Source organism: Mesorhizobium sp. M0052 (assembly GCF_040323255.1).
In the GTDB taxonomy this organism is placed as follows: domain Bacteria; phylum Pseudomonadota; class Alphaproteobacteria; order Rhizobiales; family Rhizobiaceae; genus Mesorhizobium.
Window position 1 is genome coordinate 167860 of sequence record NZ_JAMYUS010000008.1, and the last position, 56191, is coordinate 224050.

The 56191-nt window shown below is 64.0% G+C and carries 50 protein-coding genes and 1 pseudogene (2 of these 51 running past the window's edge); 24 read left to right on the top strand and 27 right to left on the bottom strand.

The genetic code is table 11. The annotated features are described in order from the left end of the window. The 3 genes in view from NKJ77_RS13200 to NKJ77_RS13210 are tightly spaced (at most 52 nt apart) and all read left to right on the top strand, a layout consistent with a single transcriptional unit that may run on beyond the window. Nucleotides 1–1917: the 3' portion of a prolyl oligopeptidase family serine peptidase gene (locus NKJ77_RS13200; RefSeq protein ID WP_023830556.1), read on the top strand. 153 nt of this gene lie to the left of the window's left edge; only the last 1917 of its 2070 coding nucleotides appear in the window; its start codon lies beyond the left edge, outside the window; it ends in the stop codon at nt 1915–1917. A gap of 32 nt (nt 1918–1949) precedes the next feature. Beyond that, nucleotides 1950–2072 (top strand): hypothetical protein, encoded by a 123-nt coding sequence (locus tag NKJ77_RS13205; protein ID WP_023670422.1) that lies wholly within the window; start codon nt 1950–1952, stop codon nt 2070–2072. Between the two features lie 52 nt (nt 2073–2124). Beyond that, entirely contained in the window at nt 2125–3504 is a 1380-nt protein-coding gene (locus NKJ77_RS13210) for an aspartate aminotransferase family protein (RefSeq protein WP_023670423.1), read from the top strand. A gap of 425 nt (nt 3505–3929) precedes the next feature. Here the strand turns inward: NKJ77_RS13210 and mmsB are convergent, their stop codons facing one another. The 3 genes from mmsB to NKJ77_RS13225 are packed head-to-tail and all read right to left on the bottom strand — an operon-like array spanning nt 3930 to nt 6437. After that, the gene (gene mmsB / locus NKJ77_RS13215) at nt 3930–4814 is read right to left on the bottom strand and encodes a 3-hydroxyisobutyrate dehydrogenase (protein ID WP_023830557.1); all 885 of its coding nucleotides are present in this window, start codon (nt 4812–4814) and stop codon (nt 3930–3932) included. 49 nt (nt 4815–4863) lie between these two features. Further along, nucleotides 4864–5232, bottom strand: a complete 369-nt coding sequence (locus NKJ77_RS13220) for a four helix bundle protein (RefSeq protein ID WP_023830558.1) — start codon at nt 5230–5232, stop codon at nt 4864–4866. Between the two features lie 35 nt (nt 5233–5267). Beyond that, the gene (locus tag NKJ77_RS13225) at nt 5268–6437 is read right to left on the bottom strand and encodes an isobutyryl-CoA dehydrogenase (protein ID WP_023830559.1); all 1170 of its coding nucleotides are present in this window, start codon (nt 6435–6437) and stop codon (nt 5268–5270) included. Between the two features lie 149 nt (nt 6438–6586). Between NKJ77_RS13225 and NKJ77_RS13230 the strand changes: the two genes are divergently transcribed. After that, nucleotides 6587–7195, top strand: coding sequence for a dimethylsulfonioproprionate lyase family protein (locus NKJ77_RS13230; RefSeq protein ID WP_352459147.1), 609 nt, complete (start codon nt 6587–6589; stop codon nt 7193–7195). Nucleotides 7196–7197: 2 nt separating this feature from the next. Then, nucleotides 7198–8673, top strand: coding sequence for a cobyric acid synthase (locus tag NKJ77_RS13235; protein ID WP_352459146.1), 1476 nt, complete (start codon nt 7198–7200; stop codon nt 8671–8673). A gap of 148 nt (nt 8674–8821) precedes the next feature. Here NKJ77_RS13235 and NKJ77_RS13240 read toward each other — a convergent pair whose 3' ends face one another. Beyond that, complete coding sequence (locus NKJ77_RS13240; protein ID WP_023670429.1) at nt 8822–8992, bottom strand: hypothetical protein; 171 nt, start codon at nt 8990–8992, stop codon at nt 8822–8824. Between the two features lie 52 nt (nt 8993–9044). Next, entirely contained in the window at nt 9045–9830 is a 786-nt protein-coding gene (locus NKJ77_RS13245) for a TSUP family transporter (protein WP_023707858.1), read from the bottom strand. 196 nt (nt 9831–10026) lie between these two features. Between NKJ77_RS13245 and NKJ77_RS13250 the strand changes: the two genes are divergently transcribed. Continuing rightward, nucleotides 10027–10458, top strand: a complete 432-nt coding sequence (locus NKJ77_RS13250) for a TerB family tellurite resistance protein (RefSeq protein WP_023688142.1) — start codon at nt 10027–10029, stop codon at nt 10456–10458. Between the two features lie 115 nt (nt 10459–10573). Here NKJ77_RS13250 and NKJ77_RS13255 read toward each other — a convergent pair whose 3' ends face one another. The 5 genes from NKJ77_RS13255 to NKJ77_RS13275 form a co-directional block, all read right to left on the bottom strand. Continuing rightward, nucleotides 10574–12196 carry an ABC transporter ATP-binding protein gene (locus tag NKJ77_RS13255; RefSeq protein ID WP_023830563.1) on the bottom strand — a complete coding sequence of 541 codons (1623 nt, stop codon included), beginning with the start codon at nt 12194–12196 and terminating at the stop codon, nt 10574–10576. Then, nucleotides 12193–13062: an ABC transporter permease gene (locus tag NKJ77_RS13260; protein ID WP_023830564.1), complete on the bottom strand. Its 870-nt coding sequence runs from the start codon at nt 13060–13062 to the stop codon at nt 12193–12195. The genes NKJ77_RS13255 and NKJ77_RS13260 overlap by 4 nt, the downstream gene beginning before the upstream one ends. Further along, the gene (locus NKJ77_RS13265) at nt 13059–14006 is read right to left on the bottom strand and encodes an ABC transporter permease (RefSeq protein WP_023830565.1); all 948 of its coding nucleotides are present in this window, start codon (nt 14004–14006) and stop codon (nt 13059–13061) included. Before NKJ77_RS13265 ends, NKJ77_RS13260 begins: the two co-directional genes overlap by 4 nt. 334 nt (nt 14007–14340) lie before the next feature. Continuing rightward, nucleotides 14341–15816, bottom strand: coding sequence for an ABC transporter substrate-binding protein (locus tag NKJ77_RS13270; protein ID WP_023830566.1), 1476 nt, complete (start codon nt 15814–15816; stop codon nt 14341–14343). Nucleotides 15817–15937: 121 nt separating this feature from the next. After that, nucleotides 15938–17218 carry an acetylornithine deacetylase/succinyl-diaminopimelate desuccinylase family protein gene (locus NKJ77_RS13275; RefSeq protein ID WP_023830567.1) on the bottom strand — a complete coding sequence of 427 codons (1281 nt, stop codon included), beginning with the start codon at nt 17216–17218 and terminating at the stop codon, nt 15938–15940. Nucleotides 17219–17441: 223 nt separating this feature from the next. Here NKJ77_RS13275 and NKJ77_RS13280 point away from each other — a divergent pair, with 223 nt between their 5' ends. Further along, nucleotides 17442–17873, top strand: a complete 432-nt coding sequence (locus tag NKJ77_RS13280) for a L,D-transpeptidase (protein ID WP_023681747.1) — start codon at nt 17442–17444, stop codon at nt 17871–17873. A 13-nt stretch (nt 17874–17886) separates the two neighbouring features. Here NKJ77_RS13280 and NKJ77_RS13285 read toward each other — a convergent pair whose 3' ends face one another. From NKJ77_RS13285 to NKJ77_RS13315, 7 genes are all read right to left on the bottom strand, one after another. Beyond that, nucleotides 17887–18894, bottom strand: coding sequence for a lipid A biosynthesis lauroyl acyltransferase (locus NKJ77_RS13285; RefSeq protein ID WP_031194745.1), 1008 nt, complete (start codon nt 18892–18894; stop codon nt 17887–17889). 4 nt (nt 18895–18898) lie between these two features. Then, on the bottom strand, nt 18899–19927 hold the full coding sequence (locus tag NKJ77_RS13290) for a zinc-binding dehydrogenase (protein ID WP_023691042.1): 1029 nt from the start codon (nt 19925–19927) through the stop codon (nt 18899–18901). Between the two features lie 36 nt (nt 19928–19963). Then, nucleotides 19964–21235: a beta-ketoacyl-ACP synthase gene (locus NKJ77_RS13295; protein ID WP_023696480.1), complete on the bottom strand. Its 1272-nt coding sequence runs from the start codon at nt 21233–21235 to the stop codon at nt 19964–19966. Nucleotides 21236–21277: 42 nt separating this feature from the next. Further along, the gene (locus tag NKJ77_RS13300; RefSeq protein ID WP_023830570.1) at nt 21278–22468 is read right to left on the bottom strand and encodes a beta-ketoacyl-ACP synthase; all 1191 of its coding nucleotides are present in this window, start codon (nt 22466–22468) and stop codon (nt 21278–21280) included. Nucleotides 22469–22523: 55 nt separating this feature from the next. Beyond that, entirely contained in the window at nt 22524–22805 is a 282-nt protein-coding gene (locus tag NKJ77_RS13305; protein WP_010909964.1) for an acyl carrier protein, read from the bottom strand. Between the two features lie 209 nt (nt 22806–23014). Beyond that, on the bottom strand, nt 23015–23563 hold the full coding sequence (locus tag NKJ77_RS13310; protein ID WP_023730712.1) for a histidine phosphatase family protein: 549 nt from the start codon (nt 23561–23563) through the stop codon (nt 23015–23017). Nucleotides 23564–23661: 98 nt separating this feature from the next. Beyond that, nucleotides 23662–26676, bottom strand: a complete 3015-nt coding sequence (locus NKJ77_RS13315) for a caspase family protein (protein ID WP_023830571.1) — start codon at nt 26674–26676, stop codon at nt 23662–23664. 145 nt (nt 26677–26821) lie between these two features. On the opposite strand from NKJ77_RS13315, the gene NKJ77_RS13320 reads away from it, so the two are divergent. From NKJ77_RS13320 to NKJ77_RS13330, 3 genes are all read left to right on the top strand, one after another. Beyond that, the gene (locus tag NKJ77_RS13320; RefSeq protein ID WP_352535304.1) at nt 26822–27772 is read left to right on the top strand and encodes an AEC family transporter; all 951 of its coding nucleotides are present in this window, start codon (nt 26822–26824) and stop codon (nt 27770–27772) included. Nucleotides 27773–28023: 251 nt separating this feature from the next. Beyond that, nucleotides 28024–29481 (top strand): NAD-dependent succinate-semialdehyde dehydrogenase, encoded by a 1458-nt coding sequence (locus NKJ77_RS13325; RefSeq protein WP_023753404.1) that lies wholly within the window; start codon nt 28024–28026, stop codon nt 29479–29481. Between the two features lie 193 nt (nt 29482–29674). Next, entirely contained in the window at nt 29675–30700 is a 1026-nt protein-coding gene (locus NKJ77_RS13330) for an aldose epimerase family protein (RefSeq protein ID WP_352535339.1), read from the top strand. Between the two features lie 4 nt (nt 30701–30704). On the opposite strand, the gene NKJ77_RS13335 is transcribed toward NKJ77_RS13330, so the two are convergent. Further along, complete coding sequence (locus NKJ77_RS13335; RefSeq protein ID WP_023830572.1) at nt 30705–31625, bottom strand: sugar kinase; 921 nt, start codon at nt 31623–31625, stop codon at nt 30705–30707. Nucleotides 31626–31779: 154 nt separating this feature from the next. Here NKJ77_RS13335 and NKJ77_RS13340 point away from each other — a divergent pair, with 154 nt between their 5' ends. Both NKJ77_RS13340 and NKJ77_RS13345 read left to right on the top strand, forming a co-directional pair. Further along, nucleotides 31780–32223, top strand: coding sequence for a FixH family protein (locus NKJ77_RS13340; RefSeq protein WP_023830573.1), 444 nt, complete (start codon nt 31780–31782; stop codon nt 32221–32223). A 4-nt stretch (nt 32224–32227) separates the two neighbouring features. Then, entirely contained in the window at nt 32228–33427 is a 1200-nt protein-coding gene (locus tag NKJ77_RS13345; protein WP_023823053.1) for a cytochrome-c peroxidase, read from the top strand. Nucleotide 33428: 1 nt separating this feature from the next. Here the strand turns inward: NKJ77_RS13345 and NKJ77_RS13350 are convergent, their stop codons facing one another. Then, on the bottom strand, nt 33429–33881 hold the full coding sequence (locus NKJ77_RS13350) for an Lrp/AsnC family transcriptional regulator (RefSeq protein ID WP_023688158.1): 453 nt from the start codon (nt 33879–33881) through the stop codon (nt 33429–33431). A 163-nt stretch (nt 33882–34044) separates the two neighbouring features. On the opposite strand from NKJ77_RS13350, the gene putA reads away from it, so the two are divergent. Then, nucleotides 34045–37653: a bifunctional proline dehydrogenase/L-glutamate gamma-semialdehyde dehydrogenase PutA gene (putA, locus tag NKJ77_RS13355; RefSeq protein WP_352535305.1), complete on the top strand. Its 3609-nt coding sequence runs from the start codon at nt 34045–34047 to the stop codon at nt 37651–37653. Nucleotides 37654–37740: 87 nt separating this feature from the next. Beyond that, nucleotides 37741–38805 (top strand): glycosyltransferase, encoded by a 1065-nt coding sequence (locus NKJ77_RS13360; RefSeq protein ID WP_352535306.1) that lies wholly within the window; start codon nt 37741–37743, stop codon nt 38803–38805. 45 nt (nt 38806–38850) lie between these two features. On the opposite strand, the gene hmuQ is transcribed toward NKJ77_RS13360, so the two are convergent. The 4 genes from hmuQ to NKJ77_RS13380 all read right to left on the bottom strand — a co-directional run bounded on the left by hmuQ (nt 38851) and on the right by NKJ77_RS13380 (nt 42895). Continuing rightward, entirely contained in the window at nt 38851–39165 is a 315-nt protein-coding gene (gene hmuQ / locus NKJ77_RS13365; protein ID WP_023688161.1) for a heme-degrading protein HmuQ, read from the bottom strand. A gap of 55 nt (nt 39166–39220) precedes the next feature. Next, nucleotides 39221–40090 carry an energy transducer TonB family protein gene (locus NKJ77_RS13370; RefSeq protein WP_245263964.1) on the bottom strand — a complete coding sequence of 290 codons (870 nt, stop codon included), beginning with the start codon at nt 40088–40090 and terminating at the stop codon, nt 39221–39223. A 223-nt stretch (nt 40091–40313) separates the two neighbouring features. Next, nucleotides 40314–40748: a hypothetical protein gene (locus tag NKJ77_RS13375; RefSeq protein ID WP_023710743.1), complete on the bottom strand. Its 435-nt coding sequence runs from the start codon at nt 40746–40748 to the stop codon at nt 40314–40316. A gap of 5 nt (nt 40749–40753) precedes the next feature. Beyond that, nucleotides 40754–42895, bottom strand: coding sequence for a TonB-dependent hemoglobin/transferrin/lactoferrin family receptor (locus NKJ77_RS13380; RefSeq protein WP_352535307.1), 2142 nt, complete (start codon nt 42893–42895; stop codon nt 40754–40756). 271 nt (nt 42896–43166) lie between these two features. On the opposite strand from NKJ77_RS13380, the gene hemP reads away from it, so the two are divergent. From hemP to NKJ77_RS13405, 5 genes are read left to right on the top strand one after another with little or no spacing between them, the layout of a single operon-like run. After that, nucleotides 43167–43373: a hemin uptake protein HemP gene (gene hemP / locus NKJ77_RS13385; protein WP_023673860.1), complete on the top strand. Its 207-nt coding sequence runs from the start codon at nt 43167–43169 to the stop codon at nt 43371–43373. Between the two features lie 49 nt (nt 43374–43422). Continuing rightward, on the top strand, nt 43423–44481 hold the full coding sequence (locus tag NKJ77_RS13390) for a hemin-degrading factor (RefSeq protein ID WP_352535308.1): 1059 nt from the start codon (nt 43423–43425) through the stop codon (nt 44479–44481). 10 nt (nt 44482–44491) lie between these two features. Then, a complete protein-coding gene (locus tag NKJ77_RS13395; protein WP_352535309.1) occupies nt 44492–45373 on the top strand; it encodes a heme/hemin ABC transporter substrate-binding protein in 882 nt (293 codons plus the stop codon). 4 nt (nt 45374–45377) lie between these two features. Further along, nucleotides 45378–46472 (top strand): FecCD family ABC transporter permease, encoded by a 1095-nt coding sequence (locus NKJ77_RS13400; protein WP_286461669.1) that lies wholly within the window; start codon nt 45378–45380, stop codon nt 46470–46472. Between the two features lie 6 nt (nt 46473–46478). Continuing rightward, nucleotides 46479–47267, top strand: a complete 789-nt coding sequence (locus NKJ77_RS13405) for a heme ABC transporter ATP-binding protein (RefSeq protein ID WP_352535310.1) — start codon at nt 46479–46481, stop codon at nt 47265–47267. Nucleotides 47268–47375: 108 nt separating this feature from the next. On the opposite strand, the gene rirA is transcribed toward NKJ77_RS13405, so the two are convergent. Continuing rightward, complete coding sequence (gene rirA, locus NKJ77_RS13410; RefSeq protein WP_023672640.1) at nt 47376–47837, bottom strand: iron-responsive transcriptional regulator RirA; 462 nt, start codon at nt 47835–47837, stop codon at nt 47376–47378. A 295-nt stretch (nt 47838–48132) separates the two neighbouring features. Here rirA and NKJ77_RS13415 point away from each other — a divergent pair, with 295 nt between their 5' ends. The 3 genes from NKJ77_RS13415 to NKJ77_RS13425 all read left to right on the top strand — a co-directional run bounded on the left by NKJ77_RS13415 (nt 48133) and on the right by NKJ77_RS13425 (nt 50717). Continuing rightward, complete coding sequence (locus NKJ77_RS13415) at nt 48133–49428, top strand: DUF445 domain-containing protein (RefSeq protein WP_023739062.1); 1296 nt, start codon at nt 48133–48135, stop codon at nt 49426–49428. A gap of 209 nt (nt 49429–49637) precedes the next feature. Further along, nucleotides 49638–50060, top strand: coding sequence for a phasin family protein (locus tag NKJ77_RS13420; protein WP_023672638.1), 423 nt, complete (start codon nt 49638–49640; stop codon nt 50058–50060). 159 nt (nt 50061–50219) lie between these two features. Further along, nucleotides 50220–50717, top strand: a complete 498-nt coding sequence (locus tag NKJ77_RS13425) for a MaoC family dehydratase (protein ID WP_023681725.1) — start codon at nt 50220–50222, stop codon at nt 50715–50717. 15 nt (nt 50718–50732) lie between these two features. Here NKJ77_RS13425 and NKJ77_RS13430 read toward each other — a convergent pair whose 3' ends face one another. Further along, a complete protein-coding gene (locus tag NKJ77_RS13430) occupies nt 50733–52205 on the bottom strand; it encodes an MFS transporter (RefSeq protein WP_023735265.1) in 1473 nt (490 codons plus the stop codon). A 121-nt stretch (nt 52206–52326) separates the two neighbouring features. Between NKJ77_RS13430 and NKJ77_RS13435 the strand changes: the two genes are divergently transcribed. After that, on the top strand, nt 52327–53220 hold the full coding sequence (locus NKJ77_RS13435; RefSeq protein ID WP_352535311.1) for a LysR family transcriptional regulator: 894 nt from the start codon (nt 52327–52329) through the stop codon (nt 53218–53220). A gap of 4 nt (nt 53221–53224) precedes the next feature. Here the strand turns inward: NKJ77_RS13435 and NKJ77_RS13440 are convergent. Then, nucleotides 53225–54642 (bottom strand): annotated as a pseudogene (locus NKJ77_RS13440) (aminotransferase-like domain-containing protein). Between the two features lie 106 nt (nt 54643–54748). Here NKJ77_RS13440 and NKJ77_RS13445 point away from each other — a divergent pair. After that, on the top strand, nt 54749–55612 hold the full coding sequence (locus tag NKJ77_RS13445) for a DMT family transporter (protein WP_352535312.1): 864 nt from the start codon (nt 54749–54751) through the stop codon (nt 55610–55612). 28 nt (nt 55613–55640) lie between these two features. On the opposite strand, the gene NKJ77_RS13450 is transcribed toward NKJ77_RS13445, so the two are convergent. Then, a protein-coding gene (locus NKJ77_RS13450) for a zinc-dependent alcohol dehydrogenase family protein (RefSeq protein ID WP_023697653.1) crosses the window boundary here: on the bottom strand, nt 55641–56191 show its 3' portion. The gene runs 490 nt beyond the window's last position; the window shows 551 of its 1041 coding nt (coding positions 491–1041); the start codon falls outside the window, past its right edge; its stop codon occupies nt 55641–55643.

Consider the following 56191-nt stretch of genomic DNA (forward strand, 5'->3'; position numbering starts at 1 on the left):
GCGGCGTTCGAGACGGCGCTCGACCTGATGACGGCCGAGGACAACATTGCGGTCGGTGCCGCGCTCAACGGTCAAGTCTATAATTTCTGGCAGGACAAGACCAATGTGCTCGGCCTCTGGCGCCGCACGACGGTTGCTTCCTACAAGACCGAGAAGCCTGTGTGGGAGACGATCATCGACTTCGACGTGCTGTCGGCCAAGGAGGGGGTGAAGTGGGTGTTCAGCGGCGCCAGCCGCCTTTACCCCGATTTCAACCTTTGCCTGGTGGCGATGTCGCCGGATGGCGGCGATGCCAGCGAGATGCGCGAATTCGACATCGAGACCAAATCATTCATCGAGGGCGGCTTCCGCGCTCCCGCCTCGAAATCCGGCTTTTCCTGGCTGGACAAGGACACGGTCATTGTCTCGGCTGCCTTCGATGAAGACGACAAGACCCAGTCCGGTTATCCGCGCGTCGTCAAGCTGTGGAAGCGCGGCACCCGGTTGGAGGAGGCGACGCCGATCTTCGAGGCCGAGAAGCAGGATCTCGCGGCCGGCGCGGGGGTCGAGCATGATGGCGACAGGCAGTATTTGTTTCTGGCCCGCACGATCGCCTTCTTCTCCTCGCACAGTTTTCTGCGCCTGCCGTCGGGCGAAAACCGCCGCATCCCGTTGCCGGACGATGTCACCGACAGCACCCTGTTCAAGGGTCGGTTTGTGTTCGGCGTGCGCAGCCCGTGGACGGCGCCGGATGGCACCGAATGCCTGCCGGACGGCCTCTATTCCCTGGATTTCGAACGCTGGATCGACACCGGCGAACTGGGTCCTGTCGAAACCATGCTTCAGCCGGCGCACCGTGTTTCGGTCGCCGGCATTGCCCGCACTCAGGACCGGCTGTTCATCAATCTGATGGACAATGTGCGCGGCAAGGTCGTTGTCGCCGAGCGCAGCGGCGACCGCTGGTCGCTGAAGCCGGTGGCGCTGCCCGAGAACGGCAATGTCGGCATCGCGCATGCCGAGCATTTCGGTTCCAGCGTCTCCTTCTCCTTCACCGATTTCCTGACGCCGAGTTCGATCATCTGGTCGGACGATGACGGGGTGACGCTGGCCACCGTGAAATCGCAGCCGGCGCGGTTCGACGCCGCGCCGCTGGTCTCGGAACAGTTCGAGGCGCGCTCGAAGGACGGCACCATGATCCCGTATTTCGTCGTCAGGCGGCGCGACCAGAAGGGTCCGGTACCGGCGCTTCTCTATGGTTATGGCGGCTTCGAAATACCGCTGCTGCCCGGCTATGCCGGCGTGCGCGGCAGGCTGTGGCTGGAGAAGGGCAATGCCTATGTGCAGGCCTGCATTCGCGGCGGCGGTGAGTTTGGGCCGGCCTGGCATCAGGCGGCGCTGAAGGGCAATCGCCAGACTGCCTTCGACGATTTCGCCGCGGTGGCGCAGGACGTCGTCAGGCGCGGCATCGCCACCGCTGCTTCCCTCGGCATCCAGGGCGGCTCGAATGGCGGCCTGCTTACCGGCGTTTCCCTGACGCAGCATCCCGAACTGTTCGGCGCCGTCATCATCGAGGTGCCGCTGCTCGACATGCTGCGCTACACCGAACTGCCGCCAGGCGCCTCGTGGATCGGCGAATATGGCGATCCGGCAAAACCGGAAGAGGCCAAGTGGCTCGCCGCCTATTCGCCGTACCATCATGTCTCGGCCGATGCCGACTATCCCCCGGTGCTGCTCACGACATCGACCGCCGACGACCGCGTCCATCCCGGCCATGCCCGCAAGATGGCCGCAAAGCTGCAGGAAGCAGGTCACGGCAAGACGTTGTTCTTCGAGGAGACGGAAGGCGGCCATGGCGGGCGCGGCGACCGCCGGCCGCAAGCGGCGCAAACCGCCATGAAATACGTGTTCCTGCAAAGGGTATTGAGCGGCACCGCTTGAATTTCGGGCCTCGGGCGGCATAGACTGCCGCCATGGTCTACATGAGCACATCCGGCGCCTTCGGGGTCGCGGTGACACCGTCGCCGCGCACGCTGCGCGCCGAACTGCTCAGGCTGTGCGCTCGCATCGGCTATTCGCCGCCCGCCGTCCTCTGACGAAGTCGCCCCGGCAGCTTGCCGGTTTGATTCCAGAGGAAAGAGCAAACCCATGACTTACCAGAACTATTCGCTGAAGCAGCTTCAGCAGATTGACGCCGCGCATCATCTGCATCCCTTCACCGACCACAAGGAATTGCGCGAGACCGGCTCGCGCATCATCACCCACGCCAACGGCCCGTTCATCTACGATGCCGACGGCACCGAAATACTCGACGGCATGGCCGGGCTGTGGTGCGTCAATGTCGGCTATGGCCGCGACGAGCTGGCCGACGCCGCTTACGCGCAGATGAAGGAATTGCCCTACTATAATTCCTTCTTCAAATGCTCGACGCCGACGCCCGTGCTGCTGTCGAAGAAGCTGGCCGAGCTGGCGCCCAAGGGCATCAGCCAGGTTTTCTACGGCTCCTCCGGCTCGGAGGCCAACGACACGGCGCTGCGGCTCGTGCGCCACTATTGGGTGCTGGAAGGCAAGCCGGAGAAGAACCGCATCATCTCGCGCAAGTCGGCCTATCACGGCTCGACCGTCGCCGGGACGTCGCTGGGCGGCATGGATTTGATGCACAAGCAGCTCGGCGGGGCGGTTCCCAACATCGTCCATGTCATGATGCCCTATGCTTATGAGTTGGCGCTGCCCGGCGAAAGCGACCATGATTTCGGCCTGCGCGCGGCCAAGGCCGTCGAGGACGCCATCCTCGAAGCCGGTGCCGACAAGGTGGCGGCCTTCATCGGCGAGCCGGTGATGGGCGCGGGCGGGGTGAAAATACCGCCGATGAGCTATTGGCCGGAAGTGCAGCGCATCTGCCGCAAATACGATGTGCTTTTGATGCTGGACGAGGTCATCACCGGCTATGGCCGCACCGGCGAATGGTTTGCGGCGCAGACCTTCGGCGTCGAGGCTGACACCATCACCACGGCCAAGGCACTGACCTCGGGCTATCAGCCGCTGTCGGCGCTGCTGGTCGGCGACCGTATCGCGGCGACGCTGGTCGAAAAGGGCGGCGAATTCTACCACGGCTATACCTATTCGGGTCACCCGGTGGCCTGCGCGGTGGCGCTGAAGAATCTCGAGATCATGGAGCGCGAAGGCTTGGTCGACAGGGTCAGGAACGACACCGGACCTTACTTCGCCCAGGCGCTGCAAGAGCGCATTGCCGGCCACGAACTGGTCGGCGAGGTGCGATCGATCGGGCTGATGGGCGCGATCGAGATCGTCAAGGACAAGGCGACCAAGGAGCGGTTCCTGCCGGCGGGCAGTGCCGCCGTCACCGTCCGCGACCACGCCATCGCGCAAGGCCTTATGCTGCGCGCCACCGGCGACACGATGATCCTGTCGCCGCCGCTGATCTGGACCCGCGCGACGATCGACATGGCTTGCGATCGCATCGCCAAAGCGCTGGATCTGGCGCAAGCGGATTTGCGCAAGAAGTAGATGGAACGAGCGTCGGGCGCCTTGCAAACAGGGCGCCCGGACTGTGCGCCTGCTTATCGTCAGGGTCGACGGGGTCAGCGCACCGATCGTGCTGGTCAATAAAGGCCATGAGGCAATTCCGAACGCTGCAATCGGAATAATAATTCAGACCGAGCAGTATAGTACTGCAAAACGCAAAAACCGCGCTCCATAGGAACGCGGCTTTGCCAGATACGCATGGCATTTCGCCAACAATACACTTGCGAAACTTACGGGCTCCGGTACGCGAGACCTGATCCGGAGCGCCGGGCGGATGCGATATGTCCGCCTCGCCATCCGTTATATAGGCACATCGTTACCGCCGGGTTATCGAGAGCTTAAGCAAATCTAAATTTGCAATTTTTCCGCGCAATAAAAATCGAGAAAAGCGCTGCCAAATTCGAAACTTATAGAGAACTGCCGCGAAGGAAATTTATGATGCCGGAAAAATCCGATCCGCCATTTCCCTGGGCGTTGAACAGCGCATAAAGCTGGGCCGCTTCGGCCCCCATTGGCGTCACCGCGCCGGCGCTTTGGGCCGCCTCCTGCGCCAGTTTCAGGTCCTTCAGCATGAGTGCTGCGGCAAAGCCCGGTTTGTAGTCGCGGTTGGCGGGTGAGGCCGGCACGGGACCCGGCACCGGGCAATAGGTGGTCAGCGACCAGCACTGGCCCGACGAGGTCGAGGCAACGTCGAACAGGGCCTGATGCGAGAGGCCGAGCTTTTCGGCCAGCACGAAGGCCTCTGCGACGCCGATCATCGAAATGCCGAGCATCATGTTATTGCAGATTTTGGCTGCCTGACCGGCGCCGTCGTCACCGCAATGGACGATGCGGCCTGCCATCGGCTTCAGGACCGGTTCGGCCTTGGCGAAGGCATCCTTGGCGCCGCCGGCCATGAAGGTCAGCGTTCCCGCAGCAGCACCGCCGGTGCCGCCGGAGACGGGGGCGTCGATCGAATGCAGCCCGTGCTTCCTTGCTACGGCATGCGCCTTGCGGGCCGACTCGACATCGATGGTCGAGGAATCAATGAACAGGGCGCCTGGTTTGGCCTTGGGTGCGATGTCCTCGTAGACCGAGAGCACGTGCTTGCCGGCGGGAAGCATGGTGATCACGACATCGGCGTCCTTCACCGCCGCCACGGCATTCGCCATGACAATGACGCCATGCTCGCGGGCGACGGTGAGGTTTTCCGGCATCAGGTCAAAGCCGTGCACCGCGTGCCCCGCCTTGACGAGATTGGCAGCCATCGGATTGCCCATATTACCCAAGCCGATGAAGGCGACAGTGGTCATAGCGGTGCTCCATGATGAGTAGGCAGTAGGCAGTAGGCAGTAGGGCGACCTATTCGGGTGCGAGTTTGAGAATAAGTTGGCGAAGCATCTTTCCGATGGCCTCGGCCGCCAGAAGCAGGTGCTCAGCTTGCCCATGCGTGGCAACGCCAATGCGTTGAGCGATTTGGAGGTGTGTCTCGAACTCCTTCAGCGAGCCTTGGGCTATCCTGAGAAATTGCTGATAGGAGCCTCGGTTGTCTCGGCCATAGCCTTCCGCGATGTTTGCAGGGACAGAGGTTGCTGAACGGCGGATTCGGCTGGTCAGCCCATATAATTCCTCTTTGGGGCATGTCTTGGTCAATGAGTAGGTGCTGACAGCCAGATCCATCGCCTGCTGCCATACGATAAGATCCTTGTACGAGTTGATCTTGCCGGTCATCCTTTGCCTACTGCCTACTGCCTACTGCCTACTGCCTACTGCCGTCCGATCAACGCCCGCGCGATGATGACGCGCATGATCTCGTTGGTGCCTTCGAGGATCTGGTGGACGCGCAGGTCGCGCACCAGTTTTTCGATACCGTAATCATGAAGATAGCCATAACCGCCATGCAGCTGCAGCGCCTCGTTGGCGACGTTGAAGCCGATGTCGGTGACGAAGCGCTTGGCCATCGCCGACCATTTGCCGGCATCCGGCGCCTTGCGGTCGAGTTTCGAGGCGGCGGCGTAGAGAAAGATCCGCGCTGCCTGCAATTCGGTCTCCATGTCGGCCAACCTGAACTGCAGCGCCTGGAACTGGTTGATCTTCGAGCCGAAAGCCTTGCGCTCGGCGGTATAGGACAGCGCCTTGTCGAGCGCAGATTGCGCGCCGCCGAGCGAACAGGCGGCGATGTTGAGGCGGCCGCCATCGAGCCCGGCCATTGCGATGCCGAAACCTGCGCCTTCCCCCGACAGCAGGTTTGCAGCCGGCACCTTGCAGTCCTCGAAGATCACCTGGCGGGTCGACTGCATGTGCCAGCCCATCTTGTGCTCGTTGGCGCCGAAGGACAGGCCGGGCGCATCCTTCGGCACGACGAAGGTGGAAATGCCCTTCGGCCCGTCGGCGCCGGTGCGCGCCATGACGACATAGAGGTCGCTGTCGCCGGCCCCGGAGATGAACTGCTTGGCGCCGTTAAGCACATAGTCGTCGCCGCTCTTCACCGCGCGCGTCGTCAGCGCCGCGGCATCCGAGCCTGAGCCCGGCTCGGTCAGGCAGTAGCTCGCCAGCCATTCCATCGAGGTCAGCTTCGGCAGGAAGCGTTGGCGCTGCTCGTCGTCGCCGAAGCGGTCGATCATCGACGCCGCCATATTGTGGATCGAGATGAAGGAGGAAAACGCCGGATCGGCGTGCGACAGTGCCTCGAAGATCAGCACGGCGTCGAGCCGGCCGAGCGCCGAGCCGCCGACATCATCCCTGACATAGATGCCGCCAAGGCCAAGCGGGCCGGTCTCGCGGATTACATCGGCGGGAAAGTGTCTTGCCCGGTCCCATTCGAGCGCATTGGGCGCAACGCGATCGGCGGCGAAGGCCTGTGCCATCTCCTGGATGGCGCGCTGCTCCTCATTGAGTTCGAACTGACTGGTGCTCGCATCGACCGCGGCGTCCATGGCGTGCTCCCTGTGTTTCCCCAGTTGGGGTTGGCTTGCTGGCCTGTTGTTTTTGGCTTTGCGCGCCGCTCAATCTAGACCAATGATGCCGCCGCGCAACCCGGCTCGCCGCGCAGCCGCTGTGCATGAATGGATCAACGGAGCATTGCGTGCCGACATATTTCGACGAATTGCTCGACCGCTTCCATGCCTATCTCCGGGGCGTGGACAACGCGCTGGTGCGGGACGCCGTGACCCGGATCGGCTGGAATATGACGGCGCGCGTGCTCGAAGCGCATCCGCTGCCTTGCCTTGGTCTGCTCGACCGCATTGTCGAACTGGCGCCGCCGGACCCGCAGCCTCTGGTGCAACTGCTGGCGGAGCGTCGTGACGATCTGTGCTGGGGGCAGACCTACAACGCGAGCGATTTTGGTGAAGCGTTCTTGCAAAAATACGGCTGGCTGGAGGTGTTTGGCACGCGCGGCCATTTCGCCAATGAAGAGGTCGCGGCCGGATTGCTGATCCTGGGACCCGGCATCACCTATCCCGACCATCATCACATTGCCGAGGAGATCTACATTCCGCTGACCGGCGGCACCGAATGGCGCATGGGCGAGGGCGGCTTTCACATCCGCCAGGCGGGCGAAATTATCCATCACGCCTCCAATGTCAGCCATGCCATGCGCACCGGCAGCGAACCGTTGCTGGCGCTCTACATCTGGCGCGGCGGGCCGCTGTCGCAGAAGTCGACCGTTTCCGGCGCGCAGGGCAGGGGCTGAGCATGGCCAAGGCGATCATGCTGCAAGGCACGGGTTCGGATGTCGGCAAGACGGTGCTGGTGGCGGGGCTCTGCCGCGCGGCCAGGAATCGCGGGCTGAAAGTCAGGCCGTTCAAGCCGCAGAACATGTCGAACAATGCCGCCGTCGCCGACATTCCGGGCGACAACCGCCCCGGCGGCGGCGAGATTGGCCGTGGGCAATGGCTGCAAGCGCTGGCGTGTGGTGTTCAGCCGACCGTGCATATGAATCCGGTGCTGCTCAAACCCCAGAGCGATATCGGTTCGCAGGTGATCGTGCAGGGCAAGGTGTTCGGCGAGGCGCGAGCGCGCGACTACCAGACAATGAAAGCGGGGCTGATGGACGCCGTGCTGGAGTCCTGGACGAAGGTCGGTGAGGGCGCCGATCTGGTCGTCGTCGAGGGCGCCGGATCGCCGGCCGAAATCAACCTGCGCAGCCGCGACATCGCCAATATGGGCTTTGCCACGCGCGCCGACGTGCCGGTCATCCTGGTCGGCGACATCGACCGCGGTGGCGTCATCGCTTCGGTCGCCGGCACGCATCTGATCCTGCCGGAGGAAGACAGGCGCATGATCGTCGGCTACCTCATCAATAAGTTCCGCGGCGATGTCTCGCTGTTCGACGACGGCATCCGGTCGATCGAAAGCTTCACCGGCTGGCGCTGCTTTGGCGTCGTGCCGTGGCTGAAGGCGGCGGCGCGATTGCCTTCGGAGGATTCGGTCGTGCTCGAACGCCTGGCATCGGGCGAGAAGCGGGCGTTGAAGGTCGCCGTGCCGATGCTTGGCCGCATCGCCAATTTCGACGACCTCGACCCGCTCAAGGCCGAGCCGCAGGTCGAAGTGGTGTTCGTGCCGCCAGGGCAGCGCTTGCCGGAGGATGCCGGCCTGGTGGTCATTCCCGGTTCCAAATCGACGATCGGGGATCTCATGAAATTCCGCGAGAATGGCTGGGATCGCGATCTCCTCGCGCACCGCAAACGCGGCGGCCATATCGTCGGCATTTGCGGCGGTTTCCAGATGCTCGGCCGCCTGGTGCGCGATCCCGATGGCATCGAGGGCAGCGTCACCGAGGCGGAAGGTCTTGGTCTGCTCGACATCGAGACGGTGATGGAACCGGAAAAGACGGTGCGCAATGTCAGCGCGCGCTCGGTGCCGTTCGGCTTGGCGCTCGAGGGCTACGAAATCCATCTCGGCCGCACCACCGGGCCGGACATGGCGCGGCCGTCGGCTGTGATCAACGGCATCGACGACGGTGCCATTTCCGCCGATGGCAAGGTTTTTGGCAGCTATCTGCACGGCCTGTTTTCCGCCGACGCTTTCCGGGCGAGATTCCTGGAAAGCCTCGGCGTGAAAGGCGGCGGCGTCGACTATCGGGCGGACGTGGAAAACGCTCTGGACGAGATCGCAGCCGAACTGGAGCGCCATCTCGATTGCGATGCGATTTTTGGGTTAGCGAGGTAGGGCCGCCCATCGTTTCGTCATCCTCGGGTCTGCGCGTCCGCTTTGCTTCATGGTCATCCTTCCGCGCGGAAGAGCCTAACAGACCATGCATCCAAAGCAAAAGCGCCCGGCTTTGACCGGGCGCTTCGAATGCAGAAGTCGCGGGTGCCTAGGCGCCGCGCATCAGGCAGGCGGCGGCAAGCACGATGTATGCGATGAGGACAATCCACACCGCAGCCAGAGGAATGAACGCAAGAACGCCAAGCGCGGCGAGCACGCCGATGATGGCGATAACTAGGGATATGATGAAAACAAGCTGAGTGGGTGCACTAAGATTCATGTGTGGTCCCTCCAACATGATTCGTACAACGGCACTCTATCAGGCGTGAGGCTTATACACCAATCAGCTGGCGCAATGGGTTCGCCGGGTCGGCCAGCAGCTTCACCGCCAGCGACAGGCAGATGATCACCAGCAGCGGCTTGATCAGCCGGGCGCCGATGCGGATGGCAAGGCTGGCGCCGAGCCGGGCGCCGAGGAACTGGGCGACGCCCATCATCAGCCCGATCTTCCAGTAGACGACGCCGGCGACGGCAAAGACGATGAAGCCGCCAATGTTGGAGGCGAAATTGAGCAGCTTGGTGTGTGCCGTCGCCTTGAGCACGCCGAAGCCGGCAAGGCTGACGAAGGCCAGCATATAGAAGGAGCCGGCTCCCGGCCCGAACAGCCCGTCATAGAAGCCGACCAAAGGGGCGATGACCAGCCCGAACAGGAAGTGCGACAGGCGCTCGGCGCGGTCGACATCGTTCATGTTGGGTTTCACGGCGAAGTAGATCGCGATGGCGATCAAAAGCAGCGGCAGCAGCGCTCGCAGGAGATCACCCGGCACGAATGCCGCCAGCAAGGCGCCGACGGCACTGCCGGCAAGGGCCAGAAGCGCCGATGGCAGCTGTCGGCGCAGATCGACATGGCCATTCATGGCGTAGTGGATGGTCGCCGAAGCGGTGCCGAAAATGCCCTGCAGCTTGTTGGTTCCAAGTGCTGCGACCGGCGGGAAGCCGGCAAGCAGCAGGGCCGGGATGGTGATCAGCCCGCCGCCGCCGGCTATCGAATCGACAAAGCCGGCTGCAAAAGCGGCCAAGGCAAGCATGATGACGGTCTGGGTGGCGAGGTCGAGCATCGGGATTTTCTGAACATTCCGGCGGGAAAGGTGGTGCCGCGCCTTCTCATGGCCATCCGGTTTGCGCAAGGCCGATTCCGCGCTACGTCCATCCAAGCGCGTTGCGCTTGGATTTCCTGTGGTGCATGTCATTATCTCAGTACCGCTGCGCAGTTTTGGGTCATGTGCGCTGGGCGGGCTCGGGAAAGGGACACTGTTGGCGATGGCATTGCTCGACCAGATACGCTCGATCTTCGATGGTGACCCCGGCGTGCGCAAGGTTGCCGACGACCCTGTGCTGTCGGCGGAGCTCTTGATGCTGTTTCGCATGATCCTGGCCGACGGCTCGGTTTCGGAGAGCGAGATGGTCGCCTTCCGGCGCATCTGCAAGGACGCCTTCGGCATCCCGGAAACCAGCATCGACGCGGTCATCGAATATCTCAATGATTTCGGCTACGAGACCAACGGTTCGCAAGCCATTGCGCTGTTCCGCGATCTCGATGTCGAACGGCGCAAGTTGCTGGCGCTCCACATGGCGGAGATCGCCAAAGCCGATTCCAAACTGGCCGAGAGCGAAGTGCGGCTGTTGCGCCGCACGCTCGATTTGCTCGACATCAGCCCGGTCGATGTGGTGAAGCCGGAGGAGTGAGGCAGACCAGGGGCAACGGCCGCCCGGCCGGGTCCCCGCTGCTTCGCAGCGTCCCAGCGTTCGTGACCTTTCATCGTGCCACTGGCACGATGAATTCGCTGCGCGAACCGGTCACTCACCCCTGTTCCTGCATACGGTGAGCGATCGCCCGATGCAGATCGGGCGCAGCCGCGACCAGCGCCCTGGCCGCCTCCGACTGCGGATGATCGAGCACGTCGCCGGTCTTGCCGCGCTCGACGATCCTGCCGTCATGCATGACCAGCACCTCATCGGTGATGGCGCGGGCGACGGTCAAATCGTGAGTGATGAAGAGATAGCCGATGCCGAGCTTCTGGTTGAGCTCTGCGAACAGATCGAGGATCTGGGCGCGGATCGACACGTCGAGCGCCGAGACCGGCTCGTCGGCGACGACCAGCTTCGGCCTTGTGATGATGGCGCGGGCGATCGACAGGCGCTGGCGCTGGCCGCCGGAAAACTCATGCGGATATTTGTCCATGTCGCTGACGCCGAGGCCGACCTCGTGCAGCGCATGCGCCACCATCTCGCGTCGCTCGGCCGGTGTCGGCTTCTTTTCCAGTACATGCAGCGGCTCGGCGACCAGTTTCTCGACCTTCTGGCGCGGGTCGAAAGAGCCGTAGGGATCCTGGAACACCACCTGCATGTCGCGCCGCGCGGCTTTGAGCTCCGCCTCGCTTTTGCCGGTGATGGTCTCGCCGCGAAAGCGGATCGTTCCCGATGTCGATTTGTCGAGCGCCAGGATCATGCGGGCAAGCGTTGACTTGCCGCAGCCGGAGCGGCCGACCAGCGCCACCGATTGGCCCGGCGCCAGCGACAAGGACACGTCGTCGACGGCGCGGATTGGAGCCGCTGACTTGAACAGGGAGGTGCGCCGGCCCGGATAGTCCCGTGTCACGCCTTCGACCTCAAGCAGCGGTTTGCCCTGGCCGGTGGCGTGAACCTTGGCGCGCGCGGGCACGTGCATGGAGGCCAGCGCCAGCTGGCGCGTGTAGGGATGCAGCTGTTCCGACAGCGTGCGTGCGGTGTCGCCGGCTTCCATCACCTCGCCATGGCGCAGAATGGTGATGCGGTCGGCCATTTCGGTGACGACAGCGAGGTCGTGCGAGATCAGAAGCAGGCCCATGCGGTTTTCGCTGACAAGGCCGCGCAAGAGGTCGAGGATCTGCGCCTGCAGCACCACGTCGAGCGCCGTGGTCGGTTCGTCGGCGATGAGCAGCTTGGGTTTCAATGCGCAGGCAATGGCGATGACGACGCGCTGGCGCTGGCCGCCCGACAATTCGTGCGGATAGCGCGACAGCGGGAATTTCGCCTCCGGCAGGCCAACCCGGTCGAGCATTTTGCGCGCCCGGTCTTCGGCTTCCGCGCGGCTGGCTTTGGTGTGCCAGCGTATGCCTTCGGCGACTTGTTCGCCGATGGTCTTGACCGGGTTCAGCGCCGTCATGGGCTCCTGGAACACCATGCCGATGTCATCGCCGCGCAACGCGCACATCTGGTCCTCTGTGGCCGCGAGGATGTCGATGCCCTCGAAGGTCACGCAGCCGGTGGCGCGCGCAGCATGCGGCAGAAGCCGCATGATGGTCAGCGCCGTCATCGATTTGCCCGAGCCGGATTCGCCGACCAGCCCCATCACCTCGCCGGGCGCGACGGAGAGGTCGACCCCTTTCAGGATCGACGTGTCGCCGATGGCCAGCGACAGGTTCTCCATCTGCAGCAGGCTCATCGCTGCCGCCGCGATTTCGGGTCGAGTATGTCGGCGATGCCGTCGCCGAGCAGATTGAGCCCAAGCACGGTGACGACAATGGCCATGCCGGGGAAGATGGCCATCCACGGCGCCACCACCATGCGCGTCTGAGCGTCGAACAGCATGCGGCCCCAGCTCGGCATTGGCGGCTGGGCGCCGAGGCCGACATAGGAGAGACCGGCTTCGGCCAAAATGCCGAGCGCGAACTGGATGGTGCCTTGCACCAGAAGCAGCGTGGCGATGTTGGGCAGCACGTGCTCGATTGTAATCTGCGTCTTGCTCTTGCCGGCGGCGAGCGCGGCGAGAATGAACTCGCGTGGCCAGATCGCCAGCGCGCCGGCGCGGGCGACGCGCGCAAACACCGGGATGTTGAAGATGCCGATGGCGATGATGGCGTTGATGGCGCCCGGTCCGAAGATGGCGGTGATCATGATCGCCGACAAAAGCGCCGGGAAGGCGAAGACAAGGTCGTTCAGCCGCATCAGCGCCTCGTCGACAAACCCGCCGCGCGCCGCGGCGAAGGCGCCGAGCGGCACGCCGACGCCCATGCCGATGCTGACCGCGACCAGCGCCACGGCGATCGAGTTGCGGGCGCCGACCATGATCATCGACAGGATGTCGCGGCCGAAATGATCGGTGCCGAACCAGTGCGCCGAAGAAGGCGCCAGCGTCTTGTCCGAGATCACCAGTTTGGTCACGTCGTAGGGCGTCCAGACGTAGGAGATGACCGCGATTGCAGCCACCAGCACCGTGATGGCGAAGCCGATGAGGAAGGAGCGGTTGCGGAAGGCCTTGGCCAGAATGCTGCCCAACGTCTCCTGCGGGATGTCGATGTGCAGCGTCATTGCCGGCCTCGAAGGCGCGGATCGACGATGGCGTAGGAGACGTCGACGACGAGGTTAACGGCAATGACGGCGACGACCAGCAGCATGACGATGCTTTCGACGACGATCAGGTCGCGCTGAGTGATCGCCTGGAACACCAGCCGTCCGAGGCCGGGGAGATAAAAGACGTTCTCGATGATGATGGTGCCGGCGAGCAGGAAGGCGAATTGCAGGCCCAGAATGGTCAGAACCGGGATCATCGCGTTGCGCAGCGCGTGCCGCCATAGTACGGCACGATAGGGCAGGCCCTTGGCGCGGGCGGTGCGGATATAATCCTCGTTCAGCACCTCGAGCAGCGCGGAGCGGGCAACGCGCGCCAGGATCGCCGCCTGCGGCAGCGCAAGGGCGATGGCCGGCAGCAGCAGCGATTTCAGCGCCGGCCAGACACCGGCGCTCCAGCCGGGAAAGCCGCCGGCCGGCACCAGCCGCAGCCAGACGGCAAAGAGGTAGATCAACATCAGCGCGAACCAGAAGTTCGGGATGGCAACGCCAAGCTGGGCGGCGCCCATGGCGATCGTATCGCCGGCCCGGCCGCGCCGGCTGGCGGAAAAGAGCCCGACGGGAATGGCAATGATGGTGGACAGCGCCAGCGCGATCAGCGCCAGCGGCAGGGAAACCGCCATGCGTTCGCGGACAAGGTCGATGACCGGCACCGAATAGGTGTAGGAGCGGCCGAAATCGAGGCTGAGCAGACCGCCGACCCAGTGGAGGTAGCGCAGGAGAAGCGGCGCGTTGAGGCCCATCTGGTTGCGCAGGAGTTCGACCTGCTCGGCGCTGGCGTTGAGGCCAAGCATCAGCCGCGCCGGATCGCCGGGCAGGATTTCGAGCACGGTGAAGACGACCATCGAGGCCAGGATCAAGGTGGCGATGGCAATGGCGAGGCGTTGGAGGAGGTAGGCGGTCATGGTGGAGGGAATGGTGCGTTGCCAAGTGCGATGACTGAGCAAAGGCAGCGTTCTGTCACACCCCCCTCTGTCCTGCCGGACCCGGCCCTTCGCTGTCGCTTCGGGCGTTCCTTGTTCGGAAAGCCAAGCAGTTGGCTTTCCGTCCGCTGCGCGGACCACTCCTCACCCCCCGCAAGGGGGGAGATCAGCAGTTTCCGTGTCGTCGACCAGCGTTCAACGTTCGCGATAGGCGAAAGCGGAGATGAGAGCCCAATCTCCCCCCTTGCGGGGGAGATGCCCGGCAGGGCAGAGGGGGGTGTGAAGGAATGCACACTGTTGCCTGTCGGGCGCCGCCTCAATCCGTCCACTTCACCTTGGTCAGATCATTCGCCTGGATCGGCGCATTCTCCCACAGGCCCTGCAGCTTGGCGTCCCAGACGCCGACCTTCGGCAGTTCATAGAGGAACCCCACCACGGCGTCGTCGGCCAGGATCTTCTGTGCTTCGCCGAGCAGCGTGTTGCGCTTGGCGTCGTCGGAGGTGAGGTTCAGCTCGGCGATGATCTTGTCGAAGGCGGGGTTGTCGTAGTTGAAGTAGTAGTCCTTGCGCGAATAGATATCGATGTCGTTGGGCTCGGTGTGGGAGACGATGGTCAGGTCGTAATCCTTCTTGGTGAACACCTGATCCAGCCACTGCGCCCATTCGACCGGAATGATTTCCAGGTCGATGCCGACATCGCGCAGCTGCGAAGCGATGATCTCGCCGCCAAGCCGCGCATAGGAAGGCGGCGGCAGTTTCAGCATCGCCTTGAAGCCGTTCTCCAGGCCGGCTTGCTTCAGCAGCTCCTTGGCCTTGTCGACATTGTGCGGGTACAGGCCGGTGAGGTCGACATAGGCTTTGCTGGCGGGCGACATGTGCGAGCCGATCGGCACGCCGAGGCCGGCCGAGGCGCCGTCGATGATCGCCTTGCGGTCGAGCGCGAAGGCAATCGCCTGCCGCACCTCGAGCTTGTCGAAAGGCGGCTTCTTGTTGTTGATCGCCAAAATGGTCTCGCCCTCGGTCGAGCCGATCACCACCTTGAAGCGCGGATCGTCCTTGACCTGCGCGACGCTGTCGGGATCGAAGAAAGGGAAAGCCTGGATGTCGCCCGAGAGCAGCGCCGGCACGGCGGCGGCGGCGTCGGGAACGATGCGGAACTCGGCTTTGTCGAGGAACACCGGGGCGCCCCAGTAAGTGTCCGATTTCACCAGCGTGATCGACGAGCCCTTAGCCCAGCTCTGGAATTTGAACGGGCCGGTGCCGATGGGCTTTTCCTTGTTGGTGTCGGCGCTCTCCGGCGCCACGATCACGGCGTCGCCCCAGCCCAGATTGTAAAGGAACGACCCTTGCGGGTTCTTCAGCGTCACCTTGACCGTTGCCGGATCGACGACTTCGACCGTATCGATGGCGGCGAACAGGGCCTTTTGCGCGTTTACGGAATTGTCGGCGCGGGCGCGGTCGAGCGAGAACTTCACGTCGCCGGCGTCGAAGTCGCTGCCGTCATGGAATTTGACGCCGGTGTGCAGCTTGAAGGTGTAGACCTTGCCATCGTCGGAAATGGCCCAGCTCTCGGCAAGGTCGGGCAGCACTTCGCCATTCGGGCCGATGCGGGTCAGGCCCTCGAAGACGTTCGCGTAGAGCACTTCGTCGATCGCCGCGGCAGCACCGGCGGTCGGATCGAGATGCGGCGGCTCGAGCGGAATGCCGATCACCAGGTCGGTGCGTGCGGCAAATGCCTGACTGCCGGCCAGTGCCAGCACCGCGGCGGCAAGAATGGTTTTCCACAATTTCATCGTGCAACTCCCAAATGCTCGAACCCTTGTGCGATAGAAGCGTGATTTCGAGGTGGAGTAAATTGCGTTTCGTGCTCTGCAGCGACCCGGGGAGGAATGTTTTTTCAGCGAAGTCGATGGTTTAGCCCGCGGCCGTGCCCCTGAGCAGCACATTGAGCCCGATCGCCATCACCTTGGCCGACTCCACCATATCAGAGATACCGACCCATTCGTCGGGCCGGTGGGCGAGGTCCAAAATGCCCGGGCCATAGGCGATGCAATCATAGATGTGGCCGATGCGGGCGATGTGCTTCTGGTCGTAAGTGCCTGGTGAAATGACATAATCCGGCTCGCGGGCGAAGATCGCCATGATGCCTTGCGCCACCGCCTTGACCACCGGCGCATCGCGCTCGGTCATCAGCGGCAGCACCTCCATCAGGTCGCGAATCTCGTAATCGAACTTTTTGCGCTCGCGCTTCAGCCGGTCGAGGATATCGGTCACCTCGCTCTTGACCGTGGCAAGGTCCTCCTCGAGCAGGAAGCGGCGGTCGATGGTCAGCCGGCAGGCGTCGGGCACGTTGGGTGAGGGCAGGCCGGGGCGGAAATCCTCGGTCTGGCCGCCATGGATCGAGTTGATGTTCATGGTCGAGCGCTTTGCGCCTTCGGGCACGACAGGCATGCGCGTCACCTTGCGGTCGAGCGCCGGAAACAGTTTGTCCTCGAAGGCCTGCAGCACGGCGCCCATATGGCGCACCGCATTGTCGCCGAGGAACGGCATCGAGCCATGCGCGATCTCGCCCTTGGTCTCGATCTCCGCCCACCAGACGCCGCGATGGCCAAGACAGATGCGGTCCTTGTTCAGCGGCTCGGGGATGATGACGTGGTCGACCTTGGGTTTCGAGAAATAGCCGAGCCTGGCCAAATGGGCGACGCCGCCGAAGCCGCCGGACTCTTCATCGACGGTGCCGGAGATTTCGATGGCGCCGGGAAAGTCGGGGAAAACCTCCATGAAGGCTTCCGCCGCGATGATCGAGGCGGCCATGCCCCCTTTCATGTCGCAGGCGCCGCGGCCGTAGACCTTGCCGTCCTTCACCACCCCGGCAAAGGGATCGACGCTCCAGCCTTCGCCGGCTTCGACCACATCGATGTGCGAGTTGAAATGGACGCAGGCCCCAGGCGAGCGGCCGTCGAAGCGGGCGACGACATTGACGCGGGGATAGCGGTCGGTGTCGCCGGGCGTGCCTTCGGCGCGGATGAATTCGGTTTCGAAGCCAAGCCTGCCTAGGCGCGCACCGATATATTCGGCGCAGGGGCGATAGGCTTCGCCGGGCGGGTTGATGGTCGGGAAGCGGATCAGGTCGGCGGTCAATGCGACCAGGTCATCAACACGGGCGTCTATCGCTTTGAAGAGTCGTTCGCTCATTCCCGGATTTGAGCAGGCAAGGGGGTGGTTTTGCAAGCATCGCGCCACTGGCGCCGAAACTTCGTGTCGCAGCGGCAACTATGGCGGGAAAATCGTTCAAATTCGCTGCTTTAGATTGGCGAATTTATCAAGGAGTGTGTGCTAGGTCACTCACCTGTCGTTAAAAAGATGAAAAACCGCGTGATGACAGGGCAGGCAAGGGGCATCAAAGGGGTTTGATCTCATGACAAAAATCGTTCTCATGGCAGCTGCTTTTGCTGCGATGCTGTTCGGCACGTCCATCGAAAGCAGGGCTGCCTCGCTGGTGGCCAGCATCGACGTCTCGTCGCAGACCATGACCGTCAGCCAATACGGCCAGGTGCTTTATCGCTGGAGCGTGTCGACCGCGCGCAGCGGCTATTTCACGCCGCGTGGCACCTATCGGCCGCAACGCACGGCGCGGATGTGGTATTCGAAGAAATACCACATGTCGCCAATGCCTTACTCGGTGTTCTTCCATGGCGGCTACGCCATCCACGGCACCGGCGCGGTCAGGCAGCTAGGGCGTCCGGCATCGCATGGCTGCGTGCGGCTGCACACCGCCAATGCCGCGATGTTCTATGCGATGGTGCGCGAAGTCGGCTTCGGCAATACGCGGATCGTTGTTACGAACTGAGCCTATCGACGACTTAAGATTGACGCTGCCGCTGGCCGGTGGCGTTGGCCTGTCCACGCCGGCGGCGACGCCGGCCTGAGATTTCCCACCTTTTGTGGAACCACATCCACTGTCCCGGATCCTCGCGCACCCAGCGCTCGACCACGTCGGCGAGCAGTTGGGTGGTGGCCGCGACATCGACGCTGCCGCTTTCATTGCGCGGCAAGGTCAGCTTGTCCTCGATCTCGAGGCGGAAGCGGTTGCCAGGCAGCCGCACACATCGCGCCGGATAGACGTCGCAATCATAGTGACGGGCGAGCATGCCCAGAACCGGATTGCTCTGGCATGGGCGGTTAAAGAAGATCGTCTCCAGCCCGCTGGAGAATTTCTGGTCGACTAAAACGCCGATATTGCCGCCTTTCTCCAGAATCGACGCCAGCGCGAAGGAGGCGCCGGTCGAAGACGGCAGCAAGGCGCCCATGCTCGAACGCCGCGTCGAATGGATATAGTCGGCGAGGTAAGGATTGTTCGGGGGACGAAACAGCGCCGTGATCTTCATGCCGAACGTCGCGGCCGCGACCGGCAGCAATTCAAAATTGCCGAGATGGCCGGTGAACAGGATATGCGGTTTGTCCTCGCCGGCAATCTGATGGAAATGATCGGCGCCGCCAACTTCGACGCGGCCGGGCGTCGCTGCGTTCGGATCATAGTCGAAGAGGGCGTCAAGAAAGATGTATTCGGCGGCGAGCCGGGCCATGTTGCCCCACATGTCGGAGGCGATGGCCTCGATCTCGACATCGCTCTTCTCGGGATAGGCAAGGCGCAGATTGTTGATGGCGACACGGTGGCGCCCGACCCACGGACCGATGCGCCGGGCCGCCCGGTCCGCGAAATTGAGCGCCCTGTCCGCGGGTAAGAGGCGCAGCAGCGAGATGATCGTCATCGCCACGCGCGCCACCAGCCAGTGCTCCATCTGGCGCAGTCTTCGGCCATAGCGGAACATGAAGTCCCGGCGGGCTTTCTTGAACACCTTGCCGACCATAGTCCTAGGAAACGCGCAGGATGATCTTGCCGAACACGTCGCGGCCTTCCATGCGCTTCAACGCGGCGTCGATGCCGTCGAAGCCGACTTCGGTGTCGATGACAGGTGCGACCTGTCCCGCCGCCATCTTCTGCATGGCGTTGGCCATGTTCTCCATGCGGCAGCCGAAGGACCCAAGCAGCTTCAGCTGCTGCTGGAACAGCTGCATCAGATTGATCTGCGTCGACACGCCGGAGGTCGAGCCGCAGGTGACCAGGCGGCCGCCGCGCTTGAGGCACAGCATCGAGGCGGCAAAGGTGTCGGCGCCGACATGTTCGAAGACGACGTCGACGCCCTTCTTCCTGGTGAGCTTGCGCACGACCCCTTCGAAACGATCGTCGCGGTAGTTGATGACATGCTCGGCGCCGAGCGCCTTGGCCTTGTCGATCTTGTCGTTGGAACCGACCGTGGTGATGATGGTGCAACCCATGCGCTTGGCCAGCTGGATCGCCGCCGAGCCGATGCCGGAGCCGCCGGCATGGATGAGGATGGTCTCGCCGGGCTGCAGCTTGGCATTGTCGAACAGCATGTGCTCGACGGTGCCGAAGGTAACGGGTGCGACAGCCGCGCCGACATCGGTCACGCCGGGAGGGGCAGGGACCAGCAGGCGCGCCGGCAGGTTGATCTTCTCCTGGGCAAAGCCATCGAGATGGAAGCCGTGGACGCCCGAGACATGTTCGCAGAGATTGTCGCGGCCTTCGCGGCAGGCGCGGCAAAGGCCGCAGGTGCGCGCGCCATAGATTGATACCAATTGTCCGGGCAGCAGGCTGGAGACGCCGGGGCCGACAGCTTCGACCTCGCCGGAGGCTTCGGCGCCGACGACCAGCGGCAGCTTACGCTTGGCGAAGGCCATGCCACGCCAGCCCCAGACGTCGATATGGTTCAGCGCCACCGCCTTGATGCGCAGCGTGACTTCGCCCAATGCGGGGGGCGGCGGGGGCGGCAGGTCCACCGTTTCAAGACGGCGGTCCTCGATAAGTTGCAGTGCGCGCATGGGGCCTGTCAGTTCAGTCTGGCTGAAAAAGGTCGCTTAGACCGGTTCCCGCGCCATGACAAGGCAAGTGTTCTGGCCGCCGAAGCCGAACGAGTTCGAGAGCACGGTGCCGACTTCGGCATTGCGCTTCTTGTTGGGCACCACGTCGAGCACGATTGCCGGGTCGGGATTGTCGTAGTTGATGGTCGGCGGAATCACGCTTTCGCGCATGGTCATCAGCGAAAACGCCGCTTCGACGGCGCCGGCCGCCGACAGCGTGTGGCCGATCATCGACTTGTTGGACGAGACCGGCATCGAGCCGATGCGATCGCCGAACACGGTCGACAGCGACAGATGCTCCATCTTGTCGTTTTCCGGCGTCGAGGTGCCGTGAGCGTTGACGTAGTCGATCTCGTCCTTGCTCAGGCCGGCATCCGCAAGGGCGGCGCGGACTGCTGCGATCGCCGGCGAACCGTCGGGCTTGGAACGGGTGCGATGGAAATCATCGGCCTTTTCACCGCAGCCGCGCAGGATGCCGAGAACGCTGGCGCCGCGGGCAAGGGCTGCCTCAAGCGATTCCAGCACCAGAGCGCCGGAGCCTTCCGCCAGCACAAAGCCGTCGCGGTCCTTGGAGAAGGGTTTTGACGCCTTTTCAGGGATGTCATTGTGGGTCGACAGCGCCGAGAGCAGCGAAAAGCGGATCAGCGCCTCGGCGGTTGCCGAACCGTCGGCGCCGATCGACAGCGCCCGGTCGCATTCGCCGCGGCGGATCGCTTCGACGCCGAGCTGGATGGCGGTGGCGCCCGAAGCGCAGGCCGTCGACAGCGTGATCGGCAGGCCGCGCGTGCCAAAGCGGTCGGCCAGCCGGTCGGCGATCGCGCCGAACTGCGTGCTTGCGAACGTATCTGTTTCCTTCAGCCCGCGCGCCACCCTGAGCAGCCTTTCGGCGCCGGCGCCTTTGCCGTCGGAATTGTAGAGCGCGAAGCGATCCTGCCAGTCGAGTTCGACCGGCGGCGAGGCGAGGAACAGAGGCCCGCCAAAATCAGAGGAATCGAGGCCGGATTCGGCCACCGCCTCATTCGCGGCGGTTTCGGCCAGTTCGTAGGTCAGCAGGCTGGCGCCTTTCGAGCTTGAGTCGAGGAAATCGACCATGCCGGAGATGCGGGTGTTGAGGTGGTCGACGGGAAAGCGGGTGATCGGGTGGATGCCCGATTTGCCGGAGGTCAGTGCCGCCCAGTTATCGGCCTTGCCGATGCCGAGCGAGGTTACCACGCCGATGCCGGTGACGGCGACGATCGGCCTGCCCATGTGATCTCTGAGATTGGCCATCCGGAACCTCTTAACTTTGCAGCATGATCGCGCAGCGCTGCTTCAAGCAGCGTTGACCAGCGCCATGCCCTCGAATTGGTGATAGCCGATCGCCGTTGCGAGCACGGTTTCGGGAATGCCTTCGAACGGCTTCTCGGCCGCGGCGTCGAAAACGGGGTAGGCGGCCTTCCGGTCGACGGCCAGGGCGGCGAGGGCGACCGCGAATGGAAACTGCGCTTCCTTCATATGCCCGGTCAGCGTCGCGAAGCCGCGCGCCGATATCGCCGGATTGGCATCCAGCGCTGACTTTTCGGCTGACGTTGCGGTATGCGCCCCGGATGCGCCCGACAGGGCAAGCAGCTTGCCGCTGGGGAGAGTTGCCTGTTTGAGCAGTGTCGCGATCTCGGCGTCAAGCTCGCCGCGCGAGCGCCGGGCGCGGCCTGAGACGACCGGTCCGAGCTCGGCATAGATTTTCCGCCCACGCCTTTGCGCGTGTTCGCGCTGCTCCAGCACCAGGAAGGCGCCACCGGAGCCGGAGACCAGGCCGCCGCCCTCGGCGCCCTGTCTCTGCCAGACCGGCTTCCATGGGCCGCGATGCAGATAACCGGCCAGCTCATAACCGAGCAGCATGTCGGAATGTTCGGTCTGGAAGGCGCCGCCGACCAGTATGTGCGTCGACTGTCCGGAGCGGATGCGCGCGGCGGCGGTCTCGACGGCGGCGACGCCGGCACCTTCCTCGCCCATGAAGGTCCTCGACGATCCCGTCACCTTGTGGACGATGGAGATGTTGCCGGCGAGCAAATTGGAGAGCTGGGCCAGGAAAAGGGTCGGCCGCAATTCGGTGGTCAGTTTCTCGTTGAGCAGCACGTCGCGGTCGTTGCGGCTCTCGGACGCTGCGAGGATGGCGGCATCGACCGCCTCGTCCCGCTCGCCGCCGCCGGCGGCTACCACCATGTCCATCGTCGTGCAGAGATCGTCATTGCCCTTGATGCCGGCGTCATCCAGCGCCATGCCGGCGGCATAGGTGCCCAGCCTCTGCCAGGTTTCCATCTGCCGCTGGTCGCCGCGCTTGGCGATCTGCAGGTTCCAGTCGATCTCCGGCAGGGGATGCACGGTGTAGGGCGCAAAGCGCGCGGATTCGAGCACCGGCTGCAGGCCCGGCTGCGCCAGCTTCTGCCAGTGGGTATCCGGACCCTCTCCCAGCGAGGAGACAAGGCCGATACCGGTGATGACGACGTCGCGAGGGCTGCTCATGAGCGGCTTTGTGGGTCAGGCGGCGCAGCCCGTCAAGGCCGCGCGCCAGCCGATATCAGGCGGTCTTGGCGGCGACCAGCGCGTCGATCTTGGCGCACAGGTTCTTCATGACGAAGTAATCGTCGGTCGAAGCCTTGCCGTCATTGACTTCCTGGGTCCACTTTTCCAGCGGCACCTTGATGCCGAATTCCTTGTCGATGGCAAAGACGATATCGAGGAAATCGAGACTGTCGATGCCGAGATCGTCGATCGTGTGGCTCTCGGGAGTGATGGTGTCGATATCGATCTCGCTGGTGTCGGCAATGATCTTGGCGACTTTGTCGAACGTGGTGGACAAGGGCTCTTCCTTCGGTTGCGGGCGGAATCTGTCCGCATCTGGTTTGGGCGCTGTCTAATCGGTTTTTCCCGGCAGGAAAAGGCCTGATGCGCGGGGCGCAGATGGGATGGCCCTCCCGTGAAGACAAGAAGGGCCGCCCGACAAGCCGGTGGCCCTTCCAGTTGACGTTACGTCAGCTTAGTTTTCACGGAGCTTGACCACTGGCTCTCTCAGAACGTGACGCGGCCGAGCACGCGCAAGCCATCGCCCTGCGGCTCGACCACCACCGCTTCGCCCTCGCGCGGCGAGACGCCGGTCAGCGCGACGATGTTTTCGAGATGCGTGACCATGACCAGATTGTCGGAACCGGTGTAGGCGCGGATTTCCTTCATCACCGCGTCGAGCTGCGCGGCCTTCTCGGTCGGATCGCTCCTCAGGAGGTCTAGCGGCGCAAAGAGCTCCGGCTCCGCTTCGAAGGCGATGCGGGCGGTGTCAAGGCAGCGGCAATAGCGGCTGGACAGCACCCGCTCGATGGGGGCGGCGCGGGCGCCGAACAAGGCGCCGATCTTGCTCGCCTGCTGCTTGCCGCGCGCCGATAGGTTGACCTGGGTGGCGCAGTTGTCGATGACGAAATTGGCGGGGTCGGTGGTGCCGGTGACCAGTGCGTGGCGAAGCAGCACGACATGGCCGCCGTCACGCAGCAGCGCCCAGCCGGCGTCGGTCGCGTGGGCGACGGCGGGAACAGCAAGCAGGAACAGCGCCAGCACAAATCGAATCATCGAAACCTTTCCGGGAGCCGGATGCCGCTCCGGTCATTCTGATATAGGGATCGGAAAGCCGGCACAAAGACAAGCGAAAGGCGAACCCTCGGTTCGCTTCACATTTTCGCCATTTGCTTCTTCGCCAGCTCGATCTTCTGATCGGTGAGCGGGATAGGGATCGTGTAGCCGGCTTCGGTGAAGCCCTGCTTGGCGTTCTCGAAGAATTCGATCGCCTTGAGATATTCCGGCTTGCCCGCGCCATAGCTGGCGCGGTTCCAGTGGACGTCGCCGATATTGTTCTGCTCGAAGGCCCACTGCAGCGGCTGACTTTCGCGCGTAAACACCTTCAGCGCCGCCGTGAACGCCGCTTCGGCGTCGTTGAGATATTTGTCGGTCCGCTGGAGATTGCCGAGGTTGAGCAGGCTCATACCGATGCCATTTTGAGCGTTGGCCCAGTCGACCGGCGCGGCCTCGATGGTGAGTATTTCGAGCGCGGCTCGCCGCGCCGCAATCGAATCCTGCAGGGTCTTGGCATCGCCATTGCTCATGCTCAACCAGTGCAGCGTCGAGCCCAGGCCGGCCTGGGCCATTGCCCATTGCCGCGGGTTCGTCTCGCGCTTGTACTCGCGCAACGCATTGCCGTAGGCGTCGACCGCCTCGCTGTAATGCTCGGGCTTGTCGGTGACGCCGCCGAGAAGCTGCAGCGTGTTGCCGAGATTGTAGTAGCTCATCGCCCAGTCCTGCGGGAACTTCCGCCTGACATAGACCTGCCGTGCCGCCTGGAAGGCTGCCGCCGACTGTTCCAGCTTGGCCGCATCACGCGTGCGCTGGCCCAGCGTCTGATAGATCGAGCCGAGATTGTTCTGGGCTGACGCCCAGTCCATCGGGAAGCGCTTGCGGGTAAACACCGTCAGAGCGTCGTCATAGGCAGCTGCAGCTTCTTCGAGCGTAGCCGTGCCCATATCGAAGCGGGCGATACCGCTCAGCGCATTGCCCAGGTTGAGGCGGCTGGTCGCCCAGGACACCGGGAAAGTTTCGCGGGTTCGCACTTCCAGCGCGGCGCGAAACGCGTCGGCCGCCTCGTTGATCTTCGCCTTGTCGTTGAGCTGGATGCCAAGCGTTACAAGCGTGTTGCCGAGATTGTTCTCGACCATCGCCCATTCCACGGGTGCTTTCTCGCGTGTGTATTCCTCAAGCGCCAGCCGGTAGGCTGCTTCGGCCTGGGTGAGATGCTCGCCGGCAGGCTCACGCTCGGAGAGTGCATAGAGCGCGAGGCCTAGATTGTTCTGCGAACCGGCCCAGTCCAACGGCAGCTTGTCGCGCGGACGCTTCTCAAGGGTGGCGCGCGTCGCCGCCACCGCTTCATTGAGACGCTTCGGGTCGCTCTCGCGTTCGCCGATCTTCAGAAGCACGTTGGCCAGGTTGTTCTGCGCCGCGGCCCAGTTGCGGTCGTCCTTCTCGCGCTCGAACACCACCAGCGAATCGCGGAAAATCACCGCCGCTTCTTCGAGATGCGCAGTCTCGGTTTCGCGCTCTCCAATGGTCTGCAGCACCACCGCCATGTTGTTGCGGGTGATTGCCCAGTCGCGATTCTGTTCGCCGTTGGGGATGAAGTTCAAGATGGTGCGATAGGCCTCGATGGAGTGCTGCAGCGCATCGAGGTCGCCGGTGGCGTAGCCATGAGCGTTCAACGCCTCGGCCTCCTGGTTCTTGTAGTTCCAGCGCAGCTTTTCGTCCCACTTCTCGACCAGCGAATACGCCTTGGCATAGTCGTTGGCGGCGGATTTGTAGTCGAAGACCAGCGCGGCGGCGTCGGCGCGTTTGGCATAGATGGCGGCGTCGGCGATGCGCTTTTGCCGGAGCAGGTCCTCGGCCTCGTCGACCGCACCGCTGTTTTCCTCGATCCGGCCGACCGCGTCGTCGAGGAATTTGCGCGCCGTCACCATCGCGCCCTGGCCTATGGCCTTGTCGGCGGATGCGACCAGGCGACTGATCTCGGGATCGTCGGTGCGCAACGCGGCGCGCTCGGCCATCATCTTCTTCAGACGCTCAGCCTGGCTGTCCAGCACCTTCTGCAGGTCGTTGGGATCCTCAGGGATCTTTTCCGTGCCGAGCGCCTTGAGCACGCCGTAGAGCGCGTCAAGGGGCACGCCGTCCTGCAGAGAAGCCAACTCCACCTGAGCCCGCTTGGGATCGGGCAGGTCGGAAATGGTCAGCAGCAATTGCCGCCGCTCACCGGTGATCAGCCCGTCGTCGCCGGTCGGTTCCGCCGGCGCGACGCCGAAATAGAGCAGGCGACGCAGGCTCTCGCTGACCCAGGGGCGCTGCTTTGCCTTGGTGTCGAGATAGACTTCCTCGGTGACCATGCGCATGACCGAGCCGAACTCGGTGCCTTTCATCGCCGTGAGGTGGCGCAGCAGGGCGGCGGCGTAGGGGCTGTTTTGGCCGGCGGCGCCATCGAGCGCCGGTCGGCCCGGCTCGGCGGCGAAGCCGACCACGGTTCCCAGGCTAGCATCATCCACTGAGGCACTGGCAAGCGCCTTGGCGCCGCGCACCGGTTCCAGCCCGCCGGCGCCGACAGGCTCGGCGGAAGCCGTCGGCCCGCGGCGCACGACCGCGTCCGGCGGAAACGGGTTGGTGCGGCAGGCGTCAAGCAGCACGATCGTCACCGGCACGGTCTTTTTCAGCTCGTCCATGACGGCTGAAATCGGCACCAGCGCCTCACCGGCATTTTTCAACGACGAGACGTCGGCATCGACCGGCACCAGATAATTCTCGCCGCCCGCCTCGATGCCGTGGCCGGAATAATAGATGAAGGCGACATCGGCGCCTTCGGCGTCCTCGACAAACCGATCGAGATCGCGCTTCAGCTTGGCGGCATCGCGATCGGTGACGTTGCGGGCGTCGAAGCCGAGGTCGGTCAGCATCTTGGACATGTCGCGGGCGTCGTTGGCCGGGTTGGCAAGGGCTGCGATGTGCTCGTATTTCGACTGGCCGATGATCAGCGCCACGCCCTTGAGGCTCTTGGTCTCCGCAACCGCAAGCACCGTCGCGGCAAGGCAAAACAGCCCGGCGACGAAAGCCGTCAGCCACGCCTGTCTGAAATGACGCTGTTTCGGCGTCGCAACCATTCGCCGTGTGTCCGCCCTGATGATCCCAAGCCTGTATAGCGCTGCCACCCGACCATGATCAAATTCAGGCGCCGGGCGGATCGAGGATCAGTTTCTGAAGATCATGGCGATTGCGCTGGAATCCGGGCTCGCCTATCCCTGAAAAATGTCTCCGCTCACCGAAACCGTTCTTTTTGTCTTCAGCCTCGTCGCGCTCGGCTATGTCACCGGGCTCACCGGCTATCTGAAACCGGCCAGCGGGGACGGCATCTCCGAATTCGCCATCAACGTCGCGATGCCGCTGCTGCTGTTTCGGACGATGGTGAATTCGGATTTCCACGGCGTGGCGCCCTGGTCGCTGTGGGGTGCTTATTTCGCGGCGGTTGCAATGACATGGGCCGCCGGCCATCTGGTGACGACACGGATCTTTGGGCGGGACGCGCGCGCCGGCATCGTCGGTGGAGTGTCGTCATCCTTCTCGAATGTGGTGTTGCTGGGCATTCCCTTCGTTCTCGGCGTATTCGGGTCCAGCGGATTCGAAGTGCTGTCGCTGCTCGTTTCCGTGCATCTGCCGACCATGATGATGGCTTCGATCATCATGTTCGAGATATTTGGCCGCGGCGGCAGCGAGCCCGTACACCCGCTGCGCATCATCCAGAGCTTTCTGAGAAGACTGTTCACCAATCCGTTGATCATCGGCATCCTGGCCGGGCTGGCATGGCGCCTCACCGGCGCGCCGCTGCCGAACCTTGCCATGCGACTGACCGATGCGCTGGCTAACACCGCCGGGCCGGTGGCGCTGTTCGCCATGGGGCTCAGCCTGCGCCGTTTCGGCATTTCCGGTAACATCCGACCGGCGCTGGCGCTGTCGACGCTGAAACTGTTCCTGATGCCGGCGCTGGTGCTCGGCCTGGTCTGGCTGTTTGGCCTGCCGCCCTTGACGGCCAAAGTGGCGGTCGTGGTGGCGGCGCTGCCGTCCGGCATCAATTCCTATCTCATCGCCGTGCAGTTCAACACCGGCCAGGCGCTGGCGTCGAACCAGATGACCATCGCCACGGCAAGCGCGGTTGTTACAACCGCCTTTTGGCTGACGGTGGTGGTGCATGTCTTTGGGTAGGCTTGGTCTTCTGTAAGGCTGGTCTTTGGCAAGGCTGGTCTTTGGCAAGGCTGCGGCCCAAACTAATTTACATGTGAATTTTCTCTGGCGTTGGGCTGGCCCAAAGCCTATATGCCATCTTGCAATTGCTTGCCGGGCTTGCCCTAGGTAAAGAGCAGTGGCTTCAGCGTGTCGGCTCCGCCGCCATTGTGCACGCTCGTTCAAGAGATCCAGGAAACCGGCCCGTCAGTGCGCCGAACGGAGGCTAGACCATGCTGCAGAAAACCAGCCATTTCATGCGCCAGGCCAATCTCATCAATGGCGAATGGGTGCAGGCCGACAGCGGCCAAACGGTCGACGTCAACAACCCGGCCACCGGTCTCAAGATCGGCACCGTGCCGAAGTCGGGCAAGGCGGAAACCCGCCGCGCCATCGAAGCTGCAAGCGAAGCCTTCAAGACCTGGCGCAAGACGACCGCGCTGGAGCGCTCGAAGCTGTTGCGCAAGCTGCATGACGCGATGATGGATAATCAGGATGTGCTGGCCGAACTGCTCACCATCGAGCAGGGCAAGTCGCTCGCCGAATCCAAGGGCGAGATCGGTTCGGCTGCCGCCTACATCATGTGGTTTGCCGAGGAAGGCCGCCGCACCTATGGCGATGTCGTGCCATCGCCATGGGGCGATCGCCGCATCCTGGTGACCAAGGAGCCGGTCGGCGTCATTGCCGCCATCACGCCGTGGAATTTCCCCTCCTCGATGCTTGCCCGCAAGCTTGGCCCCGCGCTTGCCGCCGGCTGCACCGCCGTGGTCAAGCCGGCCTCGCAGACGCCGTATTCCGGCCTTGCATGGGGCGCGCTCGCCGAGGAAGTAGGCTTCCCAAAGGGCGTCATCAACATCCTGACGGGTGCTGCCGGCGAAATCGGCGACGAGATCTGCGCCAATCCGCTGGTGTCGAAGATCACCTTCACCGGCTCGACCGAGATCGGCAAGCTGCTGATTCAAAAGTCGTCCGTCACCGTCAAGAAGGTCTCGATGGAACTCGGCGGCAATGCGCCGTTCGTGGTCTTCGACGATGCCGACCTCGATCGCGCCGTCGCCGGCGCCATCACCGCCAAATACCGCAATTCAGGCCAGACCTGCGTGTGCACCAACCGCTTCCTGGTGCAGGCCGGCATCTACGACAAGTTTGTCGAGAAGCTGGCCGCTGCCAGCAATGCGCTGAAAGTTGGCTCGGGCCTGGAAGAGGGCGTGCAGCAGGGACCGCTGATCGACGTGAAGGCGGTCGAGAAGGTCGAGGAATTCATCGCCGACGCCACGTCGAAGGGTGGCAAGGTCGTTGCCGGCGGCAAGCGCCACGCGCTTGGCGGCTCATTCTTCCAGCCGACCGTCATCGCCGATGCGAAGCCTGACATGCGCTTCATGAAGGAAGAGATTTTTGGCCCGATCGCCCCGGTGTTCAAGTTCGAGACCGAAGAGGAAGCCATTGCGCTTGCCAACGACACCGAGTTCGGCCTGGCCGCCTATTTCTACACCGGCGATCTCGGCCGCGCCTTCCGGGTCATGGAAGGCCTGAAATACGGCATGGTCGGCGTCAATGAAGGCCTGATCACCACGCCGGAAGCGCCGTTCGGCGGCGTCAAGGAATCGGGCCTCGGCAAGGAAGGCGGACATCAGGGCATCGAGGACTATCTCGACACCAAATATGTCTGCATCGGGGGTCTCGGCCTCTAAATCATTGACGGGCAGGGCAGGCCGCGGGCCGGCCCTTGCCAGACGACATTCAGCCGGACTGGAGCGGTTCAGCGTTTCACGGAAACGCCGAACCGCTCCAGTTCTTTGTTTTTTGCAGTTCCGGACGGAAAACCGTTTCACACTTTTCCTGGAATTGCTCTAAGTCGATAGATCGACGAATTAGCATTTGGACATAGCGATGAAGGACGGCGAAGTCTTCGGCACGACGCAGGCAGGCGAACCCGTTCGCCGTTTCACCATCCGGGGCGGCGGCGTCAGCGCCAACATCATCGGGCTCGGCGCAATCATCCAGGATCTGCGGCTCGCCGGTCACGACGCGCCGCTGGTGCTGGGCTACGATCGCTTCGAGCCTTACGAGACCGACCGGGCCTTCTTCGGCGCGGTAGTCGGCCGCTATGCCAACCGCATCCGCGACGGCCGCTTCACCATTGCCGGCCAGCGCTACCAGACTGAGCGCAATTTCCTCGGCAAGCACACGCTGCATGGCGGCTCGGAGGGCTTCTTCCACCGGCCGTGGACGGTTTCGCTGCACGGCCGGGATTTTGTCACGCTGACCCTGCACGATCCCGAGGGCACGATGGGCTTTCCCGGCGCGCTCGACGTCACCTGCACCTACCGGCTGAAGATCCCCGGCACGCTCTCGATGGAACTGACCGCCACTTGCGAGGAGCCGACGCTGTGCAATCTGGCGCAGCATTCCTATTTCAATCTCGACGATGGCGGTGCCGGCGACATTCTCGACCACCGGCTGATGCTGAACGCCGGCGCCTATACGCCTGTCGATGGCGAGATGATCCCGACCGGCGTCGTCAAACCTGTCGACGGCACGCCCTTCGACTTCCGCCAGGCGCGGCCGCTGCGCATGGAAACGGAAGGCGAGCAGCTTCCCTACGACGTCAATTTCTGCCTGGCGTCAGCCCGGGGCCCGCTTCACCAGGTGGCGTGGGCGCAAGGCGCCAATTCCGGCGTCGAGATGGAAGTCTGGACCACCGAGCCGGGCCTGCAGCTTTACACCGGCCAGTATGTCGCGCCGACCTCGGGCGGCCTGGACGGACGGCGCTACAAGGCGTTTTCCGGCTTTTGCCTGGAAGCGCAGACCTGGCCCGACGCGCCGAACTGGCCCTATTTCCCACAGGCCACGCTGTGGCCGGGCCAGATCTATCATCAGGTGACGGAATATCGTTTCAGGCTTCCCTAAGGTCTTAGCCCTCGAAAGCGGTTCTTAGAACCTCGAACGGCGCCAGCGCGCCTCGCACCTGGACGACTGTGGCGGCGACGCGATGCGCGCGCTGCACGGCATCCGCCGGGGCATGGCCGGCCAGCCGGGCGGCGAGATAGCCGCCATTGAAGGAATCGCCGGCGCCGGTGGTGTCGACCGGGGTGGCGACATGCTGGGCCGGAACCGGCTGCAGGGCTCCGCCAGTGGCGATCAGCGCGGGTTCCTCGCCATTCTTGACGACGACTTCGCCGACCAGTTTTCCGAACCGCTCGGCGGTCGCTTGCGGTGCCGAGTCGCCAAACAGCATCTGCTCGTCGGGAAAGGTCGGTAGCGCGATGTCGGCGACGGCAAGCGCGTCGAGGATCGCGGCTTGCGCCTCCTCGCGGCTCTGCCACAGGCGCGGCCGGTAGTTGGGGTCGAAGGCGACGCGAGAACCGGCAGCGCGCGCTTTGGCCACTTCTGCCAGCAACGTCTTGCGCGCGGCGGCATCCAGAATTGCCAAAGTGATTCCGGAAAAATACACAAGAGCCTGGTTTTCAAGGCTTCTTGCCAAGGCGGCCGGGTCCGAGGCAAGCCGCCTGGCCGCCGCGTCGCTGCGCCAATAGGTGAAGGCGCGTTCGGCGCCGGTCAAGGTGATGGCGTAGAGGCCGGGCCGCGCGCCTGGGATGACCGGGCTGGCGCCGATGTCGATGCCGTTTTCGGCGAAGAACGAAATCTGGCCCTGCGAGAAGGGATCGTCGCCGAAGGCCGAGACATAGGTCGCCGGCCGCTCGCCGCTCAGCGCATGCAGCGCCCACAGCGTGTTGAACGTGTCGCCGGCAAAGCCCATGCGCCAGTTCGGCCCGGCCTGGCCGGACAGTTCGAGCATGCATTCACCGATCGAAGCGACGCCGTCTGCTGCCATGTATCTGTCTCCGGATCAGTTCGCTGCTGTAGCTTTTTGCGGCCGGCAGCGCCATGCTTGGCGGCGGCGGTTTTTTGCGCCAGAAGCGTTTTCCCACAGAAGCGGCGGGACGCGAATTGCTTCCCGAGACGTTATGCCCAGAAGAGGAACCGGTTTGGCATCGATATGGCGTTATCTTCTTGCGGGCGTTGGTCTGGCCGCCTTGCTGGCTGGCATATTGGCGATCGTCTATCTGACCGCGCCGCAGTCGGCGCCAGGCCCCGATGTCTCGCGCTCGAAGAAGACGGCGAACGGCTTGTTTGTCGCCACCATTCAGCCGGAACGCGGCGTTATCCGGCAAGGCGAACTGCAATCCTGGTTGCTGACCCTGAAGACGGTCAAGGGCGATTCCGTGGAAGGTGCGGCGATCTCGGTGTCCGGCGGCATGCCGCAGCACAATCACGGCTTGCCGACCAGTCCGCAGGCGACCGACTATCTTGGCGAGGGACGCTACCGGATCGAGGGGCTGAAATTCACCATGAGCGGCGTGTGGCAGTTGCGGTTCGCCATTTCGGCGGCGGCCGGTTCCGACACGGTCGTCTTCAACGTGGTGCTGTGAGCGGATGAACCGCCTGTTGCGCCTTCTGGCCTTGGCTGCGGTTTTGCTCGTTGCCGGCTGCGGCAAGCCGGACTTTTCCGATGCCGAGAAGAAGACCATCGCTTCGCTGGCGCTGAACACCTTGCCGGCGCTCAAACCCGACACCACCAACCGCTTCGCCGACGTGCCGGCCGCCGCCGCCCTGGGCTCCACTCTGTTCTTCGACCAGGGGATGAGCCGTGACGGGAACGTATCCTGCTCGACCTGCCACAAGATCGACCGGCAGTTCCAGGATGACCTGCCGCAATCCGTCGGCGTTGGCCGAACCAACAGGCGCTCGATGCCGCTGGCCGGCATTGCCCGCAATCCGTGGTTCTTCTGGGATGGACGGCGCGACAGCCTGTGGGCGCAGGCGCTGACGCCGCTGGAAAACCGGCTTGAGCAGGCGGGGAACCGCGCGGCCTTCGCGCATTACATCCAGAAGCGGTTCGGCGAGCGCTACGAGCGCATCTTCGGGCCACTGCCGGATCTTTCCGCCGTGCCGGCCAACGCCAGCCCGCTCGGCAATGAGGCCGAGCAGGCGGCATGGAAGGCAATGACCGCGGCCCAAATGGACGACGTCAACCGCGTCTTTTCCAACATCGGCAAGGCGATCGCCGCCTTCGAACGGTCGATCGAACCGGCACAGACGCGCTTTGACCGCTTTGCCATCGATCTTGCGTCAGGCGCCAAGCCGAAAGCCGACGATGCCTTTTCGCAGGAGGAGATGCTCGGGCTGAAACTGTTCATCGGCAAGGCCAATTGCGTCACCTGCCATAACGGCCCGCGCTTCACCGACAACGCTTTCCACAACACCGGCGTGCGGCCGGTCAGGGATTTGCCATTGGATCGCGGCCGTTTCGATGCGGTGGCCCAGGTTCAGGCCGACCCATTCAACTGCTTCGGCGCCTTCCGCGATGGCGACGCCGGCGCCTGCGGAGAACTGCGCTTCATCGTCAAGGCAGCACCCGAACTGATGCGTGCCTACAAGACGCCGTCGCTGCGGGGCGCGGCGACACGGCCGCCCTATATGCATGCCGGACAGTTCTCCACGCTGGAGGAGGTGGTGGCGCACTACGCGAAGGCGGAGGCGGCCGTTGAAGGCACCTCCGAAGTGCACCCGTTGCAACTGTCGGACCGCGAACGCGCGGCGCTGGTGGCGTTTTTGAAGACGCTGTCGGAGTGAGCTAGCGATCCTTCACCGTCTCCATGGCCACGAAGGTCGAGGTCTGCGCAACATGCGGCAGTGCCGAGATGCGCTCGCCGAGCACGCGGCGATAGGCGGCGATGTCGGTGGTACGGACTTTCAGGAGATAATCGAAGCTCGACGCCATCATGTGGCACTGCTCGATCTCCGGCACGGCCTGCACCGCACGGTTGAAAGCATCGAGCGCGGCCGAGCGCGTGTCCGACAATTTGACCTGGACGAAGGCGACATGACCTTCGCCCATGCGCTCGCGATCGATGATCGCCTGATAGCCCCTGATATAGCCGTCCTTCTCCAGGCGCTTCACCCGCGCCTGCACCGGCGTCTTCGACAGGCCGACCTTGCCGGCCAGTTCCGACATGGACAGCCGCCCGTCGCGCGCCAGCGCCGACAGGATGTTTCTGTCGATGCGGTCCAATTGGTCTCCTGTCACGGATATCACAGTCCATCTGATAACAATTTAGCCGCATGATAGACCGCTCGGCCTGCCATGTCGATTTCTTTGGACCGGCCGAAAATGCGGCTCTGTGCTAGCTTGCGCCATTCGGTCCGGCGACCGCCGGCCCGCTCCCAGATGCTTGCTCCGCAGGACCGCCATGCCGCTCGACACCATCCGCCAGCAGATCCGCGCCAACTACCTGCCCGACGAAGACGCGGCTGTGAAGCGCCTGGCTGCCGCGACAGAACTTTCGGCCGATGACCGCAAAGCCGTCTCGGCCCGTGCCGCGGATCTGGTGCGCGCGGTGCGCGGCTCGTCCGACCCGCGGCTGATGGAGGTTTTTCTCTCGGCCTACGGCCTCTCCACCAAGGAAGGAGTGGCGCTCATGTGCCTGGCCGAGGCACTGCTGCGCGTGCCTGACACCGAGACCATGGACGACCTGATCGCCGACAAGATCGCACCGCATGACTGGTCGGCGCATTCGGGCGGTTCGAGCTCGATCTTCGTCAACGCCTCGACCTGGGCGCTGATGCTGACCGGCCGTGTGCTCGACGAAGGCGAGGGCGGCATTGAAGGCACGCTGCGCTCGATGGTTCGCCGGCTGGGCGAACCGGTGATCCGCAAGGCGGTCGCCGCCGCCATGCGCGAAATGGGCGAGCAGTTCGTGCTCGGCCGCACCATTGCGGAAGCCGTCAAGCGCGGCAAGTCGATGATCCAGAAAGGTTATCTCTATTCCTTCGACATGCTGGGCGAGGCCGCCCGCACCGAGGCCGATGCGCTGCGCTACCTCAAGGCCTATGCCGACGCGATCTCCTCGCTGGATTCAGGCTCCAACGGTCCCGATATCCGCCAGAACCACGGCATCTCGGTCAAACTGTCGGCGCTGCATCCGCGCTATGAAGAGGCACAGAAGGAAAAGATGCTGCCGGTGATGGCCGAGCGGCTGCTGTCGCTGGCGCTGGCCGCACGCCATTCGCGCATGGGCCTCAACATCGACGCCGAGGAGGCCGACCGGCTCGACCTGTCGCTCGATGTCATCGAGCGCGTGCTGGCTGAGCCGGAGCTTGCCGGCTGGAACGGCTTTGGCGTCGTCGTCCAGGCCTACGGCCCGCGCGCGGCCTTCACAATCGACTGGCTCTATGCGCTGGCGAAAAAGTACGACCGCAACATCATGGTGCGGCTGGTCAAGGGCGCCTATTGGGACACCGAGATCAAGCGGGCGCAGACGCTGGGGCTTTCCGGCTACCCCGTCTTCACCCGCAAGGCCAACACCGATGTTTCCTATATGGCCTGCGCTAGGAAGCTGCTTGGCATGACCGACCGTATCTATCCGCAATTCGCCACGCACAATGCCCATACCGTCGCCGCCATCCTGTCGATGGCTGACAACCGTGACGCTTTCGAATTCCAGCGCCTGCACGGCATGGGCGAAGCGCTGCATGAGACGGTGCGCCGGGCCGAAGGCACGCGCTGCCGCATCTATGCGCCGGTCGGCGCGCACTCCGACCTCTTGGCCTATCTGGTTCGCCGCCTGCTGGAGAATGGCGCCAACTCCTCCTTCGTCCATCAGCTCACCGACGAGGACGTCGAGCCGGAGGATATTGCGCGCGATCCGCTCGAGACGGTCGAGAGCCAGGGCCCCGCCGCCAATCCGGCAATCGCTCGTCCTGCGACGATCTTCGGCGCTGGTCGGCGCAACTCGAAGGGGTTCGACATCACCGATCCGGTGACGCTGGCGGCGATCGACAAGGCCAAGGCGGCCTTTGCCGGGCCCGAGCGCTGGCATGCCAAGCCGATGACGCGCGCCGCCGGCTACGGCAAGCAGCGCCCGGTGGTCAATCCGGCAAAGCCTGCCGAGATCGTCGGCACGGTCGCCGAAGCCGCTGCCAAGCAGGTCGCGACCGCGGTGCGCTTTGCTGTGGAAGCGCAGCCGTCCTGGGCGAAGCGTCCCGTTGCCGAGCGCGCCGCCATCCTCAACCGCGCCGCCGACCTCTATGAGGCCAATGCGGTCGAGTTTTTCGCGCTGGCTACAAGGGAAGCCGGCAAGTCGCTGGCCGACGGCGTGGCTGAAGTGCGCGAAGCCGTCGACTTCCTGCGCTACTACGCTGCCGAAGCGGCCAACAACGAAGCGGGCACCGAGGCGCGCGGCGCGATCGTGTGCATTTCGCCGTGGAATTTCCCGCTCGCCATCTTCACCGGCCAGATCGCGGCAGCGCTCGTCACCGGCAATTCGGTCATCGCCAAGCCAGCCGAACAGACCCCGCTGATCGCCTTCCGCGCCGTCGAGCTGCTGCGCGAGGCCGGCGTGCCGGAAGATGTCATCCAGCTTCTGCCGGGCGACGGTCCGTCGGTCGGCGGACCGCTAACTGCGGATCCGCGCATTGCCGGCGTATGCTTCACCGGCTCGACCGAGGTTGCAAAGCTGATCGAGAAGCAACTGGCCGAGACAGCCGCGCCCGACGCCATGCTGATCGCGGAGACCGGCGGTCTCAATGCCATGATCGTCGATTCCACAGCACTGCCCGAACAGGCGGTGCGCGACATTCTGGCATCCGCCTTCCAGAGTGCGGGTCAGCGCTGTTCGGCGCTGCGCGTGCTCTACGTGCAGAAGGATGTCGAGAAGAAGATGCTGGAGATGCTGAAGGGCGCCATGGAAGCGCTCACCATCGGCGATCCCTGGCAGATTTCGACCGATGTCGGGCCGGTCATCGATGACGAGGCGCAGGAATCGATCCGCGAGTATTGCACCAAGATGGGGCTGCAGGGCCGGTTGATTGCCAAACTCGAAGCACCGAAGGACGGCCGCTTCGTTGCGCCGCATGTGTTCCGGGTCAAAGGCATCGAGGAGATGGAGCGCGAAGTGTTCGGCCCGGTGCTGCATGTCGCCAGCTTCGACGCCGACGGGATCGACGCCGTCATCGCCGCCATCAACCGCAAGGGCTATGGCCTGACCTTCGGCCTGCACACCCGCATAGAAGGCCGCGCCCAGCATTTCGTCGACGGCATCCATGCCGGCAACATCTATGTCAACCGCAACCAGATCGGCGCCGTCGTCGGTTCGCAGCCCTTTGGCGGCGAGGGGCTTTCGGGCACCGGGCCGAAGGCCGGCGGGCCGCATTATCTCCGGCGGTTCCGCAAAGGGCCGGAGGCGGGCACGGAGATTGCCGAGGGCCACAAGGTGACTGCGACCGAACTCGCCGACAATCTGCCCGATCCGACGCTTGGCGGCTGGTCGACGCGGCCGGATCGCATCGCCATTTTGAGAAAACATCTGCGCGGCAAGGGCGCTGCAGCCATCGGCGCTGCAGCCGCCATCGATTTCGGCCAGGTCGACCTGCCCGGACCGACCGGCGAGGCCAACACGCTGTCGCTGTCGCCGCGTGGCCGGGTGCTGTGCCTCGGTCCGGACGCCGACACGCTGCTTGCCCAGACGATCCAGGCGCTGGCCGCCGGCAATGCGGTGCTGGCCGTGGCGCCGGGCGCGCCGGCGGCACTGTCGGCGCTGACCGGCAAGGGGTTGCCGCTGGCGGCCATAGACGGTCGGCCAGACCCAGTCGAAGCGCGTTCGCTGCGCGTCCATGTCGTCGCCTTCTCGGGCAGGCCCGAGGCGGCGCGGATCGTGCGCAAGGTCATTGCCGACCGCAGCGGGCCGATCGTGCCGCTGGTCAGCGAGGTGCTCAACCCGGCGGCCTATGCGCATGAACGCGCTGTCTGCGTCGACACCACGGCTGCCGGCGGCAATGCCAGCCTGCTCGCGGCGGCCTAGGGGGCTTTTCGCGGCTCGCTTGCCTGCGTCGGGTTGCAAGGGTATGCGCAAGGGATAGAGAGCAACTCGAGCGGGGCAGCCGAACAGATGGAAGACACGTCCCGACCGATTGAGCTGCCGCGGGTGGCGGTGGTCATCACCTGCTTCAACTATCGGCCGTACGTCGAACAGGCGATCCGCTCGGTGCTTGCGCAGACCTACCGGAATTGGGAATGCGTCATCGTCGACGATGCCTCGACGGACGGCTCGGCCGACCAAGTCCGCCAGCTCCTAAGGGATATAGACGACCCGCGCCTGCGCCTGATGGCGCGCACGGAGAATGGTGGGCAGATCGCGGGATTCCGCGACGGCTTTGCCGCAACCGCCGCGCCTTTCGTCGCGTTTCTGGATTCCGATGACGTGTGGCTGCCGGATTTTCTCCTGGCGCATCTGTCCGCCCACCTCAACACGACGCATTCGGCCGCACTGTCGAGTTCCGATGTGTTCCTTGTCGATGGCGACGGCACCTTGCTGGGCGGTACCTTCCTTGCCTTGCGCAAACCGCGGTCCGGAGCGGATCGCAGTGGCGTCGCCATCGCGCCCGGTGGCAGGCTTGCCGGCATGGCGCCCGGGATCGCCTACGCATCGGAGCATCCGGTAACCTATTTCGCACCTGCGGTGACGGGCTGGCTGTGGTCGCCATGCTCGGCGATCATGTACCGGCGTGGCGCGCTGGAACCGGTATTGTCCTTCCCGTTCAAGGCCAAGGTCGGGACGGATTATCTGACGGCGACACTCGCGCACCAGGCCGGCGGCAGCCTCATCCTGTCAGAAGGTCTCGGCCTCTATCGCCTGCATGGCTCCAACCTGTCCACCGGAACTGCCTTTGCCGGCGGCAATGTGCGGCAAACGCCTGCATACAGGAGCTACAGGAGCGTGTTGGCGGCGGATGCCGCAGACTATTTGCTGGCGAATTCTGCCTGGCTCAGCGATCTCAACGGGCGCAATTTCATACCTGCATTCCTGATGCAGCATGTGCGCCAGTTCCCGGAGCTGGCCGGTGATCCGCGGTTGGCGCGCTACCTGACACGCGGACAGCCCTGGCGGCGGCTGCGCCTGCACATTGCCCAGTGGCTTCGGCGACTGGGCGGCCGGAATTCAACCGGAACATGACGGCATCTGCAGGTCGTCAGATCTCGTCGACGGGTGAAATCTCAATCAGGCGCCTTCGACAACCGAAAAGCCTTCGAACTGCGGATGGCCGAGATAATGCACCTTCGAGGTGCCGGTGTTGCGATGGGCGGCGCGAAAATTCTCGGATTTGGTCCAGGCGACGAAATCCTCATGGCTTGCCCACACCGTGTGCGAGGCAAACAGCGTGTAACCCTCGGCCTCGTTGACCGGGCCGCGCAGCAAGTGGAATTCCCTGAAGCCTTCCATCTTCGAAAGGCTGGAATCGCGGTTCTTCCAGACATCCTCGAAGGCAGTCTCCGAGCCGTTCTGGACCTTGAAGCGGTTCATGGCGATGTACATTGGGCTTCCTCTTGAATTGGTGGACGACGACATTTGGCGAAGGTCTGCGAGCTGGTTAAAACGGACCGATCCGCGCCCTGAACACCCAACTTGATAATCCGGTCTCGGGTGGAATGGGCGGGAACGGGGCTTGCTGGCGCACCAGTTTCAAAGCGAATTGGTCTAGCTCGGCAGACCCTGAACTTTCGACAAGCTGCAAGTCGCTGACGCTGCCGTCGGCCATGACGACGAAATAGACCCTGGCATTGTTGCGAGCCTTGGCTTGAACCGCCTTCGAAACGTGGCGGTTGGCGCGGACAAGCTTGTTTTGAACTTCAACGCTGTAGCCGGATTCCATCGAATTGCCCGCCGCGCCCTGTTTTCCGCCTTTGCTGGCAACCGCCGTTGCCTCGCGCTCCTCGCCATCTGCCGTGCCGCCAGTCTCTCCCGGTATTGGTGCGCCTGATATTGATGTACTTGGCCTCGGGCTTGGGACTGGTGGCCTCGCGGTAGGCAATTCAACGGCAGGCTCATTGGCGGGAGACGCCTCCGAACTCTGCGTTTGAACCGGTGACGGTGCAGGCGTCTCACCCTCCGGGGCGACACTTTGATCATCCGGGATGGCAGCCGTCGGTGCATCCGGAGCGACGACTACCTGCTTGGCAGCTTCCGGCGCAGATTTGGGCGCCGCCGGCTCCTCTACGGCTTGAGGCGCCTCGGTTTGCGGCGTGGGTTGGACGGGGTTGGCCGGCTGAGGATCGGTTACCAGGGTAACATCCACTGCGTCGGGTACCGGGTTTTGCAAAGCGGTGCCGAGGACGTCTGCGCCTGATCGATCGGCGCCTTCGGCCTGTATTGCCTTCCCGGTATCGAATGTCCCGGCGGGTGCGACCATGAACGCCGCTGCGGCAGCGGCATGGAGCAGGCAGGACGCGACGATCGCCACAGTCCATTTGCGGTCCGCGGCCGCCGGCTGTACGAGCTCGTCCATTGTTATCGCCGGTTCGTTGCCGGCGTCGGGGAGGGGGGTGATGTCCTGCATGGTTCGCGGCGAGACCTGCCGCGAGCGCGGCGGGATTGTCAAATCAAGATCGGTTGCCGGCCATAACGGCGGAGCTGCGACGGGTCGTGTCGCATTGTCGTGCAGGAAGGCGGGATGCAGACCCACCTCAAACGCCGAATGCGATACCGGTCTTGGTCTGCGTCTTCAGGCCGCGCATGCAGGCGCCCGGTTCGACGCCGGCGCATTCGGTGGCGCTGTTGATCAGCACGCGGCTGAGTTTGGTGCAGTCGGTGCCGGCGAGGTCGAAGCGGATCACCTTGGTCTTGCCGGCCGGCAGGTCCTTGAAGTCGAGCACGCTCAGGCGGTCGACAATGCCGGCCTCGTTGAACAGCGCGATTTCGAATGCCGCCTTGGAAAGATCGGCGCCGAGCGCATTGTTGACGACGAAGGTCAGGCGGCAACCCTTTTCGGAGGGCTGCGCGGCATTGAGCTCGAGGCTGAGTTGCGGAGCCGGCGCGGACTGAGCCCACGCCGGCATCAAGCCAAGCGACATCGCCAGCGTCGAGGTCAGGAGCCGAAGCGATGCCGTCAAACTTGTCATGGGTGTCAGCCTCCAAAGCGCATGGTTGCGGCCAGCTTCAGCGTGATGCCGGGTTCATAGATGACGGCGGTGGTGCCGCCGTTCAGCGGGTTGGTGTATTTGACGTCGAACAAATTGTCGGCGCGGAAGTCCACCTTCAGATTGTCGGTAGCCTGGTAACTGGCGAAGGCGTTGACCAGAGTATAATCCTTGGCTACGGGGTTGCCCTTCGGCTTGCCGTTGTACTGCACCTCGCCGCCGACGGTCAGCTTGTCCTGAAGGAAGCGGAAGCCGAGCTGCCCGGTGACCTGCGAGGACGGGATGGTGGCAAGGTCGGCGCGCTCACCTTCATCGGAGATGGTGTGGCCGTTGGTGATCGAGGCGGAGAGCCCGGCATAACCCCAGGCGGCATCGTAGACGCTTTCCAGTTCGAAGCCGTTGATCTTGGCCTGGGCGACGTTCTGGTACTGGAAGCAGATCGGAATGCCGGGGCCGAACGGGCAGCCGCTGGTCGGGTCGAATGCCGACAGTGTGACGCCTTCGATGTAGTCGTCGACATCGTTGTGGAAGTAGCCGGCCTTGAGCCGGAACGCGTCGCCGGCCTCGACAAGGTTGTTCAGCTTGTAGTTGACGCCGAACTCGGTGGTCTTGCCGGTTTCGGGTTGCAGGTTGGGGTTGGGCAGGAACGGGAAGGTGACGCCGGCCGGATGATTGCCGCTGATCAGCGTCTCGGTCAACGAGGGCGAGCGGTAGCCTTCCGCGTAGGTGCCGTAGAACTGCAGGCCCGCCAGGCTGGCGCTTTCGAAGGGCGTGACACCAACGGTGATGCGCGGCGACAGACGATCACCTGACGTTTCGTGGGTGCTGTCTTCGAGGCTGTAATTGTCGTAACGCAGCCCGGCAATGACCTCGAGCCAGTCCCAGGTGAGCTTGTCCTGGATGTAGGCGCCCGAAACACTACGCTTGCCCGATGGGGTGTAGAAGCTGTCGCCGCCGGCGGTGCCGCCGGTCTCGACATCGTCACCCACCCAGTCGCCGCCATAGGTCAATTCGTGCGCAACACCGGCTGTTTCGAAGCGCGACGTGTTCCAGATGTCGACGCCGGCCGTGCCAACGTCGAAGGTCGAGGTCGAACCGACGGGCAGCAGCACGGGAAGGCCGGTCGACGGATCGAAGCGGTTCTGCGGGACCAGCGTGGTGAGGTCGAGATTGGTCTTGTTGTAGGAGGCGTTGATGTGGAGATCGAGCCAGCTCCTGGCGTCGTCGGTGATGTTGTAGCGGGCGGTGAAGGTGTTCGACTTCACGTCGACGTCGTTGGCCGGCACGCCGCCGCTGGTTTCCGTCCAGCCGTCGCTCGAGCCGACCCAGCCGAGCTTCAATTCGCTGTTTTCGCTCGGGCGGATGGTGGTCTTGAGCAGGCCGCTCAGCACGTCGAAGCCGGTTCCGGCGACGGTGTCGCCGCTGCCATTCTTGTAGTCGCCGTAGTCGCGGTAGACGATGTTGCCCAGCACATCCAAATCGTCGTTGAATTTGTAGGCGCCGCTGGCGCTGGCGGTCCAGCCCTTGCCGTTGCTTTCATAGCGCCCGGTGACGGAGCCGGCCCAGGTTTCGCCCGATCTGAGGAAATCCACCGCATCCTTGGTGTCGAAGAAGACGACGCCGCCAATGGCGCCGGAGCCGTAGGTGTTGGCGGTCGGTCCGCGAATGACGTCAACGGATTTGATGAGCTCGGGATCGACATAGAAGGTCGACTGCGTGCCGTGGTCTGAGCGCTGGAAATTCTGCCTGGCGCCGTCGACGATGACGGCGACGCGACCGAAATCCTGCAGGCCGCGGATGTTGATGCTGGAGCTGACGCGTCGCGCATCGGCCTGCACGGCGACACCAGGCACACCGAGCAGCATTTCGTTCGGCGTCGTCGCCATGCGGCGGTCGAGCTGTTCCTGGTCGACATGGCTGGCTGAGGCCAGCGATTCGATTGCCGTCTCGCCGGTGCGGCTGATGACGAGGATCTTGTCCAGCAGGGTCGCGCCGGCGGGCGCCGGCTTGGTGTCTTCGGTTTTCCTGGTCTGGTCGGCCTGGTCAGCGGCCGGCTGAGCAGCCTGCTGAGCGCTGGCCGGCGATGTCAGCAGCGCGATCGTCGCTGCCCCCGCAAGCAAGGCTGCCATTGCCTTTGCCATAGGCCGATGCACCGGATCGGCGTTCGCCAGACCCAGTCGTCCACAATTTCCCAAGCCCATGCCCCAACTCCAAAATTCCAGGTTCGATGCTGGCTGGCTTGGTGCTCGCTGGCATTTTTCATTCTGTCCGGCGTCTTAAATGTTGACTCATTTTGTCCGGTATTGCACTGACTAATAAACATGATTATTCGAGTCAAGAAATAATCGGCATTTTTACAACGCTAGCCAGTTGCCCGGCACAGGAAAGGGATCGAAAGAGATGAACACCCACAATCCCAACGACTTCCGTTACCGCGTCCGCCGTTCCGAGGAGACGCCGACCCGCTTCGACCGGGTGCCGCTGGCGGTGCGGACGCTGTCCTCCAACACGCTGTTCCAGGGCGAGCACGAGATCGGCATCGAGCACCATGGGGCGCTCTATCGGCTGAAGATCACCCGCCAGGGCAAGCTCATCCTCAACAAGTGACGAAACAGCCAGGCAGGCCAAAACGCCAGGCAGGACAGGTAAGCAGGACATGGACCAGCGCGTAAAACCCGCACCGCATGAAATCCGGCGAGCGCGGGCAGACAATCCGAAAGCGCGCGAGCGCGATCTTGCCGCCGAGCTCGGTATTTCCGAAGCCGAGCTGGTGGCCGCGCATTGCGGCGACGGTGTCGTGCGCGTCGAGCCCAGGGTCAACGATCTTCTGACCGGCCTCGACGCCGTCGGCGAAGTGATGGCGCTGACCCGCAACGAAAGCGCGGTGCACGAGAAGATCGGCGTCTACGACAAGGTTGTCACAGGCGCGCACAATGCCATGGTGCTGGGCGAAAACATCGACCTGCGTATCTTTCCAAAGGTCTGGGCGCATGGCTTTGCCGTGGAAAAGCGCGACGGTGGCGACATCCGCCGCAGCCTGCAATTCTTCGACGCGGCCGGCGATGCGGTGCACAAGGTGCATCTGCGGCCGGCGTCCAATCTCTATGCCTACCAGAAGCTCGTGGCCGCACTCGAATCGCCGAACCAGGAGGCGACCGTGTCTATCGCAGGCCTGGCCGACGACGACGCGGAGACGTCGGGCATTGCCGCAGACATCGATGATCTGCGCGACCGCTGGAGCCGGCTGACCGACGTCCACCAGTTCTTTGGCATGTTGAAAGCGCTGAAGCTCAGCCGCCGCCAGGCCGTGCGCATGGTCGGCCAGGACTATGCCTGGCTGCTCGACAATGACGCCATCGGCGCCATGTTCCACCATGCCGCCGCCGACGGCATGCCGATCATGTGTTTTGTCGGAAACCGAGGCTGCATCCAGATCCATTCCGGCCCGGTCAAGTCGATCAAGCCGATGGGGCCGTGGATCAACGTCATGGACGAGACCTTCCATTTGCATCTGCGCACCGACCACATCCAGGAGGTGTGGGCGGTGCGCAAACCGACCAAGGACGGTCATGTCACCTCGCTCCAAGCCTATGGCGCCGACGGCAAGATGATCATCCAGTTCTTCGGCAAGCGCCGTGAAGGCGAGGGCGAGCGCGACGACTGGCGGTTCCTTGCCGAGAACCTGCCGCGCATTCCAAGCCCGACCGCAGCCTGAGGAAACGACGATGATTTCACTGTTCAGGACGCTTGCCGCGGCCATGGGCCTGTCGCTGTTTATTGCCGCCCCAGTGCCGGCCAGCGAGAACGTGGCCGTGTTGGCCGACACGTCGCGGATCGTGGCGATCGGCGGTTCGATCACCGAGATCGTCTACGCGCTTGGCGAGGAAGGTCATCTCGTCGCCCGCGATTCGACCAGCCGCTACCCCGCCGCCGCGGTCGCGCTGCCCGACGTCGGCTATATGCGCCAGCTGTCGCCGGAAGGCGTGTTGTCGGTCAATCCTTCGGGCATTCTGGCGCTGCATGGCAGTGGGCCGAAGGAAGCGGTCGATGTGCTGAAAAAGTCGAGCGTTCCGTTCATCGACGTGCCCGAGCATTACAGCCATGACGGCATCCTGGAAAAGATCCGCATCGTCGGCAAGGCGCTTGGCGTCGACGCCAAGGCCGAGACGCTGGTGGCTGAGACCGACGCCAAGCTGAAGGCGGCCGAGAAGCAGACGGCGTCGATCAAGCAGCGCAAGCGCATCCTGTTCGTGCTGTCGATCCAGGGCGGCAAGATCCTGGCCGCCGGCACCGACACCGCCGGTGACGGCATCATCAAGCTCGCCGGTGCCGTCAATGCGGTCGAAGGTTTTTCCGGCTACAAGCAGATGTCCGACGAGCCGATCGTCACTGCCAGGCCGGACGTGATCCTGGCCATGAAGAATGCCGGCCCGCCGATTGCGGAGGCCGAGCTGTTCGCCATCCCGTCGATCACCTCGACGCCGGCGGGCGAAGGCCGCAAGCTGACCCTGATGGATGGCAGCTATCTCCTCGGCTTCGGGCCGCGCACGGCCGATGCCATCCACGATCTGGCCGCCTCGCTCTATGGCAGCCAGGTCACGGACTGAGCCGATGGTGGATCAGTCGATCGCCGGCGCGGCGGGCAAGGTGGCCGAGGGCGATCGTTCCGGGCGCGCTCGCCTGGTTATTGTGCTCCTGTGTGTGGCGCTTGCCCTTTCGATGTTCCTGTCGCTGAGGTCGGGCGCTTCCGATGCATCGGCCGTTGGTGTCATTCGTGACTGGCTGACCGGCGCCACGCCGGACGACGCCGCGCTTGGTGCCCGCGACCGGTTGATCGTCTACGATATCCGCATGCCGCGCGTACTGCTCGGTGTGCTCATCGGGGCGGCACTGGCCGTATCGGGTGCGGTCATGCAAGGCCTGTTTCGCAACCCGCTCGCCGATCCCGGCCTGATCGGCGTTTCCGCCGGGTCGAGCCTCGGCGCGGTCGCCGTCATCGTGCTCGGCACGACGTGGCTGGCGCCGCTCACTCTGGCGCTCGGCGGGCTGGCCTTGCCGCTCGCCGCTTTCTGCGGCGGCCTTGCGGTCACGCTGGTGCTCTACCGCGTCGCCACGCGGCAGGGGCGCACATCGGTCGCTACCATGCTGCTTGCCGGCATTGCGCTCGCAGCCCTTGCCATGGCGCTGACCGGTATCCTGATTTTCATGGCCGACGACCGGCAGTTGCGCGACCTGACCTTCTGGCAACTGGGCTCGCTGGGCGGCGCGACCTGGCCGAAGATCGCTTCCGTCGGTCCGATCATCATCCTGGCGCTTGCGGCAATGCCGTTCCTGGCCAAAGGCCTCAACGCCCTGGCGCTCGGCGAGGCGACGGCCGGACATCTCGGCATCCCGGTACAGCGGCTGAAATACACCGCGATCGTCGGCGTCTCGGCAGCGGTCGGCGCCTCTGTCGCAGTCAGCGGAGGCATCGGTTTTGTCGGCATCGTCGTGCCGCATCTGCTGCGGCTGCTGATCGGTCCGGACAATCGCTATCTTTTGCTCGCATCGGCGCTGCTCGGCGCCTCGATGCTGCTTCTTGCCGACGCAGTTGCCCGCGTCATCGTGGCGCCGGCCGAATTGCCAATCGGCATCGTCACGGCGATCGCCGGCGCGCCGTTCTTCCTCTGGATCCTGCTGCGCAAGCGCGGCGTAATCGACTTGTGAGGCGGCATGATCGAAGCACGCGATGTCTCGGTGGCGATCGGCGGCAAGCGCATTGTTGCCAATGTCGATCTCGTCGCGCGGCCGGGCGAAATTGCGGCAATCGTCGGACCCAACGGCTCGGGCAAGACGACGTTTTTGAAGGCGTTGTCGGGCGATCTGGCGTTTGCGGGGACAGTGGCCGTCAACGGGCGCGACCTCTCCGCGATGAAGCCGGTGGAGGCCGCGACTGTGCGTGCCGTGCTGCCGCAGGCCGCGACGCTGTCCTTTCCCTTCACCGTGCACGAAGTGGTCAGGCTCGGCCTTATCGGCGGCCGTTCCGGCGTTCTGCCGGGCGAAGATGATCGTCTGCCCGAGCGGGCGCTGGTGCGGGTCGACCTCGACGGCTTTGCCGGCCGCTTCTATCAGGAGCTTTCGGGCGGCGAACAACAGCGTGTGCAGCTGGCGCGCGTGCTGTGCCAGGTCTGGGCGCCGGTGCTGGACGGCAAGCCGCGCTATCTCTATCTCGACGAGCCGGTCTCCAGCCTCGATATCAAGCACCAGCTGATCATCATGAACATCGCCCGCGATTTCGCCCGGCGCGGCGGCGGTGTGATCGCCATCCTGCACGACCTCAATCTGACGGCCATGTATGCCGACCGGATTTTCGTGATGCATCGCGGCCGGCTCGCCGCCGACGGTTCACCGCAGGAGGTGCTGAGCGACGATCTGATCGAAAAGGTGTTCGATTGTCGGCTAAGGGTCGGTGTGTTGCCGGCGGCGAACATGCCGTTCGTCTTGCCGCAGTCAGCCGCCTAAAGCGCGTCGCGTTTGAACGGACTCAGGCGACGCGCTTTAGGTCTTTGTTTTTATGCATGTCATTGTCTCAAAACCGGGGCCACTTTTGAGCGACATGCACTAGAAAACTCAGGCGGCCGGTGCTCGCTGGACCAGCATGTCGATGCCGAGCAAATGACGCACATTCGGGCGCGCCGCCACCATATCGGCGATCGTGTAGCGGGAGAGTACGGCAAAGAAGGCGTTGAGCGCCTCGCGCAGCGCCGAATTCAGCTGGCAGCTGTCGACCAGCGGGCATTCGGCGGCGTCGTTTTCGAAGCACTCGGCCATGGCGAAGCTCTCTTCGGTCACCCGTACGACGTCGAACAGGCTGATCTGCTCGGCGGGGCGGCCGATCCTCACGCCGCCATTCCTGCCGCGCACCGTCTCGACCAGGCCATGCTCGACCAGCGGCTGCAGGATCTTGAACAGGAAAAGCTCCGACACCGAATAGGCGGCCGCAATCTCGGGGATGCGGCTCAGGCGATCGTTGTTGGCGGCGCAATACATCAGGATGCGCATGGCGTAGTTGGTCTGGCGCGTCAGCCGCATTTCATTCCTCACCCGAGTCCTGGCGCGTTGGAACTGCACCAGATTTTAGATTGTGCTGGTGCGGCTTTCTCACCCGGAGTTTCGGATTCGCCCACACTGGCCTGATCGGAATATGGCCTATACCTTGGAACAATTCCAGACTGGCATTGCATGATAGATGAACATTCTTGTCAACTTTGCGTGCGAAACCGACAATTCCCGGACGAAATCGGCCCATCCGATCATGCTACGGGCCCAAACACCCCCTAAATAGCCCATGCCAGATAGCCAAGAGATCGATGAGGAGCGGCGTATCATGTCCCAATCGGCTTCGTCCCTGGCGCCTGGCGGTTTTGATGCCGAGACGGGCGCCAAGCTTTTCGCGTTGCGGCGGACAAAGTTCCTCGCCACGGCTGCGCTGGTGCTTTGCGTCGTGGTTTTTGCCGTGGCCAAATCGTTCGAGGCCAAGTATCCGTGGCTGGGCTTCGTGGCGGCCTTCGCCGAGGCGGCGACCATTGGCGGCCTGGCCGACTGGTACGCGGTGGTGGCGCTGTTCAAGCGGCCGCTGGGCCTGCCGATCCCGCACACCGCCATCATCCCAGCGAACCAGAACCGCATCGCCGATAATCTGGGCCGCTTCATCGAGGTCAATTTTCTGGCGCCGGAGCCGGTGCGGGAAAAGCTGGCCGAGGTCGATTTTGCAGCACTCGTCGCCGACTGGCTGACTGACGCCGAACGCTCTGCCGGCCTGTCACGCTTCGTCGTACGGCTGGTCCCGCAGACGCTTGCGGCGATCGAGCAATCCGGCCTGCGCGGCTTCGTCACCAGCCGCATGCTGGAGCAGATCGACAAGGTGCCGCTGGCGCCGCTCGCGGCCGAATTGCTGTCGGCACTGACCGACGACCGCCGCCACCAGAAACTCTTCGACGAATTCACCAGGGTGATCGGCCGGTTCCTGAACGATGAAGAGGCGCTGGCGACCATGCGCGAGAAAATCCGCGAGGAATTGCCGTCGCTGTTCAACCTGTTCAGAGCCGACGCCTATCTGCTGAAAAAGATCGTCGCTTCCGCCGGTTCGCTGCTTGACGAGGTGCGGGCCGACCCCGACCATCCGATGCGCGCCGAATTCGACCGTTTCGCGCACAGCTTCATCGAGCGGCTCAGAACCTCGAAGCAATACGCCAAACGGGCCGAGAAGCTGAAGCGCGATTTCCTGGCGCGGCCGGAAGTGAAGTCGCTCGCCGGCGACATGTGGCAGAGCCTCAGCGTGTTCATCGAACAGGACGCCAAGGCGGAGAATTCGATTGTTCGCGCGCATCTCGCCAACATGTTCGTCGAGGTCGGCCGCCATCTCTCAGGCGATCCGCAGATCAGGGCCGACATGAACCGGGGCTTTGTCGTGGCGCTGTCGTCGTTCGTGGAGAGCCAGAAGAGCGGTGTGTCGACATTCATCGCCGACCAGGTCAAGCGCTGGGACCTCGCCCAGCTGACGAGGCTGATCGAGATGAACATCGGCAAGGACCTGCAATATATCCGCTTCAACGGCATGATTATCGGCGGATTGGCGGGTATCGTGCTCTACACGGCGGAGAGGCTGTTTCTCGCTGGCTGATGCTGCATTTGCCGCTGAATTGCTTGGGCGTGCGAATGGACACACGGCGCGCGAGTGCTATTGTCCAGAACAGAACAGTTCACCGTTTCAAGGAAACGGCGACCTGCTCTAACTCTTTGTTTCGACGCAATTCCTGACGGAAAACCGTTTCACACTTTTCCTGGAATTGCTCGAGGTTCAGCATTTGCGACAACTGGGGAGCACGAGCAATGGCCAAACAACCCGACTCGGATTCATTCCTGGACATGTTCAGCCGGTTCGGCCGTGACCTGAAGGTGCCGAATGTCGAGGCGATCCTCGCGCATCACCGCAAGAACCTCGAGGCGCTGGAAAGATCCGCGCGGGCGGGAGCTGCCGGCGCGACCTCATTGTTGTCCAGACAGCGCGAGATGCTGCAGGACACGCTGCGTGAAGTCAGCGACATGGCGCAGAGCTACAAGGCGCCGGGCAATCCCCAGGAACTGATGACAAAACAGGCGGAGTTCGCCAGGAAATCCTTCGAAGCCGCCCTGAAAAATGCCGGCGAAGTGGCCGAGCTGGTCAAGAAATCCGGCACCGAATCGATCGAAATCCTGCGCAGCCGCATCAAGGAAGCGATGGAGGAAATCCGCTCGGGCTATGACAAGAAGTGACTCTCAACGCAACCATGAGAGGAGTGGCCGGTTGCGGCGCATGAGCATGGACGAGGGACGCTGTTTGGCGGAAAATGGCGGAACGGAATCGCAACGGGCGAATTGACAGGAGCCGTCCGTTCGTGGTCCGAGGCACTGGGAGCCACCGGGAAAGCAGGAATGACGGAACTACGGCCGAAAACGCCGCCGACCTTCGAGCAGTTAAGGGCGATGGCCGGGCAGGAGCTCGGCGTGTCGGAATGGACGACCGTCGACCAGAACCGCATCAACCAGTTTGCCGAATGCACAGGCGACCATCAGTGGATCCACGTCGATCCGGAGCGGGCGAAGCGGCAGAGCCCATTTCGCACCACGATCGCGCATGGCTATCTGACGCTGTCGATCATCGGCGCGCTGGCGCTGGGCATGGGCATCGTCCCCGAAAACACGCAAGCCGCCTTCAATTACGGCTTCGACAAGGTGCGGTTCCTGGCGCCCGTCAGGGTCGGCGCACGCATCCGGCTGCGCACGACGCTGTTGTCGGTGGAGGACAAGGGGCCGGGCCAGTATCTGATGAAGGCCGCCAATACGGTCGAGATCGAGGGCGAACAGAGGCCGGCGCTGACCGCCGAAACGCTGGTCATGCTTTATGAGCGGCGCAAGCGGGCGGGAGCGTAAGCTCCCTATCTTCGGTCATGATGGCTGTTGCCGCACCGACAGCCTGCCGCCGGCGCGGGTCGAGAGCAGTGCCAGCAACAGCGCAGCCACCGCCAGGACCGTTGCCGTCTGAAAGGTAACCTGCATGCCGCGCGCGGCTGCCGCTGAGGTCAGCATGTCCTGGCTTTGCCGTTCTCCCGTCGAGGCAGCCGCAAAAATGGCGCCCATAAGCGATGCGCCGGTGATCAGGCCGAGATTGCGCGACAGATTGAGCAGGCCGGACACCACGCCGCGCTCGCCGGCAGCGACACCGCTCATGACGGCGGCATTGTTGGATGTCTGGAACAGGGCGTACCCGAAGCAGGTGACGGCGATCGGCACGATATAGCTGGCAATGCCGAGTTTTGTTGCGGCGAGCGACAACAATGAGGTTCCGACGGCAAGACTGAACAGTCCGACGACCATCATCCTGTGCGCGCCGAAGCGATCGGTGAGGCGGCCGGCGACGAGCGCCGAGAGCGCGGAGACCAGCGGACCTGTCGACAGGACCACGCCGACCATCGCAGCGTCGAGCCCCAGCGCTCGCGACAGATAGAATGGAGCGACCACCAGGGTCGCCATCATCACTGTGGCGACAACGAGGTTCGTGGCGAGGCTGGCGCTGAGCCGGATGTCGTACAACCGGGCAAGCCGGATCAAGGGATTCTTCGCCCTCTTCTGCGCGACGCCGAACAGAACGACGCCGATGCCGGCGGCAACCAGCAGGCCGGTGTTGAGGGCGCCGAAATGGCCGCGGCCGAGCGTCATGGCCAATGCATAGGCGGCCAGCGTCAGGGCCAGCAAGACCGTCCCGATCGCATCGAAGCTGTTTTGAGCTGCTTCCGCAGTCTTGTCGCGGGCAGGCAGGGCCAGCGAGGCGAGGGCAAAGGTCAGGAGGCCGAGCGGCACATTGACGAGGAAGATCGCCCGCCAGCCGAAGCCGGCGATCAGCAAGCCGCCGAGCGAGGGTCCGAGCGTCGTGCCGATCGCCGACATGGCGCCGAGCAGGCCCATGGCGCTGCCGGTTCTCTCCTTGGTCACGGTCTCCGCGACAAAGGCCAGCGTCAACGCCATCATCAGCGCGGCACCCAGTCCTTGTACGGCGCGCGCCGCAATCAGCAGCCAGAGCGTCGGCGCCAGGCCGCAGAGCACCGAAGCCAGTGTGAACAGCGCGATGCCGCCGAGCAGCAACGGCCGGCGGCCGAGCATATCGGCCAGCCGACCGGCGCTGACGATCAGGGCCGTGATGGCGAGCAGATAGGCGAGAACCACCCATTGCACGGACTGGAACGGCGCACCGAACGCCTGCATGAGGGAAGGCAGTCCGACGCTGGCAATGCTGGTTCCAAGCGACGACAGCAGCGTGGCGAGCGACAGGCTGGCCAATGCCAAGACAGGAGAGTGGGCCAGGCCTGCGGACCGGGTGTTGTGCGGCGCCGATGCGCACTCGTTCTGCTCAGCAATTGCCATGGCGATTTCCTCCTTGTCAGTCCCGCAACCGAGATCTAGTCGTCGGGGCGGAATGGCGGAAGGCGCAGCATTTGCATCTTATTCGTGCGCCAAACGCCATGGCATGTGCTACAATCCGCCGATGGCATCGCCCGATCTCAATCTGCTGTTCGCGCTCGACGTTTTGCTCGCCGAAGGCAGCGTGGCGCGCGCCGCCAGCCGGCTACGGCTCAGCCCGTCGGCGATGAGCCGCACGCTGGCGCGGCTGCGGGAAGCGACCGGCGATCCGCTGCTGGTCCGCGCCGGCCGCGGCCTGGCCCCGACGCCGCGCGCGGAGGCATTGCGGCAGCAGGCCGGCCGTGTCGTCCACGATGCGGAAACGCTATTGCGTCCCGCCAGGCTGCTCGATCTGGCAAAGCTGGAACAGATCTTCACGCTGCGCACCAATGAAGGGTTCGTCGAGGAATTCGGGCCGCGTCTTGTCGCCCGCATCCAGGCCGAGGCGCCGGGCGTGCGGCTGCGCTTTGCGCCGAAAGCCGACAAGGATGTCGCCTCGTTGCGCGACGCCGACATCGACCTCGAAATCGGCGTTGCCGGCGAGGCCGGACCTGAAGTGCTGATACAGGCGCTGTTTCGCGACCGCTTCGTGGGTGCTGTGCGAGCCGGCCACCCTTTGAGTGAAGGCGCGGTAACGCCTGAACGCTACGCGGCCGGCCGCCACATCAGCGTTTCACGGCGGGGCCGGGAAAGAGGGCCGATCGATGAGGCTTTGGCGCTGCTCGGCCTGCAGCGAACCGTGGCGTGCATGGTCTCCGGCTTCTCGGCAGCGCTTGCCATGGCGCGCGCTTCGGACCTTATCGCCAGCGTGCCCGAACGGCACACGCAAGGCGCACGCGCCGGCATGGTCAGCTTTCTGCTGCCGGTCGCCACGGTGGAGGTCACCATCTCGATGCTCTGGCATCCACGGCTCGATGCCGATCCGGCGCAACGCTGGCTGCGAGATTGCGTTCGGAAGGTCTGCGCGGCCTCCCGCTGAGCGCTCAGCGCGCCATTGCCGCCTTGAGCACCCTGAAAATCCGCTCGTCCTGGCACTGGGCAACGTTGAAGCGCAGGAAGCGGCTGGCGGTTCCCGACAGGCTGAATGCGTTGCCGGGCGCCAGCACGATGTTGTCGGCCAGCGCGCGGCGGGCGATTTCGGCCGCATCCACGCCATCGGGCAGGCTGCACCACAGGAACAAGCCGGCCGGTTGGTCGATCCAGGGCGTGATGCCGATCGCCTTCAGGCGCACGCCCGTCTCGCCCATGGCGCGGGAAAGCCGCGCGCGCAGCAATTCCATGTGCTTGCGGTAGCTGCCGTCCCTAAGCAGCGCCAGCACCAGTTCGGCCGCCAGCCGGCCGCCGCCGAAGGTGGTGGCAATCTTGAGGTCGGTGAGTTGCTCGATCCAGTCGCGCGGTGCCGCGATGAAGCCGCAGCGAACCGATGCCGATAGCGTCTTGGAGAAGCTGCCGATATGGACGACGCGGTTGAGGCCGTCGAACGCCGCCAGCCGGGGCGCGGGACTGTGCTCGAAATCGGCGAAGATGTCGTCCTCGACGATGGTCAGGTCCGACTGGTCGGCGAGTTTCAGCAGCCGGTGCGCGGTGACCGGCGACAGGATCGCGCCGGTCGGGTTGTGGATGGCGGAATTGGTGATGTAGAGGCGCGGCCTGTGCTCGGCGAGCGCCTGCGCGAACAGCTCGATATCCGGCCCCGATGGCGTGTAGGGCACGCTGACGACCTTGGCGCGATGGGCGCGCAGCAGCGCGTGAAAATTGAAATAGCAGGGGTCGTCGAGCAGCACGGTACCGCCGGGTTCGATCAGGAAGCGGCACAGAAGATCGATGGCCTGCGTGCCCGATTCGGTCAGCATGATCTGTTCGGGCGAGACCTCGATGCCGTGGCCGGCCATGCGCCGCGCGAGCAATTGCCTGAGCGGCGGCAGGCCGAGCGGCGTGCCGTAATCGGCTAGGTCGACATCGTCGGCGCGCGCCACGGTGCGCAGCGCCCGGCGCAAGGCCGCCTGCGGCATCCATGAGGCCGGCATCCAGCCGCAGCCTGGTTTCAGCATCTCGTCGCCGGCTTCCAGCGACTGGCGCGAGACCCACAGCGGATCGACAGCGCGGTCGAGCCGCGGGCCTATCTCGGCCAGCGACAGTGGCGCCAGCGATCCGGCGGCATAGAAACCCGAGCCCGGCCGCGAGCGGATCGCGCCTTCGGCAGCAAGCCGCTCATAGGCTTCGACGACGGTGGATTTCGACACCCGCATGGCTTGGCGAAGGCGCGGATCGAGGGCAGCCGCGCGCCCGGCGTCAGGCTGCGTGCGGCAATCCGCTGGCGGATGGTCGCCATGACAGTCTCAACCAAAGTGGTTGCGACGAGGGTGTGTGCGCCGTCGGTTTGCACCGCGAGTTTCGTCATCCGTACCGCTCGAGAAGCCATTACAGTTTGATGGAATTGTACTGCATTGTCTCTGGCTGCACCATAGGCACGTGCCCGATAGAGGGCGAAAGCAATGGAGCCTGGAATGGACAAGACCGCGAGCGGCTGGGTGAACGGATTCATCGGCGTGCTGATCTTCTCAGGCTCGCTGCCGGCGACGCGCGTCGCCGTGGCCGAGTTCGATCCGACATTCCTGACCTCGGCCCGCGCCGCGATTGCCGGGCTGCTTGGTCTCGCGATGCTCGTCCTGTTCCAGCAGAAGCGCCCGGCGCGCAGCGATTTTCTGTCGCTGGTCATCGTGGCGCTTGGCGTGGTTGTCGGCTTTCCCTTGCTCACCGCTCTGGCGCTCAAGCACGTCACCTCTGCCCACTCTATCATCTTCGTCGGCCTGCTGCCGCTGGCCACCGCGATCTTCGGCGTGCTGCGCGGTGGCGAGCGTCCGCGGCCGGCCTTCTGGCTGTTTTCCTGCATCGGCAGCGCGCTGGTCGCCGGTTTTGCCCTGATGCAAGGCGTAACGGCCTCACCTGTCGGCGACGGCCTGATGCTGGCCGCCATCATCGTCTGCGGCCTGGGCTATGCCGAGGGGGCGGCATTGTCGCGCAGGCTGGGCGGCTGGCAGGTGATCTGCTGGGCGCTGGCGATCTCGCTGCCGATCATGCTGGTTCTGACCTTTGCGACGCTGCCGTCGTCCTTCGCCGGCGTCGGCTCCGGCGCCTGGGCGGGTCTCGCCTACGTCTCGCTGTTCAGCATGCTGATCGGCTTCGTGTTCTGGTACCGCGGCCTCGCCCAAGGCGGCATCGCTGCCGTCGGGCAGTTGCAGTTGCTGCAGCCCTTTTTCGGCCTGGCGCTGGCAGCGTCGCTGCTGCACGAGCAGGTCAGCCCGCTGATGGTGGTCGTCACGCTCGGCGTGGTGGCCTGCGTGTTCGGGGCGAAGAAATTTGCACGCTAGGAGTTTGGTGGTGGAGGGCGACTCCGCCCTAGAACTTCGTCACCACCCCAATGCCAATCCCCTCGAAACCGCCCATCGCCATCAGCGCCGCCGGCGCCTCGTCAAGGCTGATCTTGTTGCCGACCAGCAGTTCGGGCTTGAGCTTGCCGGTGCGGATCATCTCCATCATGGCGGGGTAGCGGTAGGCCTGCATGCCGTGGCTGCCGAGGATTTCCAGCTCGAAGGCGATCACCTTGTCCATCGGCACTTGCGGGCGGGCATGTTCGCCCAGCATCAGGCCGACCTGCACGTGGCGGCCGCGCCGGCGCAGATTGGCAATCGAGTTGAAGGATGTCGTGGGGTGGCCGAGCGCGTCCATAGACATATGCGCCCCGCCATTGGTGATCTGCTTGACCGCCTTGACCACGTTCGGCGTGGTCGAGGCGTTGATGGTCGCCACGGCGCCGATCTTTTTGGCGAAGTCCAGTTTCTCGTCGGTGAGGTCGATGGCGATGACATTGGCGCCCATGGAACTGGCGATCATGATCGCCGACAGGCCGACGCCGCCGCAGCCATGCACCGCCACCCATTCCCCCGGCG

Bases quoted from the DNA above. Each gene is read 5' to 3' on its own strand.
- NKJ77_RS13235 (WP_352459146.1), top strand. From the start codon at position 7,198: ATGGCCAAGGCGATCATGCTGCAAGGCACGGGTTCGGATGTCGGCAAG.
- NKJ77_RS13290 (WP_023691042.1), bottom strand. From the start codon at position 19,927: ATGCGCGCACTGCAACTTATCGAGGACCGCCGTCTTGAAACGGTGGAC.
- NKJ77_RS13425 (WP_023681725.1), top strand. From the start codon at position 50,220: ATGACGGAACTACGGCCGAAAACGCCGCCGACCTTCGAGCAGTTAAGG.
- putA (WP_352535305.1), top strand. From the start codon at position 34,045: ATGCCGCTCGACACCATCCGCCAGCAGATCCGCGCCAACTACCTGCCC.
- NKJ77_RS13275 (WP_023830567.1), bottom strand. From the start codon at position 17,218: ATGAGCGAACGACTCTTCAAAGCGATAGACGCCCGTGTTGATGACCTG.
- NKJ77_RS13295 (WP_023696480.1), bottom strand. From the start codon at position 21,235: ATGGCCAATCTCAGAGATCACATGGGCAGGCCGATCGTCGCCGTCACC.
- NKJ77_RS13420 (WP_023672638.1), top strand. From the start codon at position 49,638: ATGGCCAAACAACCCGACTCGGATTCATTCCTGGACATGTTCAGCCGG.
- NKJ77_RS13405 (WP_352535310.1), top strand. From the start codon at position 46,479: ATGATCGAAGCACGCGATGTCTCGGTGGCGATCGGCGGCAAGCGCATT.
- NKJ77_RS13225 (WP_023830559.1), bottom strand. From the start codon at position 6,437: ATGGACGCCGCGGTCGATGCGAGCACCAGTCAGTTCGAACTCAATGAG.
- NKJ77_RS13375 (WP_023710743.1), bottom strand. From the start codon at position 40,748: ATGACAAGTTTGACGGCATCGCTTCGGCTCCTGACCTCGACGCTGGCG.
- NKJ77_RS13415 (WP_023739062.1), top strand. From the start codon at position 48,133: ATGTCCCAATCGGCTTCGTCCCTGGCGCCTGGCGGTTTTGATGCCGAG.
- NKJ77_RS13260 (WP_023830564.1), bottom strand. From the start codon at position 13,062: ATGACGCTGCACATCGACATCCCGCAGGAGACGTTGGGCAGCATTCTG.
- NKJ77_RS13400 (WP_286461669.1), top strand. From the start codon at position 45,378: ATGGTGGATCAGTCGATCGCCGGCGCGGCGGGCAAGGTGGCCGAGGGC.
- NKJ77_RS13245 (WP_023707858.1), bottom strand. From the start codon at position 9,830: ATGCTCGACCTCGCCACCCAGACCGTCATCATGCTTGCCTTGGCCGCT.
- NKJ77_RS13240 (WP_023670429.1), bottom strand. From the start codon at position 8,992: ATGAATCTTAGTGCACCCACTCAGCTTGTTTTCATCATATCCCTAGTT.
- NKJ77_RS13380 (WP_352535307.1), bottom strand. From the start codon at position 42,895: ATGGCAGCCTTGCTTGCGGGGGCAGCGACGATCGCGCTGCTGACATCG.
- NKJ77_RS13280 (WP_023681747.1), top strand. From the start codon at position 17,442: ATGACAAAAATCGTTCTCATGGCAGCTGCTTTTGCTGCGATGCTGTTC.
- NKJ77_RS13435 (WP_352535311.1), top strand. From the start codon at position 52,327: ATGGCATCGCCCGATCTCAATCTGCTGTTCGCGCTCGACGTTTTGCTC.
- NKJ77_RS13360 (WP_352535306.1), top strand. From the start codon at position 37,741: ATGGAAGACACGTCCCGACCGATTGAGCTGCCGCGGGTGGCGGTGGTC.
- NKJ77_RS13430 (WP_023735265.1), bottom strand. From the start codon at position 52,205: ATGGCAATTGCTGAGCAGAACGAGTGCGCATCGGCGCCGCACAACACC.
- NKJ77_RS13265 (WP_023830565.1), bottom strand. From the start codon at position 14,006: ATGACCGCCTACCTCCTCCAACGCCTCGCCATTGCCATCGCCACCTTG.
- NKJ77_RS13300 (WP_023830570.1), bottom strand. From the start codon at position 22,468: ATGAGCAGCCCTCGCGACGTCGTCATCACCGGTATCGGCCTTGTCTCC.
- NKJ77_RS13315 (WP_023830571.1), bottom strand. From the start codon at position 26,676: ATGGTTGCGACGCCGAAACAGCGTCATTTCAGACAGGCGTGGCTGACG.
- NKJ77_RS13220 (WP_023830558.1), bottom strand. From the start codon at position 5,232: ATGACCGGCAAGATCAACTCGTACAAGGATCTTATCGTATGGCAGCAG.
- NKJ77_RS13445 (WP_352535312.1), top strand. From the start codon at position 54,749: ATGGACAAGACCGCGAGCGGCTGGGTGAACGGATTCATCGGCGTGCTG.
- NKJ77_RS13210 (WP_023670423.1), top strand. From the start codon at position 2,125: ATGACTTACCAGAACTATTCGCTGAAGCAGCTTCAGCAGATTGACGCC.
- hmuQ (WP_023688161.1), bottom strand. From the start codon at position 39,165: ATGTACATCGCCATGAACCGCTTCAAGGTCCAGAACGGCTCGGAGACT.
- NKJ77_RS13270 (WP_023830566.1), bottom strand. From the start codon at position 15,816: ATGAAATTGTGGAAAACCATTCTTGCCGCCGCGGTGCTGGCACTGGCC.
- NKJ77_RS13205 (WP_023670422.1), top strand. From the start codon at position 1,950: ATGGTCTACATGAGCACATCCGGCGCCTTCGGGGTCGCGGTGACACCG.
- hemP (WP_023673860.1), top strand. From the start codon at position 43,167: ATGAACACCCACAATCCCAACGACTTCCGTTACCGCGTCCGCCGTTCC.
- NKJ77_RS13325 (WP_023753404.1), top strand. From the start codon at position 28,024: ATGCTGCAGAAAACCAGCCATTTCATGCGCCAGGCCAATCTCATCAAT.
- NKJ77_RS13320 (WP_352535304.1), top strand. From the start codon at position 26,822: ATGTCTCCGCTCACCGAAACCGTTCTTTTTGTCTTCAGCCTCGTCGCG.
- NKJ77_RS13345 (WP_023823053.1), top strand. From the start codon at position 32,228: ATGAACCGCCTGTTGCGCCTTCTGGCCTTGGCTGCGGTTTTGCTCGTT.
- NKJ77_RS13335 (WP_023830572.1), bottom strand. From the start codon at position 31,625: ATGGCAGCAGACGGCGTCGCTTCGATCGGTGAATGCATGCTCGAACTG.
- NKJ77_RS13255 (WP_023830563.1), bottom strand. From the start codon at position 12,196: ATGAGCCTGCTGCAGATGGAGAACCTGTCGCTGGCCATCGGCGACACG.
- NKJ77_RS13395 (WP_352535309.1), top strand. From the start codon at position 44,492: ATGATTTCACTGTTCAGGACGCTTGCCGCGGCCATGGGCCTGTCGCTG.
- NKJ77_RS13310 (WP_023730712.1), bottom strand. From the start codon at position 23,563: ATGATTCGATTTGTGCTGGCGCTGTTCCTGCTTGCTGTTCCCGCCGTC.
- rirA (WP_023672640.1), bottom strand. From the start codon at position 47,837: ATGCGGCTGACGCGCCAGACCAACTACGCCATGCGCATCCTGATGTAT.
- mmsB (WP_023830557.1), bottom strand. From the start codon at position 4,814: ATGACCACTGTCGCCTTCATCGGCTTGGGTAATATGGGCAATCCGATG.
- NKJ77_RS13285 (WP_031194745.1), bottom strand. From the start codon at position 18,894: ATGGTCGGCAAGGTGTTCAAGAAAGCCCGCCGGGACTTCATGTTCCGC.
- NKJ77_RS13390 (WP_352535308.1), top strand. From the start codon at position 43,423: ATGGACCAGCGCGTAAAACCCGCACCGCATGAAATCCGGCGAGCGCGG.